We start from the raw sequence: 48,673 nt of genomic DNA on the forward strand, positions 1-48,673 counted from the left end.
ACCTCGTTCACCACGAGCAGGTCGCAGCCCTTGCGGGCCAGTTTGGTCCGGCCGTTGGCGAGGACGTCGTCGGTCTCGGCGGCGAAGCCGACGATCACCTGTCCGGACCGCGCCCGGTCGGCCGAGATCTCCGCGAGGATGTCCGGATTCCGCACCAGGACGACCGGCTCGGGATCCTGGCCGTCCTTCTTCTTGATCTTCCCGGCCGCGTAGACCGCGGGGCGGAAGTCGGCGACGGCGGCGGCCATCACCACGGCGTCGGCGTCGGCGGCCGCCTTCAGCACCGCCTCCCGCAGCTGTACGGCCGTACCGACCGGGACGACGTCCACGCCGGCCGGGTCGGGCAGTCCCGCGGTGTTGGCGGCGACCAGCGTCACGCGGGCGCCCCGTGCCGCGGCCGTGCGGGCGAGGGCGTAGCCCTGCTTGCCCGAGGAGCGGTTGCCCAGGAAGCGGACGGGGTCGAGGGGCTCCCGGGTGCCGCCGGCGGAGACGACGACGTGGCGGCCGGCCAGGTCGGGCTCCGCCGCTCCTCTCGCCAGGACGCGGCGGCAGGCCTCGAAGATCTCCGCCGGGTCGGGGAAGCGGCCCTTGCCGGTGTCGACGCCGGTGAGGCGGCCGACCGCCGGGTCGATCACGACGGCGCCGCGGCGGCGCAGCGTGGCCACGTTCTCCTGGGTGGCCGGGTGCTCCCACATCTCCGTGTGCATCGCGGGGGCGAAGACGACCGGGCAGCGGGCGGTGAGGAGGGTGTTGGTGAGCAGGTCGTCGGCGAGGCCGTGGGCCGCCTTGGCGAGCATGTCGGCGGTGGCCGGGGCGACGACGACCAGGTCGGCGTGCTGGCCGATGCGGACGTGCGGGACCTCCTCGACGTGGTCCCAGACCTCGGTGGAGACCGGGTTGCCGGAGAGGGCGGACCAGGTCGCGGCGCCGACGAAGTGCAGCGCGGAGGCGGTGGGCACGACCCGGACGTCGTGACCCGACTCCGTGAACCTCCGCAGCAGCTCACAGGCCTTGTACGCGGCGATGCCGCCGCTGACCCCCAGCACGACCTTCGGCTTGCCCACCGGGCCTCCACTCGTCGAATCCATGACGCCATCACACACCACAGGCCCGGCAGTCGGCTGCCGGGCCTGTGGATAAGTCAACCGCAATACGAAAGTACTACTGCGCCGGACCCTCGATGGCCTCGGACGTCAGCAGACCCGCGTTGATCTCGCGCAGGGCGATGGAGAGCGGCTTCTCGTGGACGTGGGTGTCGACGAGCGGACCGACGTACTCGAGGAGGCCCTCGCCGAGCTGCGAGTAGTACGCGTTGATCTGACGGGCGCGCTTGGCCGCGTAGATCACGAGGCTGTACTTCGAGTCGGTGGCCTCGAGGAGCTCGTCGATCGGAGGGTTGATGATGCCCTCGGGCGCGGTGATGGAAGAGGACACGCTCTGCCTTCCGATGGATGGGAAAGATTCAGTCTGAATGATCAGCAACGATCACACAACGTCCATCAAGGCTAGCAGCTCGCGCGCCACGTCCTTGACGGAGGTGTTGACCAGGGTCTCGTCGAACTCCGGCTCGGCCGCGAGCTCGACCTTGGCAGCGTCCAGCCGCCGCTCGATCACCTCGGGCGCCTCGGTGCCGCGCCCGGTGAGCCTGCGCACCAGCTCCTCCCAGGACGGAGGGGCCAGGAACACCAGCCGGCCCTCCGGCATGGTCTCGCGGACCTGCCGGGCGCCCTGGAGGTCGATCTCCAGGAGGACCGGCACGCCGGCCTCCAGGTGCTCGAGCACCGCGGCGCGCGGGGTGCCGTAGCGGTTGCCGGCGAATTCGGCCCACTCCAGGAGTTCGCCGTTGGCGATCAGTTTGTCCATCTCCTCGTCGGAGACGAAGAAGTAGTGGACGCCGTGCCTCTCGCCGGGGCGGGGCTTGCGCGTGGTCGCCGACACCGAGAGCCAGACCTCGGGGTGTTCCTTGCGCATATGGGCGACGACCGTGCTCTTGCCGACCCCGGAGGGGCCGGAGAGCACGGTCAGCCGCGGACGATCGTCCGGGGGCTCGGGGGTCGTCCCCCGGAATGTTGCAGCCATGCAGCGATTATTCCAGCAATCGCAGGCCGTCCGGGACGGCCCTCCCGGACGGCCCCGTGATCAGGAGCCGGTGCTGCCGAACTCGCGCTCCAGGGAGGCGATCTGGTTGGAACCGAGACCACGCACGCGGCGGCTCTCGGAGATCCCGAGTCGCTCCATGATCTGCTTGGCGCGGACCTTGCCCACGCCCGGCAGGGACTCGAGCAGGGCGGAGACCTTCATCTTGCCGATGACGTCGTTTTCCTGGCCCTGCTTGATGACCTCGTGAAGAGAGGCGCCGGAGTGCTTGAGTCGATTCTTGACCTCGGCCCGCTCCCGGCGAGCCGCGGCGGCCTTTTCGAGCGCGGCTGCGCGCTGTTCAGGGGTAAGGGGCGGAAGAGCCACGCCTACGTCACCTCGGATGTCGAACTGTCGGATACGGACCGGTGAGGAACCTAGTCGCCCCACACCTGGGGAGCTACGAGCAACACGCTTGCCCGTTGACTCTGCTCGGAGACTAGCGGGCAAGTCCGCCGGAGTCAGCGAGAACAGCGGAAAAGTCCTGGTCAGCCTCCGTCAGGCCGGACATTTCAGACATACTGCCCCGGATTTGAGGATGTATTCACGATCGGGCAGTCGCCGTAGTGCCCGGCGGAGCACTTCCCGGACTCTCGCCGGAGCCCTCACCGACCTGCGACGACATCCCGGATCTCGCCCGCGAACCGCTCCGCGGCCGCCCGCAGGGCCCCGACATCGGGACCGTGACGCAAAACACCTCGGCTCACGTTTGGAACCACGTTGCGCACGGCAGCCCCGAAGACCATGGGCAGGTCGGCCGCCGTCGCCCCCTGCGCGCCGACGCCCGGCGCGAGGAGCGGACCGTTGATGCCGAGGTCGTACGCCGACAGGTCGCCGACCGTGGCGCCGACGACGGCGCCGAAGGAGCCCAGCGGCTCCTCCCCCGCGTTCTCGGCGGCGAGGTGGGCCAGCACGGTCGCGCCGACCGTACGCCCGTCGGCGCGCACCGCGTGCTGCACCTCGGGGCCCTCCGGGTTGGAGGTGAGCGCCAGCACGAACAGGCCGGCCCCGCTCTCCCGGGCCAGCGCGACGGCCGGGCTGAGCGAGCCGTAGCCGAGGTACGGGGAGACGGTCAGGGCGTCCGAGAACAGCGGCGCGTCCTTGCTCAGGAAGGCCTCCGCGTACCCGGCCATGGTCGATCCGATGTCGCCGCGCTTGGCGTCCATCACGACCAGCGTCCCGGCCGCCCGCGCCTCCTCCACCACCCGCTCCAGCACGGCGATGCCGCGCGAGCCGAACCGCTCGAAGAACGCGCTCTGCGGCTTCATCACGGCGACCCGGTCGGCCACCGCCTCGACGACCGTACGGCTGAACCGCTCCAGGCCCGCCACGTCGTCGTTCAGACCCCACTCGGAGAGCAGGGAGGCGTGCGGGTCGATGCCGACGCACAACGGACCGCGCTCGTCCATGGCGCGGCGCAGTCGCGCGCCGAAGGGCTCCAGCGGGCTCATACCGTCTTCCTCACGTCGGCGCCGACCGCGTCGGCGAGGGTGGCGTACGGGCTGGTGCGCAGGCGTGCCGCGAGGCCCTTGTGGATGGCGCGGCCCCAGAAGGGCCCCTGGTAGATGAAGGCGCTGTAGCCCTGGACCAGCGTGGCACCGGCGAGGATGCGCTGCCAGGCGTCCTCGGCGTTCTCGACGCCGCCGACGCCGACCAGGGTGATCCGGTCGCCCACGCGCGCGTACAGCCGCCGCAGCACCTCCAGGGAGCGCGCCTTGAGCGGCGCCCCGGAGAGCCCTCCGGTCTCCTTCACCAGGGCGGGATCGGAGCGCAGCCCGAGCCCCTCGCGCGCGATGGTCGTGTTGGTGGCGATGATCCCGTCCAGGCCCAGCTCGACGGCCAGGTCGGCGACGGCGTCGACGTCCTCGTCGGCGAGGTCCGGCGCGATCTTCACCAGCAGCGGCACCCGGCGGTTCGCCGCCACGCGGTCGGCGGCCTCGCGCACGGCCGTCAGCAGCGGACGGAGGTGATCGACGGCCTGGAGGTTGCGCAGTCCCGGCGTGTTCGGCGAGGACACGTTCACGACCAGGTAGTCCGCGTACGGCGCGAGCCGCTCGGCCGACTTCACGTAGTCACCGACGGCCTCGGCCTCCGGTACGGCCTTGGTCTTGCCGATGTTGACGCCCACGACGGTCCTGAACACGGCCTCACGGGTCGCCAGCCGCGCGGCCACGGTCAACGAGCCGTCGTTGTTGAACCCCATCCGGTTGATCAGCGCCCGGTCGGCGACGAGCCGGAACATCCGCTTCGGGGGATTCCCCGGCTGCGCCTCCCCGGTCACGGTCCCGATCTCGACGTGGTCGAACCCGAGCATCGACATCCCGTCGATCGCCACGGCGTTCTTGTCGAACCCGGCGGCCAGCCCGAAAGGCCCGTGCATCCGCAGCCCGAAGGCCTCGGTGCGCAGCTCCTTGTAGCGGGGAGCCAAGGCGGCGGCAATGAACGTGCGCAGCACCGGGATCCGGGCGGCGAGCCGGATCCACCGGAAGGCGAGGTGGTGGGCGGCTTCGGGATCCATCCGCCGGAAGACGAGCTGGAAGAAGATCTTGTACATCAGTGGTCCTCATACGGAGGGGGGACGCCGTCTCCGGAGTCCCCCCTCAGCGGAGCGCCCTGAAGGGGCGCGGGGAACTGCGCGACCAGCCACAACCGGCCCGCAGCCTCACTACGACCTCTCAGTCCCTCGCGGCCGTCAACCTCTCCGCATGCTCCTGGAGCGACCGCACCCCCACGTCCCCGTGGTTCAGCGCGTCGATCCCCTGCACAGCCGCCGCCAGCGCCTGCACGGTCGTCAGGCACGGCACCGACCGGGCCACCGCGGCCGTCCTGATCTCGTACCCGTCCAGGCGACCCCCGGTGCCGTACGGCGTGTTGACGATGAGGTCGACCTCGCCGTCGTGGATCAGCTGGACGATCGTCTTCTCGCCCTGGGGACCGATGCCCTCCGACTGCTTGCGCACGACCGTCGCGTTGATGCCGTTGCGCTTGAGCACCTCGGCCGTGCCGGAGGTGGCCAGCAGCTCGAAGCCGTGGGCGACCAGCTCGCGCGCCGGGAAGATCATGGAGCGCTTGTCGCGGTTGGCGACGGAGATGAACGCGCGCCCCTTGGTCGGCAGCGGCCCGTACGCCCCGGCCTGCGACTTGGCGTACGCCGTGCCGAAGACCGAGTCGATGCCCATGACCTCGCCCGTGGAGCGCATCTCCGGGCCCAGGACGGTGTCGACGCCCCGCCCGTGGATGTCGCGGAACCGCGACCACGGCATGACCGCCTCCTTCACGGAGATCGGCGCGTCGAACGGCAGCTCGCCGCCGTCACCGCGGGCCGGCAGCAGCCCCTCGGCGCGCAGTTCGGCGACGGTCGCGCCCAGCGAGATCCGGGCGGCGGCCTTGGCCAGCGGCACCGCGGTCGCCTTCGAGGTGAAGGGAACCGTGCGGGACGCGCGCGGGTTGGCTTCGAGGACGTAGAGGATGTCCCCGGCCATCGCGAACTGGATGTTGATCAGACCGCGGACGCCGACACCCTTCGCGATGGCCTCGGTCGAGGCGCGCAGCCGCTTGATGTCGAAGCCGCCGAGCGTGATCGGGGGCAGGGCGCAGGCCGAGTCGCCGGAGTGGATGCCGGCCTCCTCGATGTGCTCCATGACGCCGCCGAGGTACAGCTCCTCGCCGTCGTAGAGCGCGTCGACGTCGATCTCGATGGCGTCGTCCAGGAACCGGTCGACGAGGACCGGCCGGGTGGGGCTGATCTCGGTCGACTCGGCGATGTACGCCGCCAGCCGGGTCTCGTCGTAGACGATCTCCATGCCGCGCCCGCCGAGCACGTACGACGGGCGGACGAGCACCGGGTAGCCGATCTCGTCGGCGATGGCCTTGGCCTCGGTGAAGGTGGTCGCCGTGCCGTGCTTGGGGGCCGGCAGGCCCGCCTCCGCGAGGACTCGGCCGAAGGCGCCGCGGTCCTCGGCGGCGTGGATCGCCTCGGGGGACGTACCGACGATCGGCACGCCGTTGTCCTTGAGCGCCTGGGACAGGCCCAGCGGGGTCTGGCCGCCCAGCTGCACGACCACGCCCGCGACCGGACCGGCCTGCTGCTCGGCGTGCACGATCTCCAGCACGTCCTCCAGCGTGAGCGGCTCGAAGTAGAGCCGGTCGGAGGTGTCGTAGTCGGTGGAGACGGTCTCCGGGTTGCAGTTGACCATGACCGTCTCGTAGCCGGCCTCGCTCAGCGCGAAGGACGCGTGCACGCACGAGTAGTCGAACTCGATGCCCTGGCCGATGCGGTTGGGGCCGGAGCCCAGGATGATGACGGCCGGCTTCTCGCGCGGCGCGACCTCGGTCTCCTCGTCGTAGGAGGAGTAGAAGTACGGCGTCTTCGCGGCGAACTCGGCGGCGCAGGTGTCGACCGTCTTGTAGACCGGGCGCACGCCGAGCGCGTGCCGGACCTCGCGGACGACGTCCTCGCGCAGGCCGCGGATCTCGGCGATCTGCTGGTCGGAGAAGCCGTGCCGCTTGGCGTCGGCGATCAGCTCGGCGCTCAGCTCCGGCGCCCCGGCCAGCTCGTCGGCGATCTCCTTGATCAGGAAGAGCTGGTCGACGAACCACGGGTCGATCTTCGTGAACTCGAAGACCTCCTCGGGCGTGGCGCCCGCCCGGATGGCCTGCATGACGGTGTTGATCCGGCCGTCGGTGGGCCGTACCGCCTCGTGCAGCAGCGCCTGCTTGTCGCCGGGATCGCCGACGAAGGTGAACTGGCTGTTTTTCTTCTCCAGCGAGCGCAGCGCCTTCTGGAAGGCCTCGGGGAAGTTGCGGCCGATGGCCATCGCCTCGCCGACCGACTTCATGGTGGTGGTCAGCGTGGAGTCGGCCTGCGGGAACTTCTCGAACGCGAAGCGCGGGGCCTTGACGACCACGTAGTCGAGCGTGGGCTCGAAGGAGGCCGGGGTCTCCTGCGTGATGTCGTTGGGAATCTCGTCCAGGGTGTAGCCGACGGCCAGCTTCGCTGCGATCTTCGCGATCGGGAAGCCGGTCGCCTTGGAGGCGAGCGCCGAGGACCGCGACACGCGCGGGTTCATCTCGATGACGATCACGCGACCGTCCTCGGGGTTCACCGCGAACTGGATGTTGCAGCCGCCGGTGTCGACGCCGACCTCGCGGATGACGGCGATGCCGATGTCGCGCAGGATCTGGTACTCGCGGTCGGTCAGCGTCATCGCGGGCGCGACGGTGATCGAGTCGCCGGTGTGCACGCCCATGGGGTCGAAGTTCTCGATGGAGCAGACGACCACGACGTTGTCGTGCTTGTCGCGCATCAGCTCCAGCTCGTACTCCTTCCAGCCGAGGATGGACTCCTCCAGGAGCACCTCGGTGGTCGGGGAGAGCGTGAGGCCCTGCCCGGCGATCCGGCGCAGCTCCTCCTCGTCGTGGGCGAAGCCGGAGCCGGCGCCACCCATGGTGAAGGAGGGGCGGACGACGACCGGGTAGCCGCCGCCGAGCTCCTCGACGCCCGCGAGGACCTCGTCCATGGTGTGGCAGATGACCGACCGCGCGGACTCGCCGTGCCCGATCTTCTGCCGGACCGCCTCCACGACCTCCTTGAAGAGGTCGCGGTCCTCGCCCTTGTTGATGGCCTCGACGTTGGCGCCGATCAGCTCGACGCCGTACTTGGCCAGGACGCCGTTCTCGTCCAGCGAGATCGCGGTGTTGAGCGCCGTCTGGCCGCCCAGGGTGGGCAGCAGCGCGTCGGGGCGCTCCTTGGCGATGATCTTCTCGACGAACTCCGGGGTGATCGGCTCGACGTAGGTCGCGTCGGCGATCTCCGGGTCGGTCATGATCGTCGCCGGGTTGGAGTTGACCAGGATGACCCTGAGGCCCTCGGCGCGCAGCACGCGGCAGGCCTGGGTGCCGGAGTAGTCGAACTCGGCGGCCTGGCCGATGACGATCGGGCCGGAGCCGATGACCAGGACGGACTGGATATCGGTGCGCTTAGGCACGCTGGCCCTCCATCAGGGAAACGAAGCGGTCGAACAGGTAGGCGGCGTCGTGCGGGCCCGCTGCCGCTTCGGGGTGGTACTGGACGGAGAAGGCCGGCTGGTCGAGCAGCTGCAGCCCCTCCACGACGTCGTCGTTCAGGCAGACGTGCGAGACCTCGGCGCGGCCGAACTTCGTGTCGCTGACCTTGTCGAGCGGCGCGTCGACGGCGAAGCCGTGGTTGTGGGCGGTGACCTCGACCTTGCCGGTCGTACGGTCCTGGACCGGCTGGTTGATGCCCCGGTGGCCGTACTTCAGCTTGTAGGTGCCGAAGCCGAGCGCGCGGCCGAGGATCTGGTTGCCGAAGCAGATGCCGAACAGCGGGGTCTTCCGCTCCAGGACGGCGGACATCAGGGCCACCGGTCCTTCGGCCGTGGCCGGGTCGCCGGGGCCGTTGGAGAAGAACACGCCGTCCGGGGAGACGGCGTACACGTCGTCCTCGGTGGCGGTCGCGGGCAGCACGTGCACCTCGATGCCGCGCTCGGCCATCCGCTGCGGGGTCATGCCCTTGATGCCGAGGTCGACGGCGGCGACGGTGAACCGCTTCTCCCCGACGGCCGGGACGACGTACGCCTCCTTGGTGGCGACCTCCTCGTACAGCGAGGCGCCCTTCATGTGCGGCTGGGCCTGCACGCGCGCGAGGAGCTCGGCGTCGGTGGCGATCGCCTCGCCGGAGAAGACGCCGGCGCGCATCGAGCCTCGCTCGCGCAGATGGCGGGTGAGGGCGCGGGTGTCGATCCCGGAGATGCCGACCACGCCCTGCGCGACCAGTTCCTCGTCCAGCGAACGCTTGGCGCGCCAGTTGGAGGGCACGCGCGCGGGGTCGCGCACGACGTAGCCGGAGACCCAGATGCGGCTGGACTCGTCGTCCTCGTCGTTCCACCCCGTGTTGCCGATCTGCGGGGCGGTGGCGACCACGATCTGGCGGTCGTACGACGGGTCGGTCAGGGTCTCCTGGTAGCCGGTCATGCCGGTGGAGAACACGGCCTCGCCGAAGGTCTCCCCCACGGCCCCGTAGGCGCGGCCGCGGAAGATCCGGCCGTCCTCCAGGACGAGTACGGCGGGAACCTTGGCGGCTCCCCTGGTGGAGGTCGTCATCGTTCGGCGCCTTCCGTGCTGGTTGTCTTGATCATGGAGTTGATGGCGTCGACCCACTCGGTGTGCTCGGCCGCCTGGTCGGAGCGGAAACCGGAGTCGATCAGCTTGTCGCCGTGCTGCCAGGTCACCACGAGGAGTCCGCCCTCGGTGAGGACCTTGCCCGCGATGCCCTTGCCGAGCAGGGCCTCGCGGAGCGCGTCGGCCGGGATGAAGAAGTCGGTCGCGCCGGGGCGCACGACATCCAGTCCCGCGTCGGTCAGGGTGAGCTCGACCCGGCTGCGGGAGCCGAGGCCGCGGGCGACGATGCGGTCCAGCCACTGCCCGGCGGTGGTGGAGCCGTGGTAGCGGCCGCTCATCGTCAGTCTCACGGCACCGGGGTCGTCCGGCGCGCTGGGCAGCTCCGGGAGGTCGCCCTGGAGGGTGCCGCGCCACTTCCAGCCCTCGCGCATCAGCCAGTAGACGAGCGCGACGAACAGGGCGAGGCCGACGAGCCAGCCGATGCGGGCGGACCAGTCGGTGACCGCGGCCGACTTCTTCTCGTCGGCCAGCAGGATCAGAGGTGTCACGTCAGCTTCCCGTCCACGAGCGTCGCCTTGCCCCGCAGCCACGTGTGGGTGACACGGCCCGGCAGCTCGCGTCCCTCGTACGGGGTGTTGCGGCTGCGCGAGGCGAAGCCCGCGGGGTCCACCAGGCCACGGTATTCCGTGTCGAGGAGGGTGAGGTTGGCGGGCTCACCTGCCGAGACGGGGCGCCCGTGACCGGCGGCCTGCCCGATCCGCGCGGGCTTGACGGACATGCGGTCGGCGACGCCGGCCCAGGTCAGCAGGCCCGTGTCCACCATGGTCTCCTGCACCACCGACAGCGCGGTCTCCAGGCCGACCATCCCCATGGCGGCCGCGGCCCACTCGCAGTCCTTGTCCTCGTGCGGGTGCGGGGCGTGGTCGGTGGCGACGATGTCGATCGTGCCGTCGGCGAGCGCCTCGCGCAGCGCGAAGACGTCGCGCTCGGTGCGCAGCGGCGGGTTGACCTTGTAGACCGGGTTGTACGACCGCACCAGCTCGTCGGTCAGGAGCAGGTGGTGCGGGGTGACCTCGGCGGTGACGTCGATGCCGCGGGACTTGGCCCAGCGCACGATCTCGACGGAGCCGGCGGTCGAGAGGTGGCAGATGTGGACGCGGGAGCCGACGTGCTCGGCGAGCAGTACGTCGCGCGCGATGATCGATTCCTCGGCGACGGCGGGCCAGCCCCCGAGCCCCAGCTCGGCGGAGACGACGCCCTCGTTCATCTGGGCGCCCTCGGTCAGCCGCGGCTCCTGGGCGTGCTGGGCGACGACCCCGCCGAAGGCCTTCACGTACTCCAGGGCGCGCCGCATGATCACGGCGTCGTCGACGCACTTGCCGTCGTCGGAGAAGACGGTGACCCCGGCTGCCGACTCGTGCATGGCGCCCAGCTCGGCGAGCTTCCTGCCCTCCAGGCCGACGGTGACGGCGCCGATGGGCTGGACGTCGCAGTAGCCGTGCTCCCGGCCGAGCCGGTAGACCTGCTCGACGACGCCGGCGGTGTCGGCGACCGGGAAGGTGTTGGCCATGGCGAACACGGCCGTGTAGCCGCCGCTCGCCGCCGCGCGGGTGCCGGTGAGGACGGTCTCGGAGTCCTCGCGCCCCGGCTCGCGCAGGTGGGTGTGCAGGTCGACCAGGCCGGGCAGCAGCACCTTCCCGGCGGCCTCGACGACCTCGGCGCCCTCGGCGGACAGCCCGGGGCCGACCGCCTCGATGACCTCGCCGTCGATCAGGACGTCCTGCGGCTCACCGCCGAGCACCTTCGCACCACGGATCAGGATCTTGCTCATGGGTCTTACTTCTCCTCGGTGGTGCGGGCGTGGCTGACGGCGGGTTCGTTGCCGCCGAGCAGGAGGTACAGAACCGCCATCCGGATGGAGACTCCGTTTGCGACCTGCTCGACGACGGTGCAGCGCTCGGAGTCGGCGACCTCGGCGGTGATCTCCATGCCGCGGACCATCGGACCGGGGTGCATCACGATGGCGTGCTCGGGCATCTTGGCCATGCGCTCGCCGTCGAGGCCGTAGCGCCGCGAGTACTCGCGCTCGGTCGGGAAGAACGCCGCGTTCATGCGCTCGCGCTGGACGCGGAGCATCATCACGGCGTCGGACTTCGGCAGTACGGCGTCGAGGTCGTACGACACCTCGCACGGCCACCGCTCGACCCCGACCGGCACCAGGGTGGGCGGGGCGACCAGGGTGACCTCGGCGCCGAGGGTGTGCAGCAGGTCGACGTTGGAGCGGGCGACCCGGCTGTGCAGGACGTCGCCGACGAGGGTGATGCGCTTGCCGGCCAGGTCCTGCCCCGTCCCGGCGTCCCGGCCGACCAGGCGGCGGCGCATGGTGAAGGCGTCCAGGAGGGCCTGGGTGGGGTGCTGGTGAGTGCCGTCGCCGGCGTTGATGACGGCCGCGTCGATCCAGCCGGAGTTGGCGAGCCGGTAGGGCGCCCCGGAGGCGCCGTGCCGGATGACGACGGCGTCGACGCCCATCGCCTCCAGGGTCTGGGCGGTGTCCTTCAGGGACTCGCCCTTGGAGACGCTGGACCCCTTGGCGGTGAAGTTGATGACGTCGGCGGAGAGGCGCTTCTCGGCGGCCTCGAAGGAGATCCGGGTCCGGGTCGAGTCCTCGAAGAAGAGGTTGACGACGGTGCGGCCGCGCAGGGTCGGCAGCTTCTTGATCGGCCGGTCGGCGACCCGGGCCATCTCCTCGGCGGTGTCGAGGATCAGGACGGCGTCGTCGCGGGTGAGGTCGGCGGCCGAGATGAGATGACGCTGCATCTGTCAGGCTCCGTAAGGAAGTTCACATATCGGGAGATTGCGGGCAGGCGTGGGCGCACCGGGGCGGTGCGGGTCCGTCGGCCTGCTACGGGGTCGGCTTCGCGCCGAGCAGCACGGTGTCGCGACCGTCCTCCTCGGCGAGCAGGACCTTGACCGTCTCCCGCAACGACGTGGGGAGGTTCTTGCCGACGTAGTCGGCGCGGATGGGCAGTTCGCGGTGGCCGCGGTCGACGAGGACCGCGAGCTGGACCGCACGGGGGCGCCCGATGTCGTTCAGGGCGTCGAGGGCGGCGCGGATGGTGCGGCCGGAGAAGAGCACGTCGTCGACGAGGATCACGAGTCTGCCGTCGATGCCGTCACCGGGGATCTCGGTGCGGGCCAGCGCACGCGGCGGGTGCATGCGCAGGTCGTCGCGGTACATGGTGATGTCGAGCGAACCGACGGGCATCTTGCGGTCGGTGATCTGCTCCAGCTTGGCGGCGAGCCGCTGGGCGAGGAAGACGCCGCGGGTCGGGATGCCGAGGAGCACCACGTCGTCGGCGCCCTTGGCGCGCTCGACGATCTCGTGGGCGATGCGGGTCAGGACCCGCGCGATGTCCGGGCCTTCGAGAACGGGCCGTGCGTCGGCTGCCCGCACCGCGGCGTCGGCCTTTTCCTGCTGGTCCGGCTTTTCCTGCTTGTCCATACGAAACGGACCCCCTTCTCCGCCTCACGGGACGGACTTTAAAGGACGTCGGATTTGCGCCATCCACCGTAGCAGGTGACCGAGAGGCCTCCGATCACCCCCCTGGCGTAATCGGTCATCGCTACCACGGAAGAGTCGGTGCGGACCATTCGGCTTGACGCAGCAGAGTAACGCTGCGTAACCTCACAGTGAGTTACCAGCCGCGCGGCGGGAACCAAGGCCGGCCGCGTCGACACAGTGTCCGGGGAGCTATATGTCCAGCGAATACGCCAAACAGCTCGGGGCCAAGCTCCGGGCCATCCGCACCCAGCAGGGCCTTTCCCTCCACGGTGTCGAGGAGAAGTCCCAGGGTCGCTGGAAGGCCGTGGTGGTCGGTTCGTACGAGCGCGGCGACCGTGCCGTGACCGTACAGCGCCTTGCAGAATTGGCGGATTTCTACGGGGTCCCGGTGCAGGAGCTGCTGCCCGGCACGACGCCCGGCGGCGCCGCCGAGCCCCCGCCGAAGCTGGTCCTCGACCTGGAGCGGCTGGCCAACGTGCCGGCCGAGAAGGCGGGACCCCTGCAGCGCTACGCGGCGACCATCCAGTCCCAGCGGGGTGACTACAACGGCAAGGTGCTGTCGATCCGCCAGGACGACCTGCGCACACTGGCCGTCATCTACGACCAGTCGCCCTCGGTCCTCACCGAGCAGCTGATCAGCTGGGGCGTCCTGGACGCGGACGCCCGCCGCGCGGTGGCCACCCACGAAGAGGCCTGACCCCTACAACGCCTGAGCAGAAACGTGCCGCCGGGGTGGCCGGAACTCGATGGTTCCGGCTATCCCGGCGCTTCTGTTTTGTTTAGGGAGGGCCGACGCGGGCCTTCTACGCGGGGAAGCCGCAGCACACCCAGAGGCGCTGGGGGTACCCCCGGCCGAGGGCTGGGGAGGAACTGCGCGACAAGCCCCACACGGCCCGCAGCCGCCCTACCACCGCGCCACCCACACCATTGGGCACACGAACGCCGGAGGGCCTGCAGCGAGGCACGCTGCAGGCCCTCCGGCGTTTCGTCGGCTCACGCCTCGCGGCGCAGCGACGGCTTCAGCTCCTTCAGGCGCCCCAGGAGCCCGTTCACGAACGAGGGCGACTCGTCCGTGGAGAACTCCTTCGCGAGCTGCACCATCTCGTCGAGGACGACGGCGTCCGGCGTCTCGTCGACCCAGATCAGCTCGTACGCGCCGAGGCGCAGGATGTTGCGGTCGACGACCGGCATCCGGTCCAGCGTCCAGCCGACCGCGTACTGGGCGATCAACTCGTCGATACGCGTGACGTGCTCGGCGTAGCCCTCGACCAGCTGCATCGTGTACTCGCTCACCGGCGGCTGCCGGGTGTCGTCCCTGGAGAGCCGGATCCAGTCCGCGAGCACGGTCAGGACGTCGGCCCCGCGCTGGTCGCCCTCGAAGAGGATCTGGAAGGCGCGCTTGCGGGCCGTGTTGCGGGCAGCCACGGTTAGCTGTTCACCCGGCCGAGGTAGTCGCTCGTGCGGGTGTCGACCTTGATCTTCTCACCGGTCGTGATGAAGAGCGGGACCTGGATCTGGTGGCCGGTCTCCAGGGTGGCCGGCTTGGTGCCGCCGGTGGAGCGGTCGCCCTGGACGCCCGGCTCGGTCTCCTGGATGGTCAGCTCGACGGCGGCCGGGAGCTCGACGAAGAGCACCTCGCCCTCGTGCTGGGCGACGACGGCCGTGAAGCCCTCGATCAGGAAGTTCGCGGCGTCGCCGACGGTCTTCCGGTCGATGTGCAGCTGGTCGTACGTGTCCATGTCCATGAAGACGAAGTACTCGCCGTCCATGTACGAGAACTGCATGTCGCGCTTGTCGACAGTGGCCGTCTCGACCTTGACGCCGGCGTTGAAGGTCTTGTCGACCACCTTGCCGGACAGCACGTTCTTGAGCTTGGTGCGCACGAAAGCGGGGCCCTTGCCGGGCTTGACGTGCTGGAACTCGACGACGGACCAGAGCTGGCCGCCTTCGAGCTTGAGCACCAGGCCGTTCTTGAGGTCGTTCGTGGAAGCCACGGTTGCGGAATCTCCTGGACTGACGTGGACGACCCCGGGGCACGCACCTTGCCTAGAGTGCGAGCAGCTCCTTGGTCGTGATGGTGAGTAGCTCGGGTCCGCCGTCCGCCTCGGGGCGTACGACGAGCGTGTCATCGATCCGGACGCCGCCCCGGCCCGGGAGGTGGACCCCCGGTTCGACGGTGACCGGCACGCAAGCGTCCAGTTTACCCATGGCTGAAGGGGCGAGCTGCGGGTCCTCGTCGATTTCGAGTCCGACGCCGTGTCCGGTGAGGGGCTGGAGTCCCTCGGCGTAGCCCGCGGAGTCCAGCACCTGGCGGGCGGCGCGGTCGACGTCGCGGTGGGCGGCGCCGGGAACCAGGCTCTCCCGGCCGGCCCGCTGGGCGGCGAAGACCAGGTCGTAGAGGTCGATCTGCCAGTCGGCGGGCGAGGTGCCGATGACGAAGGTACGGCCGATCTCGCAGCGGTAGCCGCGGTAGGCGGCGCCGAGGCAGACGGTCAGGAAGTCGCCCTCCTCGACCCGCCGGTCGGTGGGGCGGTGGCCGCGGCGGCCGGAGTTCGGGCCGGTCGCCACGGAGGTGGGGAAGGCCGGGCCGTCGGCGCCGTGGTCGACCAGGCGGCGCTCCAGTTCCAGGGCGAGGTGGCGTTCGGTACGGCCGACGAGGATCGATTCCAGCAGCTCGCCGAGGGCCTGGTCGGCGATCTCGGCGCCGATGCGGAGACAGGAGATCTCCTCCTCGTCCTTGACGACCCTGAGCTGCTCGACAGTGCTGCCGAGGTCGGTCAGGCGGAGGGCGGGGGCGACGGAGGCGAGGGCGCGGTGCCGGGCCACGGTGAGGTGGTGCTCCTCGACGGCGAGGGTGTCGGCGTCCTGGGCGGCGGCGAGGCCGGCGGCGGCCACGGCGGGGTCGCCGCCGGGTCCTGCGAGGAGGTGCGGCTTCAGAGCCTCGTCGGGGCGGGCCTCACCGGGGCGGTCGTCCAGCGGGCCGGGGCAGACGAGGAGGTCCTCGCGTCTGCCGAGAAGCAGGACGGAGCCCTTGGGTGCGGCGCCGGCGAGGTATCTCACGTTGGCCGGGTGCGAGATGACGGCGGACTGGCTGCCGGCCGCGTGGCAGCGTTCCCTCAGCCTGGTTCGGCGGGCCGCGTACACGTCTGACATGAGTCGAGCGTAGGAGGGGTGGGCGGTTTGTGCCGGTTGGGAGGGGCCGAGTGGGGTGGCTGGGCGCCGTTTCCGGGTGCGGGTCCGTGGATTTTTCGCGCAGTTCCCCGCGCCCCTGGGAAGCCCGGTCGTGTGTCGGCCGCAGGCCGGTGGGGGGAATCGCGCGGTTCCCCGCGCCCCCGGGGAAGAACGGTCGCATGCCGGCCCCTGGCCGGTGGGGAGATTTGCGCAGTTCCCCGCGCCCCCGGGGAAGAACGGTCGCATGCCGGCCCCTGGCCGGAGGGGGGAATCGCGCAGTTCCCCGCGCCCCCGGGGAAGAACGGTCGCATGCCGGCCCCTGGCCGGTGGGGAGATTCGCGCAGTTCCCCGCGCCCCCGGGGAAGAACGGTCGCATGCCAGCCGCAGGCCGGTGGGGGGAATCGCGCAGTTCCCCGCGCCCCCGGGGAAGAACGGTCGCATGCCGGCCCCTGGCCGGAGGGGAGATTCGCGCAGTTCCCCGCGCCCCCGGGGAAGAACGGTCGCATGCCAGCCGCAGGCCGGAGGGGGGAATCGCGCGGTTCCCCGCGCCCCTGAGTAGAACGGCCGTGGGGCGGTGGGCTTGGTGCGCCGTTGGTCGCGAGGGTGGGGGCAGTCGGGGTCGGTTACCAGGTCGGGGGGCTGGCTATTGCTCGGGACAGGACCTCGTCGAGGAGTCTGGCCGTGGTTGGGACGTCCAGTTGTGAGTTGTCGATGATGGGGAGGCCGGAGCCGTACCAGCCGGCCATGCGGCCGTGGATGCGGGCCACTTCCTCGTCGGTGAGGCGGCGGTTGCCCGTGCGTTCCGCGTTGCGTTCCAGGACGATGTCGAGGCCCGGGAGGAGGACGACCGGGAGGAGGCCGGGGCCCACGTGCCGCTTCCAGCCGCCGAGGCCGACGACCGGGCGGTCCGGGAAGACCGCGTCGTCGAGGATGCAGGAGATGCCGTTGGCGAGGAAGTTGCGCGCGGCGAAGCCGCAGGTGCGGCGGGCCAGGCGGTACTGGGCCTCGGAGTGGTCGTTCCACCCGGACTGAGGGTCGGCGAAGCCGGAGCGGACCCACTCGCGGACGTCGTCGAGGCTGATGTGGGCGGTGGGGACCCGGCGGTGGTCGGCCCAGTACTTGGCCACGCTGGTCTTGCCCGCACCGGCGGGGCCGATCAGGAGGACGGCCAGGGTGGTGGTGGTCGGGTCGGGGACCGCGGCGGCGGGGGGCGCGCTCGGCATGCCCACCGGGGCGCCCGGCGGCAGCGGGACGTGGCCCGTGGTGTCGGGCGGCAGCGGGGGCAGCGGCGGCTGCGGGGGCGCAGTCGGTGGCGGCGGGACGGGCGCGGGGCCCTGCGGCGCTCCCGGGTGCTGTGCGGCCGGCTGCCAGCCGGTCGGTCCCTGCCCCGGCTGATGGGGCGGCGGCAGCGGAGATCCCACTGCGTGCTGCATCCGGTGCCACTCCGTCTCGTGATGTTCGGCTGCGCTCGTTACCGAACGGTACCGCCCCCGGTGGTCGTTTGGTGAAACGGCCGGGGGCGGTCCGAAGTGCCCGTGCCGGGAAGGCACTTACTGCCCGACCTCGCCGTACGCGGCGAGCAGCACGGCCGGGTCCGGACCCTCCAGGACGGTCGGCTTGGCGAGGCCGTCCAGGACGATGAAGCGGAGCAGGTCGCCGCGGGACTTCTTGTCGACCTTCATGGTCTCGACCAGCTTGGGCCACTGGTCGTAGCGGTAGTGCAGCGGGAGGCCGACGGACTCCAGGACCGTGCGGTGGCGGTCGGCCGTCGCGTCGTCCAGGCGGCCGGCCAGCCGGCCCAGCTCGGCGGCGAAGTGCATGCCGACGGCGACCGCGGCGCCGTGCCGCCACTTGTAGCGCTCGTTCTTCTCGATGGCGTGGCCGAGCGTGTGGCCGTAGTTGAGGATCTCGCGCAGGCCCGATTCCTTGAGGTCGCAGGAGACGACCTCCGCCTTCACCCGGATGGAGCGCTCGACCAGCTCGGCCGTGTGCGGGCCGGCCGGGGTGCGGGCGGCCGCGGGGTCGGACTCGATGAGCTCCAGGATCACCGGGTCGGCGATGAAACCGGCCTTGATGATCTCGGCGAGCCCGGAGACGTAGTCGTTGACCGGGAGCGAGTCGAGGGCGGCCAGGTCGCAGAGGACGCCCGCCGGGGGGTGGAAGGCGCCGACCAGGTTCTTGCCCTCGGCGGTGTTGATGCCGGTCTTGCCGCCGACGGCCGCGTCCACCATGGCGAGGACGGTGGTCGGGACGGCGATCCAGCGGACCCCCCGCAGCCAGGTCGCGGCCACGAAACCGGCGAGGTCCGTGGTCGAGCCGCCGCCCACGCCGACGATCACGTCGGAGCGGGTGAAGCCGGACTGGCCGAGCGCCTTCCAGCAGTAGGCGGCGACCTCGGCGGTCTTGGCCTCCTCGGCGTTGGGCACCTGGATGGCGACGGCCTCGTAGCCCTGCCCGGCCAGGTCGGCGCGGAGCGCGTCGCCGGTCTCGGCGAGCGCCTCGGGGTGGATCACGGCCACCCGCTTCACCCTGTCCCCGATCAACCCGCCCAGCTCGCCGAGGAGCTGACGGCCCACCAGGACCTCGTACGGCTCGGTGCCCGCCGTGCCGCCGACCTGGATCCGGGTGACTGCCTCGCTCATGCTTCCTTCAACTCCAGTGCGTCCAGGGCTGCTTGGGTGACCTCTTCGGGTGTACGGCCGTCGGTCGCCACGACGGCCGTGGCGACCTCCTCGTACAGGTGCCGCCGCGCCTCCATCAGCTCACGCCACTGCTTGCGCGGGTTGATGGCGAGCAGCGGCCGGGCCGCGTTCAGGCCGGTGCGCTTGACGGCCTCCTCGACGTCCATCGAGAGGTAGACCACCGTGCGGCCGGCGAGCAGACCACGCGTCTCCGCGTCGAGGATCGCGCCCCCGCCGAGCGCGAGGACGCCCTCGTGCTCGGCCAGCGCCGCCCGCACCGCCCGCTTCTCGATCGCCCGGAAGACCGGCTCGCCCTCGGCCACGAAGATGTCGGCGATGGCGCGGCCCTCGGCACTGACGATGTCCTCGTCGGTGTCCCGGTAGCCGACACCGAGCCGCTCGGCCAGCAGCTGCCCGACCGTGGACTTGCCCACGCCCATCGGCCCGACCAGGACCACCCTCGGCGTACCGGTCACCGGATGGCCAGGTTCTCGAGGTACGACCGGACGTTCCGGCGGGTCTCGGGCACCGAGTCGCCGCCGAACTTCTCCGCGACCGCGTCCGCCAGGACGAGGGCGACCATCGCCTCGGCCACGATCCCGGCCGCCGGCACCGCCGACACGTCCGAGCGCTGGTGATGGGCCTGGGTGGCCTCCCCGGTCGCGACGTCCACGGTCTGCAGGGCCCGCGGCACGGTCGCGATCGGCTTCATCGCGGCCCGGACACGGAGCAGCTCACCGGTGGACAGGCCGCCCTCGGTGCCGCCGGCGTGGCCGGAGACCCGGCGGATGCCCTCGGACGTGCTCACGATCTCGTCGTGCGCCTTCGAGCCCGGCACCCGGGCCAGCTCGAACCCGTCGCCGATCTCCACGCCCTTGATCGCCTGGATCCCCATCAGGGCCCCGGCGAGCCGGGCGTCCAGCTTGCGGTCCCAGTGCACGTGCGAGCCCAGGCCGACCGGGACGCCGTACGCCAGCACCTCCACCACACCGCCGAGCGTGTCGCCGTCCTTGTGCGCCTGGTCGACCTCCGCGACCATCGCCTTCGACGCGTCCGCGTCCAGGCAGCGCAGCGGGTCGGCGTCCAGCTTCTCGACGTCGGCCGGGGTGGGGTAGACGCCTGCCGGGGCCTTCACGGAGCACAGCTCGACCACGTGCGAGACGATCTCGATGCCGGCCGTCTCCTTCAGGTACGACCGGGCGACGGCGCCGAGCGCCACGCGGGCCGCGGTCTCCCGGGCGGAGGCCCGCTCCAGGACCGGCCGGGCCTCGTCGAAGCCGTACTTCTGCATGCCTGCGAGGTCGGCGTGGCCGGGGCGCGGGCGGGTCAGCGGGGCGTTGCGGGCCAGCCCGGCGAGGATCTCCGGGTCGACCGGGTCGGCCGCCATGACCTGCTCCCACTTGGGCCACTCGGTGTTGCCCACCATGATCGCGACCGGGGAACCGAGGGTGAGGCCGTGCCGGACGCCACCGAGGAAGGTGACCTCGTCCCGCTCGAACTTCATGCGCGCACCGCGGCCATAACCGAGCCGCCGCCGCGCCAGGTGGTCGGCGACCATCTCGGTCGTGATCGGCACGCCGGCGGGAAGGCCCTCCAGCGTCGCGACAAGTGCGGGACCGTGGGACTCCCCCGCGGTCAGCCAACGCAGCCTGCTCAACGATGCTCCTCAGTGCTCGCGCCCTGGTACTGCCCTGCGTACGCGCGTCCTCGCGTACGGCGACGGCCGACCGGGTGCGCGGGCCCCGGTCCGCCATGTCCGATCCTCCCACGTCCGGGCCCTGGACCCGGCGCCCGGTCCAGCAGACGGACGCGGATCTGTCTGGTCAGCGCTCGGCGAGCGCCTTCTCCCCGGCCCGTCGCATGGCGTCGAGCGGCGCCGGGGCATGGCCGGTCATCTGTTCGACCTGAAGCACGGCCTGGTGCACCAGGAGGTCGAGGCCGCTCACGACGGCGCCTCCGAACATCGACCAGCGGGCGGCCAGCGCGGTGGGCCAGGGGTGGTAGAGGACGTCGAAGAGGGTGGTGGGGCGCTCCGGTACGGCGGCGGCGAGGGCGTCGGTGGTGCCGGCCGGGGTGGTGGCGATCACCAGCGGTGCGTGCAGGGCCTGCTCGGCGTCGGCCCAGTCGGCGGTGCGGACCTCGACGTCGAGCCGCTCGCCCCAGTGCCGCATCTCGGCGGCGCGCTCCGCGCTGCGGACGTAGGCGACGACCTCGCCGGTGCAGATCCGGGCCAGGGCGGCCAGCGCGGAGGAGGCGGTGGCACCGGCACCGAGGATGGCCGCGGAGCCGACCTGTTCGATGCCGTGCTCGCGGAGCGCGGCGACCATGCCCGGGATGTCGGTGTTGTCGCCGAGGCGGCGGCCGTCCTCGGTGAAGACGACGGTGTTGACGGCGTCGACCGAGGCGGCCGTCTCGCTGATCTCGTCGACCAGTGGGATGACCGCCCGCTTCAGCGGCATGGTCAGCGACAGCCCCGCCCACTCCGGTCCCAGCGTCCCGAGGAAGCCGGGCAGTGCGGCCTCGTCGACCTCGAAGCGCTCGTACGACCACTCGGTGAGCCCGAGTTCGTCGTACGCGGCCCGGTGCAGCACCGGGGAGAGGGAGTGGGCGATGGGCTTACCGAGCACGGCGGCCCGGCGGGCGTCAGTTGCCCGAGTTGGCATTGAATTTGTCCTTGAGCTGCTGGAATTCCGCGTAGGTCTTGGCGAATTCGGTGTTGTTCTGGCCGTCGGTCGCCACGAAATAGATCCAGCCCTCGTCGGTCGGATTCAGTGCCGCCTTGAGCGCGTCCTCGCCGGGGTTGCCGATCGGACCGGGCGGAAGCCCCTTCTGGGTGTACGTGTTGTACGGGTCCCTGTTGCTGTTGATCTCCGACTCGCTGATGTGGATGTTGCTGGTGCCCTTCAGGTAGTTGAAGGTCGAGTCGAATTGCAGCTTCTGGTTCGTCTCGGTGTTCGTGGGCTTGAGACGGTTGTAGATCACTTCCGCCATCTTGCGGAAGTCGTCGTGCGTCTTTCCTTCGGCCTGGACGAGGCTCGCGACCGTGATGACCTGCAGCGGGCTGTCCAGATCGTACTTCTTGGCCTCCGCCGCGAGGTCGTAGTTGGCGTACTCCTCCTTGGCCGCGGCGACCATCTGCTTCAGGATCGCCTCGGGCTTCATGCCCTTGGCCGCGGGATAGGTGCCCGGGTAGAGGAATCCTTCCAGCGGGTCCATGATCTTGCTGTTGGTGTTCGCGTAGCTCGGCAGGCCAAGGGTCTTGTACTGGGCCTTGGCGGCCTTCTTGGAGGTGCCTGCGGAAAGGCCGAGTTTCTTGTCAAGCGCCACATAGACGGCCGCCGCGCGCTCGCCCGGGGTGACCACCACATTGGCCTGGCTCTTCGGGTCGAGCATCAGCAGCACGCAGCTGGCGGCGGACATCTCCTTCTTGAGGGTGTAGGCACCCGCCTGGATCGTGTCGCCCTTCGAGTTCTGCGTCTGCGCGTGGACGAACGCGTCGACGCTCTTGACGACACCGGCTTCCTTCAAGCGGCGACCGATCTCGTATCCGCCGGCCCCCTTGGGGATCTGGACGGTCACCGTCTCGCCGGTGCCGCTGCCCGCGTAGTCCGGGGCCGCGCCGAAACGATTTTGGTAGAAGTGCCAGCCGAAGTAGCCGACGGTGGCCGCGCCGCCGCCGAAGACCAGGCAGACCACCAGGCAGGCGCAGCCGTTGCGGCGCTTCTTGGCGCCCTTGCCGCCCTTGGCGTCCTTGCCGCGGCCACCACCGCGGCGTCCTTTCGGATCGTCGTCCCCGTCGTCGTCATCGTCGTCGGCGCCCGTGAAGAAAGGATGCTGCTCCTCTTCCTCCTCCTCGACGGCGGGCTCCGGCTGCGGTTCCGGCTCGGGGCGCCGACGGCCGGGCGGCTCCGGGGGCGGGTAGGCGTCCTCGGTGCCGTAGAAGTCGGGCTGCTCGGCGCCGTAGGCCACGGGCTGCTGGCCGTAGGGGTCGCCCGGGTCGGCGGCGTAGGGGACGTGGCCGTGGGTGCCGGTCGCGTCCCAGGTGCCCTGGTGGTACTGGTGCGGGGCGTGACCGACGTACTGCTGCTGGTCGTACTGCTGCTGGCCGTGCCCGTCGGCGTAGCGGAGTTGGCCCTGCTCGTCGTAGTACGCGTACTGCTGCTGGTCGTACCCGCCCTGCGGGTGCTGGCCCCAGTCGCCGTACTGCTCCTGCTGCGACTGCTGCGGGTAGTACTGCGGCTGGCCGCCGTAGGGGGACTGCTGACCCACGTGGGCCTGCTGTCCTCCCCACCCGTCGTCCCCGTACAACGGGTCCTCCGGGTGCCACGGTTCGGAGCCTGGGCCCCGGCCATACTCAGTCATCGATCCCCTAGAGCCGCGAGGCGGCGCGTCACGCGGCTGGTGGGCCGGCCGACCGTTCCGCCTCTTGCTGTGCGGTGGCTGTTCGAAAACCATCGCATCGCGCGGAACGTTACCGTATCGCGATCAGATGACTACTTCGACGCCCTCGCCGGGTGGTTTACCTGACACCCGTTCGGATTCCAGCGCCTGCTGAAGGATGATCACAGCGGCGGCCTGGTCGATGACCGAGCGTCCCTTCTTGGACTTCACCCCCGAGGCCCGTAGCCCCTGACTGGCCGTCACGGTCGTCATCCGCTCGTCGACCAGCCGGACCGACACCGGTTCGACGCCCTTGGCCAGCTCCTGGGCGAAGGCCCGGACCTTGACGGCGGCCGGGCCCTCGCCCCCCTTGAGGGAGCGCGGGAGTCCGACGACGACCTCGACGGGTTCGTACTCCTCGACCAGCTGCCGCAGCCTGCGATGGGCCGCCGGGATGTCCCGGCCGGGGACCGTCTCGACCGGGGTGGCGAGGATCCCGTCGGGGTCGCACGAGGCGACCCCGATCCGGGCGTCCCCGACGTCGATCGCGAGTCGACGTCCTCTGCGCATTTCCGACCGTTTCCTTACTTGGCGGTCTCGGTCACGAGGCGTTCGACGGCGTCGATGGCCTCGCCGACCGCGGCCGGGTTCTGGCCGCCGCCCTGGGCGACGTCCGGCTTGCCGCCACCGCCGCCGCCGAGCGTCTTGGCGGCGGTGCGGACCAGGTCACCGGCCTTGAGGCCGCGGTCGCGGGCGGCGTCGTTGGTGGCGATGACCGTGAGCGGCTTGCCGTTGTTGACCGTGAACAGGGCGACCACGGCGGCGCGTCCGCCCTGGATCCGGCCGCGCACGTCGAGAACGAGCTTGCGCAGGTCGTCCGGGGTGGTGCCGTCCGGGACCTGGCCGGTCACCACGGCGATGCCGCGGATGTCCTTGGCGGACTCGACAAGGCCGCCGGCGGCCTGCAGCACCTTCTCGGCGCGGAACTTCTCGATCTCCTTCTCGGCGTCCTTCAGCTTGCCGAGCATCGCGGAGACCTTCTCCGGCAGCTCCTCCGGGCGGCCCTTGATCAGCTCCTGGAGCTGGGCGACGACCGTGTGCTCGCGGGCCAGGAAGTTGTAGGCGTCGACGCCGACGAGGGCCTCGATACGGCGCACACCCGAGCCGATCGAGGACTCGCCGAGCAGCTTCACCAGGCCCAGCTGGGAGGTGTTGTGGACGTGGGTGCCGCCGCACAGCTCCTTGGAGAAGTCGCCGATGGTCACCACGCGGACCCGCTCGCCGTACTTCTCGCCGAACTCGGCGATGGCGCCCTGCTTCTTGGCCTCGTCGATGCCCATGATGTCGGCGCGCACGTCGAGGTCGCGGGCGAGCACCTCGTTGATCTTCTGCTCGACGTCGGTCATCACGGCCGTCGGAACGGCGGACGGCGAGCCGAAGTCGAAGCGGAAGCGGCCGGGCTGGTTCTCGGAACCGGCCTGGGCGGCCGTCGGGCCGAGGGCGTCGCGCAGCGCCTGGTGGGTGAGGTGGGTGGCCGAGTGGGCGCGGGCGATGGCGGTCCGACGCCGGGAGTCGATCGCGGCGTGGGCCTTGGCGCCGACGGTCACCTCGCCGACCTGGACGACGCCCTTGTGGACGTAGACGCCCGGGACCGGCTTCTGGGTGTCGCGGATCTCGATGACGGCACCGGTGTCGACCTTGATCCGGCCGGTGTCACCGATCTGACCGCCGCCCTCGGCGTAGAACGGGGTGCGGTCCAGGACGATCTCGACCTCGTCGCCCTCGCCGGCGGCCGGCGAGGAGACGCCGTCGACCAGGATGCCGACGATCGTGGTCTCGCCCTCGGTGTCCGAGTAGCCGATGAAGTCGGTCGCACCGGTCTTGTCGGCGATCTCGCGGTAGGCGCCGGCGCCGCCGTGCCCGGTCTTCTTGGCCTGGGCGTCGGCCTTGGCGCGCTCCCGCTGCTCCTTCATCAGGCGGCGGAAGCCCTCCTCGTCCACCGAGAGGCCCTGTTCGGCGGCCATTTCGAGGGTGAGGTCGATCGGGAAGCCCCAGGTGTCGTGGAGCAGGAAGGCCTTGTCGCCGGCGAGCACGGAGCCGCCGGACTCCTTGGTCTCGGTGACGGCGGTGTCGAGGATGTTGGTGCCGGCCTTCAGGGTCTTGAGGAAGGCGTTCTCCTCGGCGACGGCGACCTTCTCGATGCGTTCGCGGTCGGTGACCAGCTCCGGGTACTGCTGGCCCATCATGGCGATCACGGTGTCGATGAGGTCGAGGACGACCGGGCCGGTGGCGCCGAGGAGGCGCATGTTGCGGATGGCGCGGCGCATGATGCGGCGCAGCACGTAGCCGCGGCCCTCGTTGCCGGGGGTGACGCCGTCGCCGATGAGCATGACCGACGTACGCATGTGGTCGGTGACGACGCGCAGCGAGACGTCCGAGGCGTGGGCGTCGCCGTAGTGGACGCCGGTCAGCTCGGTGGCCTTCTTGATGACGGCCATGGAGGTGTCGATCTCGTACATGTTCTGCACGCCCTGCAGAATCATGGCGAGACGCTCCAGGCCGAGGCCCGTGTCGATGTTCTTGCTGGGCAGTTCGCCGAGGATCTCGAAGTTGTCCTTGCCGATGCCCTCGCCGCGCTCGTACTGCATGAAGACCAGGTTCCAGATCTCCACGTACCGCTCGTCGTTGACGGCGGGGCCGCCCTCGACGCCGAACTCGGGGCCGCGGTCGTAGTTGATCTCGGAACAGGGGCCGCACGGGCCGGGGACGCCCATGGACCAGTAGTTGTCCTTCATGCCGAGGCGCTGGATGCGCTCCTTCGGCACACCGACGACCTCGTGCCAGATGCGCTCGGCCTCGTCGTCGTCCTTGTAGACGGTGATCCACAGCCGGTCCGGCTCCAGGCCGTAACCGCCCTTGTCCTGGGGCGTGGTGAGCAGCTCCCAGGCGTACTTGATGGCGCCTTCCTTGAAGTAGTCGCCGAAGGAGAAGTTGCCGCACATCTGGAAGAAGGTGCCGTGCCGGGTGGTCTTGCCGACCTCTTCGATGTCGGGGGTGCGCACGCACTTCTGCACGCTGGTGGCGCGCGCCCACGGCGGCTTGACCTCACCCAGGAAGTAGGGCTTGAAGGGCACCATGCCGGCCGGGACGAGGAGCAGAGTCGGGTCGTCCGCGATGAGCGACGCCGAAGGGACGACGGTGTGCCCGCGCTCCTCGTAGAAGCTCAGCCAGCGGCGGCGAATCTCGGCCGACTCCATCAGTGGTCCTCATTCCGGTTGTACGAGTACGTCGTCCTGTCATCGGCGTACTTCGGGTTGCTGCGGTTCTCGATGGCGGCGAACCGCCGGGGTGCGGGGAGTTCGGGGTCCGCGTTGATACCGAGCGCGTCGCCCAGTTCCTCCTCCCGCTGTGCCATGTTGTCGCGGACGTCCAGCGCGAAGCCGATCGCCCGGTCCTTGATCCGGTGCCCGGTCTCCAGGGCCTTGTTCGCGGCGGTGGCGGCGAGGCTCTCGGGGGTCAGCTGCTTCAGCTTGCGGTTGACCTTGGTGGTGGCCCACACTCCGGCGGCGACACCGGTGGTGAACCAGAACGTACGGCGGAACATATGGCCTGGCTCCTACTTTCCCCGGTTCTTCCGCCGGGCGGCCGGGACCGTCCGGCCCACGATCACCGTACGCCCGGGCTCCTTCACGGGCACGTCCGCCTTGCGGCCCACCAGCGCCCGGCGCACGCCGTAGCCGAAGGCCGCGACCTTGACCAGCGGGCCGCCGAAGGTGGAGGCGACCGTGGTGGACAGCGCGGAGGCGTTGGACGTGACCTCCTGGACGTCGGAGGCGATCGCGTCGACCCGGTCGATCTGGGTCTGCGCGGAGCGTACGGCCGCTGAGGCGTCGGCGAGCAGCGGGACGGCCTGGTCGGTCACGTCCGCCACGAGCTTCGTGGTCGCCTTGAGCGTCTGGGCCAGCCTCACGAGTGCCACCGCGAGGAAGGAGACCAGGATCGCCCAGAAGACGGCCACCAGGATCCCGGCCACCTCTCCACCGGACACCGCGCGCACCCGCTTCCCGCTCTTCCGCGAAATCAACTGAGCACTGAGCCTATCGCGCGGGACGTCGGGCTCCGTACCGGATTACCGCCCGCGAGCGGCGGAGTCGCGGGAAGCGGGCTGTACGGACCGAACACGCTTGAGTACGCTCCGTGTCCCATGCGAGTTCCTCAGCGCCCCGGCCCTTCGGCGGACGGCAATCTGCCCCTGGAACTGACCGCGTTCGTGGGCCGCTCGGCCGAACTCGGCGAGCTGTCCCGGGTCCTGGAGTCCGGCAGGCTGGTGACGGTGACCGGAGCCGGCGGGGTGGGAAAGTCCCGGCTGGCGGCCCGGGCGGCGGCCGGCGCGGCACCCCGGGACGGGGTCTGGCGGGTGGATCTGGCGCCGGTGCGCGATCCGGAGTTCGTGGACTACGCGGTCGTGGAGGCGCTCGGGCTGACCGATCACACCACCCGGCTGCCGCGCGAGACGCTCGTCGATCAGCTGGCCGGCCGCCGGATCCTGCTGCTGCTCGACGGGGTCGAACATCTGGTCGACGCGTGCGCCGAGCTGGTGGCCGGGCTGCTGCGGCAGCTGCCGGACCTGGCCGTGCTGGCGGTGGGCCGGAGGCCGCTCGGGGTCGCGGGTGAGCGGCTGTTCCCGCTGGGGCCGCTCGGCGAGGACGAGGCGGTGGAGCTGTTCGCCGAGCGGGCCGGGCGGCAGGGGCTCCAGGCGCGGGACTGCCCGGAGGTGCGGGAGGTGTGCCGGCGCCTGGACGGGATCCCGCTGGCGGTCGAGCTGGCGGCGGGGTGGCTGCGGGCGCTGTCGCCGGGGCAGTTGCTGGCGCGGCTCGACGACCGGTTCCGGCTGCTGACCGGCGGCGGGCAGGACGCGCTCCCCCGCCACCGGACCCTGCGCACCGCGATCGGCTGGAGCCACGAACTGTGCACATCTGCCGAGCGGTTGCTGTGGGCCCGGCTGTCGGTGTTCGCGGGGACCTTCGACCTGGAGGCCGCCGAGTACGTCTGCAGCGGGGACGGGCTGGCGGCCGAGGAGGTCCTGGACGTGCTGGCGGAGCTGCTCGCCCAGTCGGTGGTGTCCCGTGCGGAGACGGGGTCGGGCGTGCGCTACCGGATGCTCGACACCGTACGGGCGTACGGCGCGGACTGGCTGGCGGCGGCGGGGGACGCGGGGCGCCTGCGGCGCCGGCACCGGGACTGGTTCATGGGGCTGGCGACCTGGTGCGAGCTGGAGTGGTTCTCGCCGCGGCAGGGCGAGGCGGCCGCACGGGTCGAGGCCGAGCTGCCGAATCTGCGGGCGGCCCTGGACCACTGCCTGACCGAGCCGGAGGAGGCGCACCTGGGGCAGTACCTGGCGGGCTCGCTGTGGTTCTGCTGGGCGGGCTGCGGGCGGCTCTCGGAGGGGCGGCGCTGGCTGGAGCGGAGTCTGGAGCCGGACTCGGAGTATCCGCAGTCCCGGCTGAAGGCGCTGTGGGTGCTGGGCTACGTGGCGATCCTCCAGGGCGACGCGGTGCCCGCCCTCGGCGCGCTCCAGGAGTGCCGTGCGGAGGCCGAGCCGGCCGCCGACCCGACGGCGGTGGCGTACGCGGAGCACCGGACCGGCTGTCTGGCGCTGGTCACGGACGACATGGCGCGCGCGGAGACGCTGCTGCGCTCGGCCCTCGCCCGCTACCGGGAGATCGGCGAGCTCAACAGCAATGTCCTGATGGCGCAGGTGGAACTGGCGATGACCAGGGCGTTCCTCGGCGATCTGGCGGACGCGGTGCGGCTGTGCGAGGACGTGCGCCTGGTGTGCGAGGACCACGGCGAGCGCTGGGCCCGCTCGTACGCGCTGTACGTGCTGGCGTACGCGGCCTGGCAGGACGGCGACCACGCGGCGGCCCGGGAACTGCTGACCGACTGCCTGGGCCATGCCCACGGTTTCCGGGACCTGCTCGGTTCGGTGCTGGCGATCGAGCTGCTCGCCCTGGTGACGGTGGCGCAGGGCGATCCCGCGGAGGCGGCGGTACTGCAGGGCGCCGCCGGGCGCATGTGGCCGTCGGTGGGCCTGCCGCTGTTCGGTTCGGCCCACTACAACGCCCCGCACGAGCTGTGCGAGGCGACGGCCCGGCGGGCGCTGGGCGACGAACGGTACGCGGAGTGCGTACGGCAGGGCGCGTTGCTGGACCGGGAGGCGGCGGTGGCCCGGGCGCTGGAGTACTTCGGTGTGCGTCCGCTGGACGCGCTGCCCGCGCCGCGCGGGCCGGTACGGCAGCAACGGGACGGCGCCGACATGCGGAAGCCCGCCGCCTCGCCCACCCAAAAGGGCGGGGAGACGGCGGGCTGACGCTGAGGTGCTACACCCGGCCGGTGATCAGCGGGCGTAGTACTCGACGACGAGCTGCTCGTCGCAGATGACCGGAACTTCCTTGCGGTTCGGCTCGCGGTCCAGGCGGAACGCCAGGGCCTTGAGGTTCACCTGCAGGTAGCGGGGGGTCTCGCCGTCGGGGGCGAAGCCGCCCTCACGGGCGATCTGGAAGAGCGTCTTGTCCTTGGAACGGTCGCGGACCTGCACGACGTCGTCCGGGCGGACCCGGAAGGACGGCTTGTCGGTCTTCTGGCCGTTGACCTGGATGTGGCCGTGGACGACCATCTGGCGGGCCTGGTAGATCGTGCGGGCGATGCCCGAACGCAGGACCAGCGCGTCGAGGCGGCGCTCCAGCTCGACGATCAGAGCCTCACCGGTCTTGCCCTGCACCTTGGAGGCACGCTCGTAGGCGCGGACCAGCTGACGCTCGGAGATGTCGTACTGCGCGCGCAGACGCTGCTTCTCCAGCAGACGGACCTTGTAGTCCGAGTTCTGCTTGCGGCCGCGGCCGTGCTCACCCGGCGGGTAGGGGCGGGCCTCGAAGTACTTGACGGCCTTCGGGGTCAGCGCGATGCCGAGGGCACGCGACTTCTTGACCTTGGGGCGGGACTGGTTCGCCACTGTCTCTTTCTTCTTTCTGATATTCGGCTTGTCAGGGTTGAGGGAGGTCGCAATCCGCAGCCGGGGAAACCCTCCGGATCCCGTTGCCGGGTCTGGTGGGCAGCCGCTCCCCTGGTCTGGGCACATACGTGCAGCACGCGAGTGGCCCACCTACCGGTCCCGTCGTCTGTGACCCGACGGATGGTGGTGGGCTGCCCGCGACACCGTTCGACGGTGCGCGACGCTCCTGGATCCCCCTGACGGGGGTTCCGGCCGGCTGTCCCGCTCTGACTGCGCGGGACTCGGCGCTCGGGGAAGTCTACAGGCTGCTCAGGACCGCCTGCGACCGAGGTGCTTCCTGGTCCACTCGACCGCGTCGGCGTACCGGGCCTCGGAGCCGTGCCGGGTCGGGGTGTAGTACTCGCGGTCCCGGACGGTGTCCGGGGCGTACTGCTGCTCGGCGATGCCCTCGGGCAGGTCGTGCGGGTAGACGTAGCCCTGCGCGTGTCCGAGCTTGGCGGCGCCCTTGTAGTGGCCGTCGCGCAGGTGCGGGGGCACCTGGCCGGCCAGGCCTTTGCGGACGTCCTCCAGGGCGGCGCCGATCGCGGTGGTCGCGGAGTTGGACTTGGGGGCCAGGGCCAGGGCGATGGTGGCGTGGCTGAGGGTGAGGGCGGCCTCGGGGAAGCCGATCATGGCGACGGCCTGGGCGGCGGCCACGGCTATGGGCAGGGCGTTCGGGTCGGCGAGGCCGATGTCCTCGCTCGCCGAGATCATCAGGCGGCGGGCGATGAAGCGGGGGTCCTCACCGGCCTCGATCATGCGGGCCAGGTAGTGCAGTGCCGCGTCGACGTCGGAGCCGCGGATGGACTTGATGAGGGCGCTGGCGACGTCGTAGTGCTGGTCGCCGTCGCGGTCGTACTTCACCGCGGCCCGGTCGACGACCTCTTCCAGGGTGCCCAGGCCGATCTCCGTCTCACCCTTGTCGAGGGCGGCCCCGGCGGCGGCCTCCAGGGCGGTCAGCGCACGGCGGGCGTCGCCGCCGGCGATGCGCAGCAGGTGCTCCTCGGTGTCCGCGGGGAGGGCGACGGCGCTCCTGAGGCCGCGCTCGTCGGTCAGGGCCCGCTTGAGGAGGCCGCGGACGTCGTCGTCGGTGAGCGGTTCGAGGGTGAGGAGCAGGGAGCGGGACAGGAGCGGGGAGATCACCGAGAAGTACGGGTTCTCGGTGGTCGCGGCGATCAGGGTGACCCAGCGGTTCTCGACGGCCGGGAGCAGGGAGTCCTGCTGGGCCTTGCTGAAGCGGTGGATCTCGTCCAGGAAGAGGACGGTCTCCTTGCCGTAGCCCCCCGTGGCGCGGCGGGCGCCGTCGATGACCGCGCGGACCTCCTTGACGCCGGCGGTGATCGCGGAGAGCTCCACGAACCGCTTGTCGGTCGCCTTGGAGACGACGTACGCGAGGGTCGTCTTGCCGGTGCCTGGCGGCCCCCAGAGGATCACGGACGACGGTCCGGCCGGGCCGCCGGAACCCGCGCCGACCAGTCTGCGCAGTGGCGATCCCGGCTTGAGCAGGTGCTGCTGGCCCACCACCTCGTCGAGGGTGCGCGGGCGCATCCGCACCGCCAGGGGGCTCCCGGTGGGGTCCTTCTCCTGGCGTTCTTCTGCGGCGGCGGTGAACAGGTCGGGTTCCACGCTGAAACCCTAAATCACGGCACTGACAACGCGGCGCGCGCTGTCAGCTGGTCCAGAAGTCCCACCAGCGGGTCAGGATCAGCATGCCGATGATGCCGATGTGCAGGACCGGCAGCACCCAGGTGAACTCGCCGAAGAACGACTTCAGCCAGTTCGGCGTCGGCAGGAAGCCCTTGCGGATGTTGAAGGAGGTCACGTACCAGAACATGGTGATCGTGGCGACCCAGGCCAGCGAGCACCACAGGCACAGCGCGTTGATCCGGTACAGGGACTGGAACTGCAGCCAGGTGCAGAAGCCCACGCCGAAGAGCGTGCCGAAGTTGAAGGTGAGCCAGTACCAGCGCGGGAAACGGGCGCGGGCCAGCAGGCTCATGCCGACGCAGATGACGATGCCGTAGCAGACGAGGCCGAGCATCGGGTTCGGGAAGCCGAAGGCGGCGGCCTGCTTGGACTCCATGACGCTGCCGCAGGAGACCACCGGGTTGAGGCTGCACCCGGGGGTGAAGGTCTTGCCCTCGACCTTGGCTTCCAGCAGCTTGAACTTGTCGATCGTGATGACCCACGCGGCCAGCAGGCCGGCGGCGCCGGTGATGATCAGCAGCAGCGCGAAGGCCCGGCTGCCGCCCTCGGTGCGCGGTGCCGCGGAGACGTGCTCGGGCTCGGGCTCGGTGGAGACGTCCTTGACTGTCGTCTTGCTCATCACGCCGATTCCGTCTGTTTGAGAGTTGGAACTTCTTCGGGCAGGGGCCATTGTGCCGCACGAGGCGCCCCGTCCACCGTTCGGTGGACATAAGGAAGTACGCACGGCCGCCCCGGAAAGCTCGGTTCCGGCCGATGCCCGGAGCCATGACAGCACACGGATACGAACCCGCTCCTCCAGGGCCACCGGAGCCGGGACGCGGGCGGGGTGCCGGTCCCGGGCGCGGACCCGGCGACGGCCACGCGCGCGTGGCGGTCCCGGGTGGGCGTCGTCCGGCAGGACGAATCGGCGTCCGCCGAGTTGACGGTCCGCGAGACGGTACGGCACTTCGCGCACTACCGCCCGAGGCCGCGCGACCCGGAGCAGGTGCCGGCCTGGTCGGCCTGGAGGCCAAGGCGGACAGCCGGGATCAGGGCCCTCTCGGGCGGCCGGCGCCGCCGCCTGGACGTGGCGCCGGCGGGCGTGGTCGGCGACCCCGCCGGCCTTCCGGTGGAAGAACCGGCGCGCCGGATGACCCGGGGCGCCGGTGACGCGCGCGTCCGGTCAGGCGCCGTCGATGCGGTCGAGCAGGGCCCGGGCCTCGGCGACGCGGTAGTGGTCCGGGCCGAAGGCGGCCACGCAGGCGTCGAGAGCGGCCGCTGCCAGCGGGCCGGCCTCGGCGCCGCGGCCCAGCCCCACCAGAGCGGTGGCCATGGCCAGTTCGACGGCACCGGTCTCCGTGCGGCGATGGTCCTCGGAGAGGCTCCGGAACAGTTCCTCGGCGTGCCGCGCCTCCGTGGCGGCCTCGTCGTGGCGCTCCTGGCCGTTGAGGCTGCGTGCCAGCCCGAGCCGCAGGGCCAGGGTGAGCCGGTCGGGCGAGTCACGGGCGGCCAGGGCGGCGCGGGCGAGCGCCTCGGCCTCCTCGTGGCGCCCCTGCGCGTTGACGGCGTAGATCTGTCCGTTGCGGGCGACCCCCACCAGGACCTGCATCGCCGCTCCGGTGCCGCGGCTCGCTGCCCGGGCGACGGCGGCACACTCCACCTCGCACTCGGCGTGCCGGCCGAGCGTGATCAGCGTCTGGGCGCGGTTCACGCGCAGTTGCAGGGTCAGCGGGTGTTCGGCGCCGTACTCCCTGCCGAAGACCGGCAGCAGCGCGTCGTACTCGGCGAGGGCCTCGGCATGACGGCCCTGGGCGCCCAGCGCCGCCGCGACGAGACTCCGCGCCGACTTGGCGTGGCGGGCATGGCGCGCGGCCACCGCCCGCGCCTCGGCCTCCGCCGCCGCGTACTGCCCTTCGCGGAAGAGGGTGTTCGCCAGGTGCAGGGGGGCACCCACCGGGGGCGGGGTGTCCACGCGGTTGCGCGACCGGAAGATTTTCATGCCCGCAGCGTAGGAATGCCACGCACACCCGTTCGGAGACATCGCCAAGCGTTTACCGTGCCGGTCAACTGCGCCGATTCCTCGGCGAGTCGACCGGCCGGTGACATGGGCGCCGGTGGCCCGGTCCTGCTAGCCGAGCCTCGACTCCAGCTCCGCCACGATCTCGTTGACGCCCACCGCCGACTGCTCGCCGGAGTCCATGTCCTTCAGCTGGACGACGCCCTCGGCGAGGTCCCGTTCGCCGGCGACGATCGTGTAGCGGGCGCCGCTGCGGTTGGCGTTCTTCATGGCGCCCTTGAGGCCCTTGGCCCCGTAGGAGAAGTCCGCCGCGATGCCCACCCGGCGCAGCTCGGTGACCTTCGCGAAGAGCACGCGCCGCGCCTCCTCGCCGAGCGGCACCGCGAACACGCTGGTGGCGGACGGGAGGTCGAGCTCTACTCCCTCGGCCTCCAGCGCCAGCACCGTGCGGTCGACGCCCAGGGCCCAGCCGACGGACGGCAGCGCGGGGCCGCCGATCATCTCGGAGAGGCCGTCGTAGCGTCCGCCGCCGCCCACCGCGGACTGGGAGCCCAGGCCGTCGTGGACGAACTCGAAGGTCGTGCGGGTGTAGTAGTCCAGGCCGCGGACCAGCTTCGGGTCGTCCTCGAAGGCGACGCCCGCCGCCGTGATCAGCTCGCGGACCTCCTCGTGGTACGCCTTGCAGGCGTCACAGAGGTAGTCACGCAGGAGGGGCGCGTCGCCCAGCTGCTTCTGGACCGACTCCCGCTTGTCGTCCAGGACGCGCAGCGGGTTGATCTCGGCCCGGCGGAGGGTGTCCTCGTCCAGGTCCAGGCCGCGCAGGAACTCCTGGAGGGCCGCGCGGTAGACCGGGCGGCACTCCTTGTCACCCAGGCTGTTGAGCAGGATGCGGAAGTTCCGCAGGCCCAGCGAGCGGTACGCCTGGTCGGCCAGGATGATCAGCTCGGCGTCCAGGGCCGGGTCCTCGGCGCCGATCGCCTCGGCACCGACCTGCGAGAAGTGGCGGTAACGGCCCTTCTGCGGGCGCTCGTAGCGGTAGTACGAGCCGGAGTACCAGAGCTTGACGGGGAGGTTGCCGGATTTGTGGAGGTTCGCCTCCAGAGCGGCACGCAGCACGGAGGCCGTGCCCTCGGGGCGCAGGGCCAGCTTGTCGCCGCCCTTGGTCTCGAACGCGTACATCTCCTTGGTGACGATGTCGGTGGACTCGCCGACACCGCGCGCGAAGAGCTCGACGTTCTCGAAGCCCGGGGTCTCGATGTAGCCGTAGCCGGAGTTCCGCAGCGGCGCGGCGATCGCCTCGCGGACGGCCAGGTACTTGGCGCTGTCCGGCGGGATCAGGTCGTACGTGCCCTTGGGGGCCTGAAAGGTGCTCACGGAAGTTCTCGTCACATTCCTCGTCGGGGAGCGTCGGCTTGCGCTCCCTGGCCGGCGGCCACCTGCCGCAAGTAGGCGTTGGTGGCGCGCTCCTGGCCGATGGTCGTCTGGGGGCCGTGGCCGGACAGCACCACGGTGGAGTCGTCGAGCGGCAGGCACACGCGGGCCAGCGAGGCCAGCATGTCGTCCATGGAGCCGCCCGGCAGGTCCGTGCGTCCGATGGAGCCGGCGAAGAGCAGATCGCCCGAGAAGAAGACCGACGGGATGTCGGCCGTCTCGGGCATCCGGAAGGTCACCGACCCCCTGGTATGGCCCGGCGCGTGCGCGACGGAGAACTCGAGTCCGGCCAGCTCCAGCCGCGCTCCGTCGGCCAGTTCGAGGACGTCGTCCGGCTCCCCCACGGTCAGCTCGCCCATCAGCGGCATGCCGATGGACCGGCCCAGCGCCTTCTCGGGGTCGCTCAGCATGTACCGGTCCTCGGGGTGGATCCAGGCCGGTACGTCGTGCGCTCCGCAGACGGGGACGACCGAGGCGACGTGGTCGATGTGGCCGTGGGTGAGGACGACGGCGACGGGCTTGAGCCGATGCTTCCGCAGTGCTTCCTCGACGCCTTCGGCGGCCTGGTGGCCGGGGTCGATGATCACGCACTCCTCACCGGCGGCGGGGGCGACGAGATAACAGTTCGTCCCCCAGGCCCCGGCGGGGAACCCGGCAATGAGCACGATCGTCCTTCGTTGTGTCGATTCGGGTGGCTGCAAGCTGTGGTCCAGAGCCTACCGGCGCTGCCGTTTCCTCAGCGAACCCATATACGGTACGGGGCTACACGCAGTGGTCGGCTCACACAGCGCACAGGACGCACGCGTACCGGTCGACATACGACACGCATGAGGAGAGAACCCGGTGGTCAGCCAGGAGCAGCGGCGGCGTCAGCTCGCCCGGGAGAAGTTCTTGCGGCAGCAGCAGCGGCGTACCAGCGCACGGCGCAAGACACGCATGCGCAACTCGGTGATCGCGTCGGTACTCGGCGTGGTCGTGATCGCCGGTGTCGCGCTCTACACGACCGGTGCGTTCAAGAACGACGACAAGGCGAACGCCAGCTCGGCGACGACGCCCAGCGCCACGCCCAGCGCCAGCAGGGCACCGGACCCGTGCGAGAAGGCCGCGGCCGGCTCGGTGCAGAAGCTGAGCTGGAAGAAGGAGCCGGCGATGACGATCGACACGTCGGCGAAGTACACGATGACGCTGTCGACGACCTGCGGCGACATCGGCATCGCGCTGAAGACGTCGGCGGCCCCGCACACCGTGAACTCGTTCGACTTCCTCGCCTCGAAGGGCTACTTCGACCACACGAAGTGCCACCGGCTCACCACCAACGGCATCTACGTGCTGCAGTGCGGCGATCCGACGGGGACCGGAAGCGGCGGTCCCGGGTACACGATCCCCGACGAGAACCTGAAGGACACGAGCCTCAAGGGCGGTGTCTACCCGGCGGGTACGGTCGCGATGGCCAACACGGGCCAGAAGCACACCGGTGGCAGCCAGTTCTTCCTCGTCTACCAGGACAGCCAGTTGCCGGCCAGCTACACCCCGTTCGGCACGGTCGACGCGGCCGGGATGAAGATCCTCAAGAAAATCGCCGCCGCGGGTGAGAACACGGGACAGGGTGACGGAGCCCCGAACGCGACGGTCGTGATCAACAAGGCCACGGTCACGAAATCCTGACCACGAACTGCGAAATTTCGGTCGCGCGGGATGCGGACAGGCAACCCGCCGGTCGCCTATGTTGGCCGTGACGAAACTGTGGACGATGCCCGGGGGCGCTGAGGCCCCTCGCGGGCATCATGTGGAGGAGGCGCTGTGAGCAGCGACCCGTGGGGCCGCGTCGACGAGACGGGGACCGTGTACGTGCGTACGGCCGACGGCGAGCAGGTCGTCGGTTCCTGGCAGGCCGGCTCCCCTGAGGAGGCGCTGGCCTACTTCGAGCGCAAGTACGAGGGCCTGGTTGTCGAGATCGGCCTCCTCGAAAAGCGAGTAAAGACCACCGACCTGTCCGCGAAGGACGCACAGGTCGCGATCGACCACCTGCGCGAGCAGGTGGAGGCGCACCACGCGGTCGGTGACCTGGAGGCGCTGCGCACCCGGCTGGCCGAGCTGGTGAAGACCGTGGACTCGCGCCGCGAGGAGCGCAAGGCACAGCGTGCCAAGCAGTCCGACGAAGCCCGTCAGGCCAAGGAGGACCTGGTCACCGAGGCGGAGCAGCTGGCGCAGTCCGACCAGTGGCGGGCGGCCGGTGAGCGGCTGCGGTCCCTGGTGGACACGTGGAAGGGCCTGCCGCGCCTGGACCGCAAGTCGGACGACGAGCTGTGGCACCGCTTCTCGCACGCCCGGTCGGCGTTCTCCAAGCGCCGCAAGGCGCACTTCGCGCAGCTCGACGCCCAGCGCGAGGACGCCCGCAAGGCCAAGGAGAAGCTGGTCGCCGAGGCGGAGTCGCTGTCCGACTCGACGGACTGGGGTCCGACGGCCGCGCGCTACCGCGAGCTGATGGCCGAGTGGAAGGCCGCAGGCCGCGCCCAGCGCGAGCACGAGGACGACCTGTGGAACCGCTTCCGCGGCGCCCAGGACGTGTTCTTCGCGGCGCGCGGGTCCGCCTTCGCGGAGCGGGACGCGGAGCAGACGGAGAACCTGAAGCTGAAGGAGGAGCTGGCCGCCGAGGCCGAGAAGCTCCTGCCGATCACGGACCTGAAGTCCGCGCGGTCCGCCTTCCGCTCGATCAACGAGCGGTGGGAGGCCATCGGCCACGTGCCGCGCGACGCGCGTCCGAAGGTCGAGGGCCGGATGCACACGGTCGACCGGGCCATCCAGGAGGCCGAGGAGGCCGAGTGGCGCCGGACCAACCCGGAGGCACGCGCGCGTGCCGCGGGCCTGACCGGCCAGCTGCAGGCAGCCGTGGACAAGCTGCGGACGCAGATCGACCAGGCCCGCGCCCAGGGCAACTCGTCGAAGGCGGAGAAGCTGGAGCGTGAGCTTGAGGGCCGCCAGGCGCTCCTGGACCAGGCACTGAAGGGCCTCCAGGAGTTCGGCGGCTAGCGAGCACGGTACGACGAGAGGGGCCCCGTACGCGACGTACGGGGCCCCTCTCGTCGTATGCGGCGCCGCTACGACCGGTTGCGCGCCGAGGTGACCCGGTAGACGTCGTACACGCCCTCCACGCCCCGTACGGCCTTCAGGACGTGGCCCAGGTGCTTGGGGTCGCCCATCTCGAAGGTGAAGCGGGAGGTGGCCACTCGGTCGCGGGAGGTCTGGACGGCCGCGGAGAGGATGTTGACGTGCTGGTCGGACAGGACGCGGGTGACGTCGGAGAGGAGCCGGGACCGGTCCAGGGCCTCGACCTGGATGGCGACCAGGAAGACCGAGGACTGGGTGGGCGCCCACTCGACGTCGAGGATGCGCTCGGGCTCGCGGGAGAGCGACTCGACGTTGACGCAGTCGCTGCGGTGCACCGAGACCCCGCTGCCGCGCGTGACGAAACCGATGATCGGGTCGCCGGGCACGGGGGTGCAGCAGCGGGCCAGCTTGACCCAGACGTCGTCGACGCCCTTCACGACCACACCGGGGTCCTGGCTGCTGCGCCGCTTGCTGCGGCGGCCGCGGGTCGGCGGGACCGCCTCGTCGATCTCCTCGGTGGCCGCCTCCTCGCCGCCGAGCGCCTGCACCAGCTTCTGCACGACGTTCTGCGCGGCCACATGGCCCTCGCCGATCGCCGCGTACAGCGAGGAGATGTCCGGGTAGCGCATCTCGTGCGCCAGCGTGACCAGCGAGTCGCCGGTGAGGATGCGCTGGATCGGCAGGTTCTGCTTGCGCATCGCGCGGACGATGGCGTCCTTGCCCTGCTCGATCGCCTCGTCCCGGCGCTCCTTGGAGAACCAGCCGCGGATCTTGTTGCGGGCGCGCGGGGACTTGACGAAGCCGAGCCAGTCGCGGGACGGTCCGGCGCCGGTGGCCTTGGAGGTGAAGACCTCGACGAGGTCGCCGTTGTCCAGCGTCGATTCGAGGGGTACGAGGCGGCCGTTGACCCGCGCCCCTATCGTGCGGTGGCCGACCTCGGTGTGGACCGCGTACGCGAAGTCGACCGGGGTGGCCCCGGCCGGGAGCGCTATGACGTCGCCCTTGGGCGTGAAGACGAAGACCTCGTTGCGGGACAGGTCGAAGCGCAGGGACTCCAGGAACTCGCTGGGGTCCTCGGTCTCCTTCTGCCAGTCCAGCAACTGCCGGAGCCACGCCATGTCGTTGAGGTGGTCGTCCTTGCCCTTGCCGGACGACTTCGGCACGTCGGTACGGACCTTGGAGGCGCCGGCGACGGCCTCCTGCTTGTACTTCCAGTGCGCGGCGATGCCGTACTCGGCGCGGCGGTGCATGTCGAACGTCCGGATCTGGAGTTCGACGGGCTTGCCGTTGGGGCCGATGACCGTCGTGTGCAGCGACTGGTACATGTTGAACTTGGGCATCGCGATGTAGTCCTTGAAGCGCCCCGGAACCGGGTTCCAGCGCGCGTGGACGGTGCCCAGGGCCGCGTAGCAGTCGCGGACGGTGTCCACCAGGACGCGGATGCCCACCAGGTCGTAGATCTCCGCGAAGTCCCGGCCGCGGACGATCATCTTCTGGTAGACGCTGTAGTAGTGCTTCGGCCGGCCGGTGACGGTCGCCTTGATGCGGGCGGCGCGCAGGTCGGCCTGGACCTCGTCGGTCACTATGGCGAGGTACTCGTCCCGCTTGGGCGCCCGCTCGGCGACCAGCCGGACGATTTCGTCGTACATCTTGGGGTAGAGGATCGCGAACGCGAGGTCCTCCAGCTCCCACTTGATGGTGTTCATGCCCAGCCGGTGGGCGAGCGGCGCGTAGATCTCCAGGGTCTCGCGCGCCTTCTTCTCCTGCTTCTCGCGCTTGAGGTAGCGCATGGTGCGCATGTTGTGCAGGCGGTCGGCGAGCTTGATGACCAGGACGCGCGGGTCCTTGGCCATGGCGACGACCATCTTGCGCACGGTCTCGGCCTGCGCGGCCTCGCCGAACTTGACCTTGTCCAGCTTGGTCACACCGTCGACGAGCAGCGCGACGACGTCGCCGAAGTCGCGGCGCAGGTCCTCCAGGCCGTACTCGGTGTCCTCGACGGTGTCGTGCAGCAGGCCCGCCATCAGGGTCGCCGGGTCCATGCCCAGCTCGGCGAGGATGGTGGTCACCGCGAGCGGGTGCGTGATGTACGGGTCGCCGCTCTTGCGCTTCTGGCCGCGGTGCCAGCGCTCGGCGACCTGGTAGGCGCGCTCGATCTGGCGGAGCGTGGCGTTCTCGATCTTGGGGTCGTTGCTGCGGACTATGCGCAGCAGTGGCTCCAGGACCGGGTTGTACGGGTTCGCGCGCTGCACGCCGAGGCGGGCCAGGCGGGCGCGGACGCGGTTGGAGGAGCCGGAGCGTGCGGGCTGGCCGCTGTTGGGGCGGGCCGCGGGGCGCTCGGGCGGGGCCGGCTTGGGGCGCGAGGTCTCGGCCGACTTCTCGACCGGCGCGGACTGGGCGTGCTCGACCGGCCCACGGGTGTCGTTCTTCGTCTGCGACACGTTCGGCGCGGGCTTGGCCGCGGGCGCCGAGGCGGGCTCGGGCTTGGCGGCTGTCAGTGGCTGGGCCTCGTCTGGCAAGAGGGCTCCTCGTGCGCGATCCGGGTCCCCCGGTCAGGCTCCGGAGTGCCCATGGTAGCGATCCTGGGCCATGTCATCGCCTGCAGGCCGGAGGGAGAACCGTATACGGGAGGAACACCGGAGGCTGCCGTGGGATTCCGCAGGGGTGTCCTGCGGGTGGTCCCGGGCCCCGTGGAACGCGAACGGCCGCCCCCGAGAGGGCGGCCGTCCGGTCGGTCGTAGCGACGCTCACACCTGGAGGAGGGCCTCCAGCGGCGCTCCCCGCAGGGCCGGCTCCACGCGGCCGCGGCCGCCCAGGAAGCCCAGCTCCATCAGGACCGCGACGCCCGCGACCTCGGCGCCGGCGCGGTGGATCAGCTGGATCGCGGCCTCGGCGGTGCCGCCGGTGGCGAGCACGTCGTCGACGATCAGGATCCGGTCGTCCGCTCCGAGGTCCTCGGCGTGCACCTCGATCTCGGCCGAGCCGTACTCCAGCTCGTAGGCCTGGCGGAGGGTGGCTCCGGGGAGCTTGCCCGCCTTGCGGACCGGGATGAAGCCGAGGCCGGCGCGGACGGCGACCGGGGCGCCCAGGATGAAGCCCCGGGCCTCCAGGCCGACGATCTTGGTGGCGCCGGTGCGCTCGGCGATCTCCGCGAGGGCGTCGGTGAGCGCGGTGAACGCGGCCGGATCTGCCAGGAGCGGGGTGATGTCCTTGAACATCACGCCCTGCTCCGGGTAGTCCTCGACGTCCCGGATACGGCTGAGCAGCAGCTCCTTGATGTCGGTCACCGGCGCTTCCCCGACGGGCGGCCGCGGCCGCCGCGGTTGCGGGACGCGGGCTGGTTGCGCGGGCCGACGACGGCCGGAGCGGCGTCGTCGGACCCCTGGGAGCCGCCGACCCGGGCCTCGGCCATCTCCTCCTCGGCGGTGGCCTGGGCGCGCTTGGCGAGGACGCGCTTCTTGAGCGCCTTCATCTGCGGCTCGGCCTCCTTGAGGTCGGCGACGAGCGGCGTGGCGATGAAGATCGACGAGTAGGCACCGGCGGCGAGACCGACGAACAGCGACAGCGAGATGTCGTTGAGCGTGCCCGCGCCGAGGAAGCCGCCGCCGATGAACAGCAGGCCCGCGACCGGCAGCAGCGCGACCACCGTGGTGTTGATCGAACGGACCAGGGTGCCGTTGATCGAGTGGTTGGCGATGTCGCTGTAGGTGAAGCGGGTCTGCTTGGTGATGTCCTTCGTCTGCTCCTTGAGGCTGTCGAAGACGACGACCGTGTCGTAGAGCGAGTAACCGAGGATCGTCAGCAGACCGATGACCGTGCCGGGCGTGACCTCGAAGCCGACCAGGGCGTAGATACCGGTCGTGATGGTGATGTCGTGGATCAGCGCGACCAGGGCCGCGACCGCCATCCGCCACTCGAAGGCGATCGCCAGGTAGATCACCACGAGGACCATGAAGATGCCGAGGCCCTCCCAGGCCTTGTTGGCGATCTCGTCACCCCAGCTGGGGCCGACCAGGTCGGAGTTGATGGACTCCGGGTCCACGTTCATGTCCTTGGCCAGCTTGGCCTTGGTCGCGTCCGACTTCGCGGTGTCCATGCCGGCGATCTGAATGCGCAGGCCGCCCGTGCCGAGCTTCTGCACGACCGCGTCGTGGCCGGAGGCCTGCTGCGCGTAGGTCTCCGCCTGGGACACCGAGACGCTGGTCTTGGAGGTGGTGAAGACGGCGCCGCCCTGGAAGTCGATGCCCATGTTCAGGCCGCGCACCGCCAGGCCGACGATGGCCGTGATGGTGATCAGGATGGAGATGCCGTACCAGATCTTGCGCTTGCCGACGAAGTCGTAGCTGATCTCGCCGCGGTGCAGTCGGGCGCCGAGGTTGCCGAGTTTCGACATCGCTCACGCTTCCTTCGGGTCGACAGGGCCGGCGGTGGGGCCGGCGGGACGGCGGGTGCGGCGCAGCGGGGCCTTGGCGCCCAGGCCCTTCGGGTCGAGGCCCGACCACTTGTGGCCGCTCGCGAAGAACTTACGCCGGGCGAAGAGCGTCATCAGCGGCTTGGTGAAGAAGAAGACGACGACCACGTCGAGCACGGTGGTCAGACCGAGCGTGAACGCGAAGCCCTGGACCTTGCCGACGGTCACGATGAACAGCACGGCGGCGGCCAGGAACGACACGAAGTCGGAGACCAGGATGGTGCGCCGGGCGCGCGGCCAGGCCCGCTCGACGGCGGGGCGCAGCGTGCGGCCCTCGCGGATCTCGTCCCGGATGCGTTCGAAGAACACGATGAACGAGTCCGCCGTGATGCCGATCGCGACGATCGCACCGCAGACCGCGGGCAGGTTCAGCGCGAAGTGGATCGTCGGGCCGAGCAGCGACATGATCGTGTAGGTCAGGATCGCGGACACCAGCAGCGAGGGGATCGCGATCAGCGACAGGCCGCGGTAGAAGGCCACCAGGTAGATGATGACCAGCGCGAGGCCGATGGCACCGGCCAGCAGACCGGCGTGCAGCTGCTGGCCGCCGAGGGCGGCGGTGACCGTGGTGACGCTCTCCGTCCTGAAGGAGAGCGGGAGCGCGCCGTACGACAGCACGTTGGCGAGGCTCTGGGCCTCCTGCTGGGTGAAGCTGCCGGAGATCTCCGCCGAGCCGCCGGTGATGGACTGGCTCACGGTCGGGCTGGAGACGACCTCGCCGTCGAGGACGATGCCGAACTCGTTCGTCGGCTGGGAGGTGTTCTTGGCGAGCTCGCCGGTGACTTCCGCGAACTTCTTGGATCCGCTGCCGGTGAAGGTCATCTGGACCTGCCAGCCGGCGGCGCTCTGCGTGTCGTAGACGGCCTGGGCCTTCTTGACATCGGTGCCGTCGACGCGGGCCGGGCCGAGCACGTACTTGTACCAGGCGTCGCCGATCTTGCCGCAGGCCACGGTGGTGTCGGTCGGCTTGGCACTCTTGCCGGCGGTGGCGCGCTGCGCGGCCTTGGTGCAGTCCAGCGCGGTGTACTCGGCCTCCAGCTTCGAGGCGGCGGCGGAGGCGCTGGCAGAGGCGCTCGCGTCGGCCGAGGAGGTGGCGGAGGGGCTCGCCGACGAGGAGGCGGACGCCGAGGACGACGGCGTGGAGCCGGCCTTCAGGGCGTCGGTGACCGCGCGGCCCTGCGAGGTGGCCGAGGAGGACGGCGAGGCGGACGACCCGGTCGCCTTCTGGGACGTCGACGCGCTGCTCGACGGGGAGGCGCTCGGGGAGGCGGTGGAGCTGCCGCTGGCGGACGCGCTCGGGGAGGCGCTCGACGCTGCGGCGCCGCTGGCCTCCTGGGCCAGGACCGGGCGGAAGTACAGCTTCGCGGTGGTGCCGACCTGCTGGCGGGCCTCTGCGGAGTTCGTGCCCTTGGGGATGTTGACGATGATGTTGCTGGTGCCCTGGGTCTGGACCTCCGCTTCGGACACGCCCAGACCGTTGACACGGCGGTTCATGATCTGGACCGCGGTGTTCATGTTGGTCTTGTTGATCGCGTTGGGCTGGCCCGGCTCATTCTGCGCCTGGAGCGTGATGCTCGTACCACCGGCCAGGTCGATACCGAGACGCGGAGTGGTGTTTCCGGAGGCGAACATTCCGCCGGTGAGCGCCACGATGGCGATCAGGATGAGGGCCAGCGAGCGCCCTGGCTTGCTCTGGGCGCTCGCGCTCCGGCCCCTCTTAGGTGCTGCCACCTTCTCGTACTCCCTCTCGGGCCGCCGCGCGCCTGGTCGGTGCGGTCGGCCATGACATGGTGTCGGGATCCCGTGCGGGAAACAGACGCGCCCGGGGTGCGAGGTGCGTGTGGGATCTACGCACCGCTCCCCGGGGCACGGCTACTTCGCGTCGGAGTCGCCGTCGGTCTTCTTCGGCTCTTCGTCGGCCTTCGCCTCGGCGGTCGCGGACTCGGCCGGCCCGTCGGTCTTCTCCGCGGCCTCGGCCTCGTCCGCGGCGGCGTCCTTCTTCCCGAGGTCGACGGCCTTGTCGTCGGAGGCGGCGGCAGCTTCGGCAGGCTCGTCGTCGGTCTCGGTGAGGGAGGAGGCGTCGTCCGGGACGACGTCGGCGTCGGACTTCAGGTCGTGCTCGATGCCGTGCACGATGCGGTTGTACTCGTCGTCCGTGAGGATGGCGCCGATCGCGTTCTTCGCGAAGAGGAGGTCGACGCCCGGGCCGGCGTCGAGGAGGACCGTGTCCTCGTTGACTTCCTTGACCGTCGCGTACATGCCCCCGATGGTGCGGACCCCGTTACCGGGCTGGATCTCGTTCCGCATCTGCGTGGCCTGCTGCTGGCGCTTCCGGGTGGAACGCGTCATCAGGAACATGGCCGCGATGAGGACGATGAACACGAGAAGAGGCAAGCTATTCACGGGACGGAATTTCCTTCGCGCAGCCGCGGCGGTGAGCGGCCTGGATGATGGGGGTGTGGTCGGCGCCGCCCGCAAAGGCGGCATCGGCGGAGTCTAAGCGAGTCCGCGCGCATGGAACAACGCTCAGCATGGCACCTGGGTTCCTGGGCCCGCCAATGCCCCGCCGTCACGAAGCGATCACGTCTGCGGCCGGAGCCCGGTCAGCGGGCGGCTGTCCGCCCGGGCGGACAGGGGCGCGAATCCGCGAGCGGGGCCCGGGTTACGGAGGGCTCGGCACGTTCTCATCGGCAACGGCTCGGGATCCGGAGAGGTGGGCGGCTCCGGTCCTCGGCGCGCCGAGGACCGGGCACGGGACGCGCACGGGCTCGGGCACCGGTTTTCCGGGGCCGGGGGCCGGTTTTCCGGGGCCGGGGGCCGGGTTTCCGGGGCCGGAGGCCGGGTTTCCGGGGCCGGAGGCCGGGTTTCCGGGGCCGGAGGCCGGGTTTCCGGGGCCGGAGGCCGGGTTTCCGGGGCCGGAGGCCGGGTTTCCGGGGCCGGAGGCCGGTTTCAGCAGATCCGAAACCCGGATGTCGGCGAACCCGGAACCCGGATGTCCGCGGGTACGGAACCCGGATGTCCGCAGACCCGAAACCCGGATGTCGGCGGGCACGGAACCCTGATATCCACGGACACGGAACTCGGATGTCCGCAGACCCGAAACCCGGATATCCACGGACCCGGAACCCGGATGCCCGCAGACGCGAAACCCCGAGGTCCGCGGAACACGGAGCCCGGAGAACGGGCCGTCCGCCGTACCCGCCCCAGGGCCGCTCGGCGCGGGCCGTGTCGCACTCCGTAGCCGGTCGCGGCGCTCCGGTGGGACGTGACGGCCGGCTCGTCCGCTTCCGCGGTGCGGCCGGTCCCCCGCCGTGCCGGTGTCAGGTGCCGAACAGGTCCTGCTGGCCGGTTCCGCCCGCCGCGCCGCGCGGGGCGGTCAGGCCCAGGTGGGCCCAGGCGGCGGGGGTGGCCACGCGGCCGCGCGGGGTGCGGGCCAGCAGACCCTCGCGGACCAGGAATGGCTCGGCGACCTCCTCGACCGTCTCGCGCTCCTCCCCCACCGCGACGGCGAGGGTGGACAGGCCGACCGGACCGCCGCCGAACAGCTTCAGCAGGGCCTCCAGGACGGCGCGGTCCAGCCGGTCCAGACCCCGCTCGTCCACCTCGTAGACGGCGAGCGCCGCGTGCGCGATCTCGCGGGTGATCAGCCCGTCCGCCTTGACCTGCGCGTAGTCGCGGACCCGGCGCAGCAGCCGGTTGGCGATCCGGGGCGTGCCACGGGAGCGGCCGGCGATCTCGGCGGCGCCGGCGGACTCGATCTCGACGTCCAGCAGGTCGGCCGAGCGGTGCACCACCCGCTCCAGTTCGCGCGGCTCGTAGAACTCCATGTGGGCGGTGAAGCCGAAGCGGTCGCGCAGCGGGGGCGGCAGCAGACCCGCGCGCGTGGTCGCGCCGACCAGCGTGAACGGGGGCAGCTCCAGGGGGATGGCGGTGGCACCCGGCCCCTTGCCCACGATCACGTCGACGCGGAAGTCCTCCATCGCCATGTACAGCATCTCCTCGGCGGGCCGGGACATGCGGTGGATCTCGTCGAGGAAGAGGACCTCTCCCTCCTGGAGGGAGGAGAGGATCGCGGCCAGGTCGCCCGCGTGCTGGATGGCGGGGCCCGAGGTGATGCGGATCGGGGCCCCCATCTCGGCCGCGATGATCATGGAGAGGGTGGTCTTGCCCAGGCCGGGGGCGCCCGAGAGCAGCACGTGGTCGGCGGTCGCGCCACGCGCGCGTGCCGCGCGCAGCACCAGGTCGAGCTGCTCGCGGACCTTCTCCTGGCCGATGAACTCGCCCAGGTCCTTGGGGCGCAGGGCGGCCTCGACGGCCTGGTCCTCACGGTCGGCGACAGCGCCCACCAGCCGCTCCGCGTCGGCGCCGGTGTCGGTCGGGTCGTCCCAGTTCATAAGTGATGTGCCTCAGCGGTGGTGGGGTCAGCGGGCGCGGTTGAGGGTCTGCAGGGCCGCCTTGAGCAGCTGGCCGACCTGGGGCGGGCCGCCGGCGGCCTCGGCCTGCGGAGCGACGGCGGTGACGGCCTCGTCGGCCTCCCGGGTCGCGTAGCCCAGGCCGATCAGGGCGGCGTGCAGCTGGTCGCGCCAGCCCTGGGTGACCGGGGCGCCGATCGCGGGGGCCGATCCGACTGGTTCGCCGAGGCGGTCCTTCAGCTCCAGCAGCAACTTCTGCGCGCCCTTCTTCCCGATGCCGGGGACGGCGATCAGCGCCTTCTCGTCACCGGTGGCGACCGCGCGGCGCAGCGCGTCCGGGCTGTGCACGGCGAGCATCGCCTGGGCGAGCCGCGGCCCGACCCCGCTGGCCGTCTGGAGCAGCTCGAAGACCTGGCGCTCGTCGTCGTCCACGAAACCGTAGAGCGTGAGCGAGTCCTCCCGTACGACCAGGGAGGTGGCGAGCTTGGCGGGCTGGCCCAAGCGGAGCCCGGACAGGGTGTTGGGGGTGCACTGGACGGCGATGCCGATCCCGCCCACCTCGACGACCGCGGAGTCCGGTGCGAGGGCGGCGACCGGGCCGCTGACGAAGGCGATCATGCCGTACGGCCTTTCGTTGCGTTGGCTGCGTGCAGGGCGACGGCCTGCTGGAGTCGGTTCTGCGCGGGCGCGCGCCAGATGTGGCAGATGGCGAGCGCGAGGGCGTCGGCGGCGTCGGCGGGCCTGGGCGGGGCACTGAGCCTGAGCAGCCGGGTCACCATGGCGCCGACCTGGGCCTTGTCGGCGCGTCCTGAACCGGTGACGGCGGCCTTGACCTCGCTGGGCGTGTGCAGGGCGACGGGGATGCCCCGGCGGGCGGCGCACAGCATGGCGACGGCGCTGGCCTGGGCGGTGCCCATCACGGTCCGTACGTTGTGCTGGCTGAACACCCGCTCCACGGCGACGAATTCGGGCCGGTGCTCGTCCAGCCACTGCTCGATGCCCTGCTCGATGGCGACGAGGCGATGGCCGAGTTCGGCGTCCACGGGCGTCCGTACGACCCCCACGCCGACCATGGTGAGCGGCCGCCCGGCGACGCCTTCGACGACACCGACACCACACCGGGTCAGCCCGGGGTCCACCCCCAGTACGCGCACCGCGCCCCCTCCCCTCTTTGCGGCTGAACCGCCGCCGCTCTCGCGGACCTGGCCGAGCACCGTCGTGGTTCCTCAATCGATGGTCGCGGTCCGTGGACGGTGATCTGTGGATGGCGCCAGGCTAGCCGCTGCCACCGACAACAGCGGCGGGGCGGGGGGGCGGGGGCCCCCCCCCCCCCCCCCCCGCCCCACCCCCCCCCCCCCCCCCCCGTCAATCTTCAATTACCAGCCGGGCGCGCGGGGGGTGGGGGGTCACGTGTGTGAGTGCGCGCG

43 protein-coding genes and 1 pseudogene (1 of these 44 only partly in view) are annotated in these 48,673 nt (G+C 71.0%); 5 read left to right on the top strand and 39 right to left on the bottom strand.

Annotated features, from left to right (window positions below; genetic code table 11):
* The 12 genes from coaBC to pyrR form a co-directional block, all read right to left on the bottom strand.
* Positions 1 to 1,088 carry the 5' portion of a bifunctional phosphopantothenoylcysteine decarboxylase/phosphopantothenate--cysteine ligase CoaBC gene (coaBC, locus tag ACFY0K_RS25550; protein WP_390641820.1) on the bottom strand. It extends 142 nt beyond the left edge of the window, so the window shows 1,088 of its 1,230 coding nt (coding positions 1–1,088); its start codon is at positions 1,086 to 1,088; the stop codon falls past the left edge of the window.
* Positions 1,089 to 1,161: 73 nt separating this feature from the next.
* Positions 1,162 to 1,434, bottom strand: coding sequence for a DNA-directed RNA polymerase subunit omega (rpoZ, locus tag ACFY0K_RS25555; RefSeq protein WP_005319902.1), 273 nt, complete (start codon positions 1,432 to 1,434; stop codon positions 1,162 to 1,164).
* A gap of 51 nt (positions 1,435 to 1,485) precedes the next feature.
* A complete protein-coding gene (gene gmk / locus ACFY0K_RS25560) occupies positions 1,486 to 2,079 on the bottom strand; it encodes a guanylate kinase (protein WP_390641821.1) in 594 nt (197 codons plus the stop codon).
* Between the two features lie 60 nt (positions 2,080 to 2,139).
* Positions 2,140 to 2,463 (bottom strand): integration host factor, encoded by a 324-nt coding sequence (locus tag ACFY0K_RS25565; RefSeq protein WP_003977346.1) that lies wholly within the window; start codon positions 2,461 to 2,463, stop codon positions 2,140 to 2,142.
* Positions 2,464 to 2,741: 278 nt separating this feature from the next.
* On the bottom strand, positions 2,742 to 3,587 hold the full coding sequence (gene pyrF, locus ACFY0K_RS25570) for an orotidine-5'-phosphate decarboxylase (protein ID WP_390641822.1): 846 nt from the start codon (positions 3,585 to 3,587) through the stop codon (positions 2,742 to 2,744).
* A complete protein-coding gene (locus tag ACFY0K_RS25575) occupies positions 3,584 to 4,690 on the bottom strand; it encodes a quinone-dependent dihydroorotate dehydrogenase (RefSeq protein WP_390641823.1) in 1,107 nt (368 codons plus the stop codon). Before ACFY0K_RS25575 ends, pyrF begins: the two co-directional genes overlap by 4 nt.
* A gap of 121 nt (positions 4,691 to 4,811) precedes the next feature.
* Positions 4,812 to 8,123, bottom strand: coding sequence for a carbamoyl-phosphate synthase large subunit (carB, locus tag ACFY0K_RS25580; protein ID WP_390641824.1), 3,312 nt, complete (start codon positions 8,121 to 8,123; stop codon positions 4,812 to 4,814).
* Positions 8,116 to 9,258 carry a glutamine-hydrolyzing carbamoyl-phosphate synthase small subunit gene (gene carA / locus ACFY0K_RS25585; RefSeq protein ID WP_390641825.1) on the bottom strand — a complete coding sequence of 381 codons (1,143 nt, stop codon included), beginning with the start codon at positions 9,256 to 9,258 and terminating at the stop codon, positions 8,116 to 8,118. The genes carB and carA overlap by 8 nt, the downstream gene beginning before the upstream one ends.
* Positions 9,255 to 9,824 (bottom strand): hypothetical protein, encoded by a 570-nt coding sequence (locus ACFY0K_RS25590; RefSeq protein WP_390641826.1) that lies wholly within the window; start codon positions 9,822 to 9,824, stop codon positions 9,255 to 9,257. Before ACFY0K_RS25590 ends, carA begins: the two co-directional genes overlap by 4 nt.
* Positions 9,821 to 11,107 (bottom strand): dihydroorotase, encoded by a 1,287-nt coding sequence (locus ACFY0K_RS25595; protein WP_390641827.1) that lies wholly within the window; start codon positions 11,105 to 11,107, stop codon positions 9,821 to 9,823. The genes ACFY0K_RS25590 and ACFY0K_RS25595 overlap by 4 nt, the downstream gene beginning before the upstream one ends.
* Positions 11,108 to 11,112: 5 nt before the next feature.
* Entirely contained in the window at positions 11,113 to 12,093 is a 981-nt protein-coding gene (locus tag ACFY0K_RS25600; protein ID WP_351960500.1) for an aspartate carbamoyltransferase catalytic subunit, read from the bottom strand.
* An 85-nt stretch (positions 12,094 to 12,178) separates the two neighbouring features.
* A complete protein-coding gene (pyrR, locus tag ACFY0K_RS25605) occupies positions 12,179 to 12,778 on the bottom strand; it encodes a bifunctional pyr operon transcriptional regulator/uracil phosphoribosyltransferase PyrR (protein ID WP_390641828.1) in 600 nt (199 codons plus the stop codon).
* 253 nt (positions 12,779 to 13,031) lie between these two features.
* Between pyrR and bldD the strand changes: the two genes are divergently transcribed.
* On the top strand, positions 13,032 to 13,535 hold the full coding sequence (bldD, locus tag ACFY0K_RS25610; RefSeq protein ID WP_293993121.1) for a transcriptional regulator BldD: 504 nt from the start codon (positions 13,032 to 13,034) through the stop codon (positions 13,533 to 13,535).
* Positions 13,536 to 13,831: 296 nt separating this feature from the next.
* On the opposite strand, the gene nusB is transcribed toward bldD, so the two are convergent.
* From nusB to ACFY0K_RS25675, 13 genes are all read right to left on the bottom strand, one after another.
* On the bottom strand, positions 13,832 to 14,263 hold the full coding sequence (nusB, locus tag ACFY0K_RS25615; protein WP_089103252.1) for a transcription antitermination factor NusB: 432 nt from the start codon (positions 14,261 to 14,263) through the stop codon (positions 13,832 to 13,834).
* Between the two features lie 2 nt (positions 14,264 to 14,265).
* On the bottom strand, positions 14,266 to 14,832 hold the full coding sequence (gene efp, locus ACFY0K_RS25620; RefSeq protein ID WP_046726575.1) for an elongation factor P: 567 nt from the start codon (positions 14,830 to 14,832) through the stop codon (positions 14,266 to 14,268).
* Positions 14,833 to 14,884: 52 nt separating this feature from the next.
* Positions 14,885 to 15,991 carry an aminopeptidase P family protein gene (locus tag ACFY0K_RS25625; RefSeq protein ID WP_390641829.1) on the bottom strand — a complete coding sequence of 369 codons (1,107 nt, stop codon included), beginning with the start codon at positions 15,989 to 15,991 and terminating at the stop codon, positions 14,885 to 14,887.
* 641 nt (positions 15,992 to 16,632) lie between these two features.
* The gene (locus ACFY0K_RS25630) at positions 16,633 to 17,442 is read right to left on the bottom strand and encodes a Pro-rich N-terminal domain-containing protein (protein WP_351960503.1); all 810 of its coding nucleotides are present in this window, start codon (positions 17,440 to 17,442) and stop codon (positions 16,633 to 16,635) included.
* A 117-nt stretch (positions 17,443 to 17,559) separates the two neighbouring features.
* Entirely contained in the window at positions 17,560 to 18,651 is a 1,092-nt protein-coding gene (gene aroB / locus ACFY0K_RS25635; protein WP_382724286.1) for a 3-dehydroquinate synthase, read from the bottom strand.
* Positions 18,648 to 19,130: a shikimate kinase gene (locus ACFY0K_RS25640; protein WP_390642065.1), complete on the bottom strand. Its 483-nt coding sequence runs from the start codon at positions 19,128 to 19,130 to the stop codon at positions 18,648 to 18,650. The genes aroB and ACFY0K_RS25640 overlap by 4 nt, the downstream gene beginning before the upstream one ends.
* A 32-nt stretch (positions 19,131 to 19,162) precedes the next feature.
* Positions 19,163 to 20,347, bottom strand: a complete 1,185-nt coding sequence (gene aroC / locus ACFY0K_RS25645) for a chorismate synthase (RefSeq protein ID WP_390641830.1) — start codon at positions 20,345 to 20,347, stop codon at positions 19,163 to 19,165.
* A 166-nt stretch (positions 20,348 to 20,513) separates the two neighbouring features.
* Entirely contained in the window at positions 20,514 to 21,353 is an 840-nt protein-coding gene (locus ACFY0K_RS25650) for a shikimate dehydrogenase (RefSeq protein WP_390641831.1), read from the bottom strand.
* Complete coding sequence (gene mltG / locus ACFY0K_RS25655; RefSeq protein ID WP_390641832.1) at positions 21,334 to 23,052, bottom strand: endolytic transglycosylase MltG; 1,719 nt, start codon at positions 23,050 to 23,052, stop codon at positions 21,334 to 21,336. The genes ACFY0K_RS25650 and mltG overlap by 20 nt, the downstream gene beginning before the upstream one ends.
* Positions 23,053 to 23,175: 123 nt before the next feature.
* Positions 23,176 to 23,640: a Holliday junction resolvase RuvX gene (gene ruvX, locus ACFY0K_RS25660; RefSeq protein ID WP_390641833.1), complete on the bottom strand. Its 465-nt coding sequence runs from the start codon at positions 23,638 to 23,640 to the stop codon at positions 23,176 to 23,178.
* A gap of 14 nt (positions 23,641 to 23,654) precedes the next feature.
* Positions 23,655 to 26,327 (bottom strand): alanine--tRNA ligase, encoded by a 2,673-nt coding sequence (gene alaS, locus ACFY0K_RS25665; RefSeq protein ID WP_390641834.1) that lies wholly within the window; start codon positions 26,325 to 26,327, stop codon positions 23,655 to 23,657.
* Positions 26,327 to 26,674 carry a hypothetical protein gene (locus ACFY0K_RS25670; RefSeq protein ID WP_362584750.1) on the bottom strand — a complete coding sequence of 116 codons (348 nt, stop codon included), beginning with the start codon at positions 26,672 to 26,674 and terminating at the stop codon, positions 26,327 to 26,329. The genes alaS and ACFY0K_RS25670 overlap by 1 nt, the downstream gene beginning before the upstream one ends.
* 12 nt (positions 26,675 to 26,686) lie before the next feature.
* Positions 26,687 to 27,127 carry a DUF948 domain-containing protein gene (locus ACFY0K_RS25675; RefSeq protein ID WP_352364577.1) on the bottom strand — a complete coding sequence of 147 codons (441 nt, stop codon included), beginning with the start codon at positions 27,125 to 27,127 and terminating at the stop codon, positions 26,687 to 26,689.
* A 147-nt stretch (positions 27,128 to 27,274) separates the two neighbouring features.
* Between ACFY0K_RS25675 and ACFY0K_RS25680 the strand changes: the two genes are divergently transcribed.
* Positions 27,275 to 29,440: an ATP-binding protein gene (locus tag ACFY0K_RS25680; RefSeq protein WP_390641835.1), complete on the top strand. Its 2,166-nt coding sequence runs from the start codon at positions 27,275 to 27,277 to the stop codon at positions 29,438 to 29,440.
* A 27-nt stretch (positions 29,441 to 29,467) separates the two neighbouring features.
* On the opposite strand, the gene rpsD is transcribed toward ACFY0K_RS25680, so the two are convergent.
* The 3 genes from rpsD to ACFY0K_RS25695 all read right to left on the bottom strand — a co-directional run bounded on the left by rpsD (position 29,468) and on the right by ACFY0K_RS25695 (position 32,447).
* The gene (gene rpsD, locus ACFY0K_RS25685; RefSeq protein ID WP_093505354.1) at positions 29,468 to 30,082 is read right to left on the bottom strand and encodes a 30S ribosomal protein S4; all 615 of its coding nucleotides are present in this window, start codon (positions 30,080 to 30,082) and stop codon (positions 29,468 to 29,470) included.
* A 309-nt stretch (positions 30,083 to 30,391) separates the two neighbouring features.
* Entirely contained in the window at positions 30,392 to 31,747 is a 1,356-nt protein-coding gene (locus ACFY0K_RS25690; RefSeq protein ID WP_351960512.1) for a replication-associated recombination protein A, read from the bottom strand.
* A 43-nt stretch (positions 31,748 to 31,790) separates the two neighbouring features.
* Positions 31,791 to 32,447, bottom strand: a complete 657-nt coding sequence (locus ACFY0K_RS25695; protein ID WP_351960513.1) for a vitamin K epoxide reductase family protein — start codon at positions 32,445 to 32,447, stop codon at positions 31,791 to 31,793.
* A gap of 162 nt (positions 32,448 to 32,609) precedes the next feature.
* On the opposite strand from ACFY0K_RS25695, the pseudogene ACFY0K_RS25700 reads away from it, so the two are divergent.
* Positions 32,610 to 32,948: pseudogene (locus ACFY0K_RS25700) on the top strand (ATP-binding cassette domain-containing protein); the annotation flags it as partial.
* A gap of 42 nt (positions 32,949 to 32,990) precedes the next feature.
* On the opposite strand, the gene ACFY0K_RS25705 reads toward ACFY0K_RS25700, so the two are convergent.
* From ACFY0K_RS25705 to ACFY0K_RS25715, 3 genes are all read right to left on the bottom strand, one after another.
* Positions 32,991 to 33,806 carry a tetratricopeptide repeat protein gene (locus tag ACFY0K_RS25705; RefSeq protein ID WP_390641836.1) on the bottom strand — a complete coding sequence of 272 codons (816 nt, stop codon included), beginning with the start codon at positions 33,804 to 33,806 and terminating at the stop codon, positions 32,991 to 32,993.
* A 129-nt stretch (positions 33,807 to 33,935) separates the two neighbouring features.
* Positions 33,936 to 35,198 carry a histidine--tRNA ligase gene (gene hisS, locus ACFY0K_RS25710; protein ID WP_390641837.1) on the bottom strand — a complete coding sequence of 421 codons (1,263 nt, stop codon included), beginning with the start codon at positions 35,196 to 35,198 and terminating at the stop codon, positions 33,936 to 33,938.
* A gap of 11 nt (positions 35,199 to 35,209) precedes the next feature.
* Entirely contained in the window at positions 35,210 to 35,920 is a 711-nt protein-coding gene (locus tag ACFY0K_RS25715; protein ID WP_390641838.1) for an MBL fold metallo-hydrolase, read from the bottom strand.
* 178 nt (positions 35,921 to 36,098) lie between these two features.
* Here ACFY0K_RS25715 and ACFY0K_RS25720 point away from each other — a divergent pair, with 178 nt between their 5' ends.
* Positions 36,099 to 36,920, top strand: a complete 822-nt coding sequence (locus ACFY0K_RS25720; protein ID WP_390641839.1) for a peptidylprolyl isomerase — start codon at positions 36,099 to 36,101, stop codon at positions 36,918 to 36,920.
* Between the two features lie 135 nt (positions 36,921 to 37,055).
* On the top strand, positions 37,056 to 38,285 hold the full coding sequence (locus ACFY0K_RS25725; RefSeq protein WP_390641840.1) for a DUF349 domain-containing protein: 1,230 nt from the start codon (positions 37,056 to 37,058) through the stop codon (positions 38,283 to 38,285).
* 68 nt (positions 38,286 to 38,353) lie between these two features.
* Here ACFY0K_RS25725 and ACFY0K_RS25730 read toward each other — a convergent pair whose 3' ends face one another.
* The 8 genes from ACFY0K_RS25730 to ruvC all read right to left on the bottom strand — a co-directional run bounded on the left by ACFY0K_RS25730 (position 38,354) and on the right by ruvC (position 48,400).
* On the bottom strand, positions 38,354 to 40,882 hold the full coding sequence (locus ACFY0K_RS25730) for a bifunctional (p)ppGpp synthetase/guanosine-3',5'-bis(diphosphate) 3'-pyrophosphohydrolase (RefSeq protein WP_351960519.1): 2,529 nt from the start codon (positions 40,880 to 40,882) through the stop codon (positions 38,354 to 38,356).
* A gap of 228 nt (positions 40,883 to 41,110) precedes the next feature.
* Entirely contained in the window at positions 41,111 to 41,650 is a 540-nt protein-coding gene (locus ACFY0K_RS25735; protein WP_382724298.1) for an adenine phosphoribosyltransferase, read from the bottom strand.
* Positions 41,647 to 42,756, bottom strand: a complete 1,110-nt coding sequence (secF, locus tag ACFY0K_RS25740; protein ID WP_390641841.1) for a protein translocase subunit SecF — start codon at positions 42,754 to 42,756, stop codon at positions 41,647 to 41,649. Before secF ends, ACFY0K_RS25735 begins: the two co-directional genes overlap by 4 nt.
* 3 nt (positions 42,757 to 42,759) lie before the next feature.
* Positions 42,760 to 44,565 carry a protein translocase subunit SecD gene (secD, locus tag ACFY0K_RS25745; protein WP_390641842.1) on the bottom strand — a complete coding sequence of 602 codons (1,806 nt, stop codon included), beginning with the start codon at positions 44,563 to 44,565 and terminating at the stop codon, positions 42,760 to 42,762.
* Between the two features lie 141 nt (positions 44,566 to 44,706).
* On the bottom strand, positions 44,707 to 45,237 hold the full coding sequence (gene yajC / locus ACFY0K_RS25750; protein ID WP_388599452.1) for a preprotein translocase subunit YajC: 531 nt from the start codon (positions 45,235 to 45,237) through the stop codon (positions 44,707 to 44,709).
* 917 nt (positions 45,238 to 46,154) lie between these two features.
* On the bottom strand, positions 46,155 to 47,228 hold the full coding sequence (ruvB, locus tag ACFY0K_RS25755; protein WP_390641843.1) for a Holliday junction branch migration DNA helicase RuvB: 1,074 nt from the start codon (positions 47,226 to 47,228) through the stop codon (positions 46,155 to 46,157).
* 27 nt (positions 47,229 to 47,255) lie between these two features.
* Entirely contained in the window at positions 47,256 to 47,864 is a 609-nt protein-coding gene (gene ruvA / locus ACFY0K_RS25760; protein WP_390641844.1) for a Holliday junction branch migration protein RuvA, read from the bottom strand.
* Positions 47,861 to 48,400 carry a crossover junction endodeoxyribonuclease RuvC gene (gene ruvC / locus ACFY0K_RS25765; protein WP_351960526.1) on the bottom strand — a complete coding sequence of 180 codons (540 nt, stop codon included), beginning with the start codon at positions 48,398 to 48,400 and terminating at the stop codon, positions 47,861 to 47,863. The genes ruvA and ruvC overlap by 4 nt, the downstream gene beginning before the upstream one ends.
* Between the last annotated feature and the right edge of the window lie 273 nt (positions 48,401 to 48,673).

This window comes from Streptomyces sp. NPDC001507, assembly GCF_042894765.1.
Classification (GTDB): domain Bacteria; phylum Actinomycetota; class Actinomycetes; order Streptomycetales; family Streptomycetaceae; genus Streptomyces.

What these genes read in the sequence shown, in the direction of transcription:
- gmk (WP_390641821.1), bottom strand. Translation starts at nt 2,079, where the DNA reads ATGGCTGCAACATTCCGGGGGACGACCCCCGAGCCCCCGGACGATCGT.
- pyrF (WP_390641822.1), bottom strand. Translation starts at nt 3,587, where the DNA reads ATGAGCCCGCTGGAGCCCTTCGGCGCGCGACTGCGCCGCGCCATGGAC.
- ACFY0K_RS25575 (WP_390641823.1), bottom strand. Translation starts at nt 4,690, where the DNA reads ATGTACAAGATCTTCTTCCAGCTCGTCTTCCGGCGGATGGATCCCGAA.
- carA (WP_390641825.1), bottom strand. Translation starts at nt 9,258, where the DNA reads ATGACGACCTCCACCAGGGGAGCCGCCAAGGTTCCCGCCGTACTCGTC.
- ACFY0K_RS25595 (WP_390641827.1), bottom strand. Translation starts at nt 11,107, where the DNA reads ATGAGCAAGATCCTGATCCGTGGTGCGAAGGTGCTCGGCGGTGAGCCG.
- ACFY0K_RS25600 (WP_351960500.1), bottom strand. Translation starts at nt 12,093, where the DNA reads ATGCAGCGTCATCTCATCTCGGCCGCCGACCTCACCCGCGACGACGCC.
- pyrR (WP_390641828.1), bottom strand. Translation starts at nt 12,778, where the DNA reads ATGGACAAGCAGGAAAAGCCGGACCAGCAGGAAAAGGCCGACGCCGCG.
- bldD (WP_293993121.1), top strand. Translation starts at nt 13,032, where the DNA reads ATGTCCAGCGAATACGCCAAACAGCTCGGGGCCAAGCTCCGGGCCATC.
- ACFY0K_RS25625 (WP_390641829.1), bottom strand. Translation starts at nt 15,991, where the DNA reads ATGTCAGACGTGTACGCGGCCCGCCGAACCAGGCTGAGGGAACGCTGC.
- ACFY0K_RS25630 (WP_351960503.1), bottom strand. Translation starts at nt 17,442, where the DNA reads ATGCAGCACGCAGTGGGATCTCCGCTGCCGCCGCCCCATCAGCCGGGG.
- aroB (WP_382724286.1), bottom strand. Translation starts at nt 18,651, where the DNA reads ATGAGCGAGGCAGTCACCCGGATCCAGGTCGGCGGCACGGCGGGCACC.
- ACFY0K_RS25640 (WP_390642065.1), bottom strand. Translation starts at nt 19,130, where the DNA reads ATGGGCGTGGGCAAGTCCACGGTCGGGCAGCTGCTGGCCGAGCGGCTC.
- ACFY0K_RS25650 (WP_390641831.1), bottom strand. Translation starts at nt 21,353, where the DNA reads ATGCCAACTCGGGCAACTGACGCCCGCCGGGCCGCCGTGCTCGGTAAG.
- mltG (WP_390641832.1), bottom strand. Translation starts at nt 23,052, where the DNA reads ATGACTGAGTATGGCCGGGGCCCAGGCTCCGAACCGTGGCACCCGGAG.
- ruvX (WP_390641833.1), bottom strand. Translation starts at nt 23,640, where the DNA reads ATGCGCAGAGGACGTCGACTCGCGATCGACGTCGGGGACGCCCGGATC.
- alaS (WP_390641834.1), bottom strand. Translation starts at nt 26,327, where the DNA reads ATGGAGTCGGCCGAGATTCGCCGCCGCTGGCTGAGCTTCTACGAGGAG.
- ACFY0K_RS25670 (WP_362584750.1), bottom strand. Translation starts at nt 26,674, where the DNA reads ATGTTCCGCCGTACGTTCTGGTTCACCACCGGTGTCGCCGCCGGAGTG.
- ACFY0K_RS25680 (WP_390641835.1), top strand. Translation starts at nt 27,275, where the DNA reads ATGCGAGTTCCTCAGCGCCCCGGCCCTTCGGCGGACGGCAATCTGCCC.
- ACFY0K_RS25695 (WP_351960513.1), bottom strand. Translation starts at nt 32,447, where the DNA reads ATGAGCAAGACGACAGTCAAGGACGTCTCCACCGAGCCCGAGCCCGAG.
- ACFY0K_RS25705 (WP_390641836.1), bottom strand. Translation starts at nt 33,806, where the DNA reads ATGAAAATCTTCCGGTCGCGCAACCGCGTGGACACCCCGCCCCCGGTG.
- secF (WP_390641841.1), bottom strand. Translation starts at nt 42,756, where the DNA reads ATGTCGAAACTCGGCAACCTCGGCGCCCGACTGCACCGCGGCGAGATC.
- ruvB (WP_390641843.1), bottom strand. Translation starts at nt 47,228, where the DNA reads ATGAACTGGGACGACCCGACCGACACCGGCGCCGACGCGGAGCGGCTG.
- ruvA (WP_390641844.1), bottom strand. Translation starts at nt 47,864, where the DNA reads ATGATCGCCTTCGTCAGCGGCCCGGTCGCCGCCCTCGCACCGGACTCC.